The sequence below is a fragment of the Streptomyces sp. NPDC127108 genome, assembly GCF_042677545.1.
Lineage (GTDB): Bacteria > Actinomycetota > Actinomycetes > Streptomycetales > Streptomycetaceae > Streptomyces.
The window spans coordinates 114,680-167,390 of record NZ_JBHXTE010000004.1; the positions used below are offsets into that span (position 1 = coordinate 114,680).

At 71.9% G+C, this 52,711-nt stretch carries 45 protein-coding genes, 5 tRNA genes and 1 pseudogene (1 of these 51 only partly in view); 29 read left to right on the forward strand and 22 right to left on the reverse strand.

What is annotated here, in order from left to right:
* The 4 genes from ACFVHO_RS05100 to cimA form a co-directional block, all read left to right on the forward strand.
* A protein-coding gene (locus ACFVHO_RS05100; RefSeq protein ID WP_385710370.1) for a TolB family protein crosses the window boundary here: on the forward strand, positions 1-130 show its 3' end. It extends 995 nt beyond the left edge of the window; 130 of the gene's 1,125 nt are visible here — the last part of the coding sequence; its start codon lies off the left edge, out of view; the stop codon is at positions 128-130.
* A gap of 21 nt (positions 131-151) precedes the next feature.
* Complete coding sequence (locus ACFVHO_RS05105) at positions 152-1,420, forward strand: TolB family protein (RefSeq protein ID WP_385710372.1); 1,269 nt, start codon at positions 152-154, stop codon at positions 1,418-1,420.
* A 132-nt stretch (positions 1,421-1,552) separates the two neighbouring features.
* On the forward strand, positions 1,553-2,842 hold the full coding sequence (locus ACFVHO_RS05110; RefSeq protein WP_385710374.1) for a TolB family protein: 1,290 nt from the start codon (positions 1,553-1,555) through the stop codon (positions 2,840-2,842).
* A gap of 346 nt (positions 2,843-3,188) precedes the next feature.
* Positions 3,189-4,814 (forward strand): citramalate synthase, encoded by a 1,626-nt coding sequence (gene cimA / locus ACFVHO_RS05115; protein WP_385710378.1) that lies wholly within the window; start codon positions 3,189-3,191, stop codon positions 4,812-4,814.
* A gap of 60 nt (positions 4,815-4,874) precedes the next feature.
* Here cimA and ACFVHO_RS05120 read toward each other — a convergent pair.
* A pseudogene (locus ACFVHO_RS05120) lies at positions 4,875-6,341 on the reverse strand (glycoside hydrolase family 30 beta sandwich domain-containing protein); the annotation flags it as partial.
* A 191-nt stretch (positions 6,342-6,532) separates the two neighbouring features.
* Between ACFVHO_RS05120 and ACFVHO_RS05125 the strand changes: the two are divergent.
* A complete protein-coding gene (locus tag ACFVHO_RS05125; protein ID WP_385710380.1) occupies positions 6,533-7,903 on the forward strand; it encodes a hypothetical protein in 1,371 nt (456 codons plus the stop codon).
* 85 nt (positions 7,904-7,988) lie between these two features.
* On the opposite strand, the gene ACFVHO_RS05130 is transcribed toward ACFVHO_RS05125, so the two are convergent.
* Entirely contained in the window at positions 7,989-8,432 is a 444-nt protein-coding gene (locus ACFVHO_RS05130) for an ankyrin repeat domain-containing protein (RefSeq protein WP_385710382.1), read from the reverse strand.
* Between the two features lie 184 nt (positions 8,433-8,616).
* Between ACFVHO_RS05130 and ACFVHO_RS05135 the strand changes: the two genes are divergently transcribed.
* Complete coding sequence (locus tag ACFVHO_RS05135; RefSeq protein ID WP_385710384.1) at positions 8,617-9,522, forward strand: alpha/beta fold hydrolase; 906 nt, start codon at positions 8,617-8,619, stop codon at positions 9,520-9,522.
* 30 nt (positions 9,523-9,552) lie between these two features.
* Here the strand turns inward: ACFVHO_RS05135 and ACFVHO_RS05140 are convergent, their stop codons facing one another.
* The gene (locus ACFVHO_RS05140; protein WP_385710386.1) at positions 9,553-10,095 is read right to left on the reverse strand and encodes a hypothetical protein; all 543 of its coding nucleotides are present in this window, start codon (positions 10,093-10,095) and stop codon (positions 9,553-9,555) included.
* Between the two features lie 40 nt (positions 10,096-10,135).
* Positions 10,136-10,741, reverse strand: a complete 606-nt coding sequence (locus ACFVHO_RS05145; RefSeq protein WP_385710388.1) for a YceI family protein — start codon at positions 10,739-10,741, stop codon at positions 10,136-10,138.
* A 310-nt stretch (positions 10,742-11,051) separates the two neighbouring features.
* Here ACFVHO_RS05145 and ACFVHO_RS05150 point away from each other — a divergent pair, with 310 nt between their 5' ends.
* From ACFVHO_RS05150 to ACFVHO_RS05165, 4 genes are all read left to right on the forward strand, one after another.
* Positions 11,052-11,591: a toxin-antitoxin system HicB family antitoxin gene (locus ACFVHO_RS05150; protein ID WP_385710390.1), complete on the forward strand. Its 540-nt coding sequence runs from the start codon at positions 11,052-11,054 to the stop codon at positions 11,589-11,591.
* A gap of 93 nt (positions 11,592-11,684) precedes the next feature.
* The gene (locus ACFVHO_RS05155) at positions 11,685-12,524 is read left to right on the forward strand and encodes a DUF4097 domain-containing protein (protein WP_385710392.1); all 840 of its coding nucleotides are present in this window, start codon (positions 11,685-11,687) and stop codon (positions 12,522-12,524) included.
* A gap of 429 nt (positions 12,525-12,953) precedes the next feature.
* A complete protein-coding gene (locus ACFVHO_RS05160) occupies positions 12,954-14,546 on the forward strand; it encodes an acyl-CoA carboxylase subunit beta (RefSeq protein ID WP_380847211.1) in 1,593 nt (530 codons plus the stop codon).
* A gap of 55 nt (positions 14,547-14,601) precedes the next feature.
* Positions 14,602-14,796 carry an acyl-CoA carboxylase subunit epsilon gene (locus ACFVHO_RS05165; protein WP_385710395.1) on the forward strand — a complete coding sequence of 65 codons (195 nt, stop codon included), beginning with the start codon at positions 14,602-14,604 and terminating at the stop codon, positions 14,794-14,796.
* A gap of 50 nt (positions 14,797-14,846) precedes the next feature.
* On the opposite strand, the gene ACFVHO_RS05170 is transcribed toward ACFVHO_RS05165, so the two are convergent.
* The 9 genes from ACFVHO_RS05170 to ACFVHO_RS05210 form a co-directional block, all read right to left on the reverse strand.
* A complete protein-coding gene (locus tag ACFVHO_RS05170; protein WP_385710397.1) occupies positions 14,847-17,825 on the reverse strand; it encodes an NACHT domain-containing protein in 2,979 nt (992 codons plus the stop codon).
* Between the two features lie 91 nt (positions 17,826-17,916).
* Positions 17,917-18,501: an ATP/GTP-binding protein gene (locus ACFVHO_RS05175; RefSeq protein ID WP_030361923.1), complete on the reverse strand. Its 585-nt coding sequence runs from the start codon at positions 18,499-18,501 to the stop codon at positions 17,917-17,919.
* Entirely contained in the window at positions 18,482-19,105 is a 624-nt protein-coding gene (locus tag ACFVHO_RS05180) for a DUF742 domain-containing protein (RefSeq protein ID WP_385710399.1), read from the reverse strand. The genes ACFVHO_RS05175 and ACFVHO_RS05180 overlap by 20 nt, the downstream gene beginning before the upstream one ends.
* Positions 19,106-19,167: 62 nt before the next feature.
* Entirely contained in the window at positions 19,168-19,581 is a 414-nt protein-coding gene (locus tag ACFVHO_RS05185; protein WP_030361925.1) for a roadblock/LC7 domain-containing protein, read from the reverse strand.
* 10 nt (positions 19,582-19,591) lie between these two features.
* Positions 19,592-22,951, reverse strand: a complete 3,360-nt coding sequence (locus ACFVHO_RS05190) for a nitrate- and nitrite sensing domain-containing protein (RefSeq protein ID WP_385710401.1) — start codon at positions 22,949-22,951, stop codon at positions 19,592-19,594.
* Between the two features lie 341 nt (positions 22,952-23,292).
* Positions 23,293-23,895, reverse strand: a complete 603-nt coding sequence (locus ACFVHO_RS05195) for an ATP/GTP-binding protein (RefSeq protein ID WP_385710403.1) — start codon at positions 23,893-23,895, stop codon at positions 23,293-23,295.
* Positions 23,876-24,283 carry a DUF742 domain-containing protein gene (locus tag ACFVHO_RS05200; RefSeq protein WP_030361928.1) on the reverse strand — a complete coding sequence of 136 codons (408 nt, stop codon included), beginning with the start codon at positions 24,281-24,283 and terminating at the stop codon, positions 23,876-23,878. The genes ACFVHO_RS05195 and ACFVHO_RS05200 overlap by 20 nt, the downstream gene beginning before the upstream one ends.
* Positions 24,284-24,432: 149 nt before the next feature.
* Positions 24,433-24,846, reverse strand: a complete 414-nt coding sequence (locus ACFVHO_RS05205) for a roadblock/LC7 domain-containing protein (protein ID WP_030361929.1) — start codon at positions 24,844-24,846, stop codon at positions 24,433-24,435.
* A 9-nt stretch (positions 24,847-24,855) separates the two neighbouring features.
* Positions 24,856-28,923 carry a nitrate- and nitrite sensing domain-containing protein gene (locus ACFVHO_RS05210; protein WP_385710406.1) on the reverse strand — a complete coding sequence of 1,356 codons (4,068 nt, stop codon included), beginning with the start codon at positions 28,921-28,923 and terminating at the stop codon, positions 24,856-24,858.
* A gap of 589 nt (positions 28,924-29,512) precedes the next feature.
* Between ACFVHO_RS05210 and ACFVHO_RS05215 the strand changes: the two genes are divergently transcribed.
* From ACFVHO_RS05215 to gltX, 3 genes are all read left to right on the forward strand, one after another.
* The gene (locus ACFVHO_RS05215) at positions 29,513-29,671 is read left to right on the forward strand and encodes a hypothetical protein (protein WP_385710644.1); all 159 of its coding nucleotides are present in this window, start codon (positions 29,513-29,515) and stop codon (positions 29,669-29,671) included.
* Between the two features lie 109 nt (positions 29,672-29,780).
* Positions 29,781-30,578 carry a fumarylacetoacetate hydrolase family protein gene (locus ACFVHO_RS05220; RefSeq protein ID WP_385710408.1) on the forward strand — a complete coding sequence of 266 codons (798 nt, stop codon included), beginning with the start codon at positions 29,781-29,783 and terminating at the stop codon, positions 30,576-30,578.
* The gene (gltX, locus tag ACFVHO_RS05225; RefSeq protein ID WP_385710410.1) at positions 30,571-32,049 is read left to right on the forward strand and encodes a glutamate--tRNA ligase; all 1,479 of its coding nucleotides are present in this window, start codon (positions 30,571-30,573) and stop codon (positions 32,047-32,049) included. The genes ACFVHO_RS05220 and gltX overlap by 8 nt, the downstream gene beginning before the upstream one ends.
* A gap of 85 nt (positions 32,050-32,134) precedes the next feature.
* On the opposite strand, the gene ACFVHO_RS05230 is transcribed toward gltX, so the two are convergent.
* Entirely contained in the window at positions 32,135-32,410 is a 276-nt protein-coding gene (locus ACFVHO_RS05230) for a type II toxin-antitoxin system RelE/ParE family toxin (RefSeq protein ID WP_385710412.1), read from the reverse strand.
* A 135-nt stretch (positions 32,411-32,545) separates the two neighbouring features.
* Between ACFVHO_RS05230 and ACFVHO_RS05235 the strand changes: the two genes are divergently transcribed.
* From ACFVHO_RS05235 to ACFVHO_RS05260, 6 genes are all read left to right on the forward strand, one after another.
* The gene (locus ACFVHO_RS05235) at positions 32,546-33,271 is read left to right on the forward strand and encodes an HAD family hydrolase (RefSeq protein ID WP_385710414.1); all 726 of its coding nucleotides are present in this window, start codon (positions 32,546-32,548) and stop codon (positions 33,269-33,271) included.
* A gap of 87 nt (positions 33,272-33,358) precedes the next feature.
* Positions 33,359-33,430: transfer RNA gene (locus tag ACFVHO_RS05240), tRNA-Gln, on the forward strand.
* 41 nt (positions 33,431-33,471) lie between these two features.
* Positions 33,472-33,544 (forward strand) — tRNA-Glu (locus tag ACFVHO_RS05245).
* Positions 33,545-33,606: 62 nt separating this feature from the next.
* Positions 33,607-33,679, forward strand: a tRNA-Glu gene (locus ACFVHO_RS05250).
* 24 nt (positions 33,680-33,703) lie between these two features.
* Positions 33,704-33,775, forward strand: a tRNA-Gln gene (locus tag ACFVHO_RS05255).
* Positions 33,776-33,798: 23 nt separating this feature from the next.
* Positions 33,799-33,871 (forward strand) — tRNA-Glu (locus tag ACFVHO_RS05260).
* A gap of 144 nt (positions 33,872-34,015) precedes the next feature.
* Here ACFVHO_RS05260 and ndgR read toward each other — a convergent pair.
* Positions 34,016-34,732: an IclR family transcriptional regulator NdgR gene (ndgR, locus tag ACFVHO_RS05265; RefSeq protein WP_030361934.1), complete on the reverse strand. Its 717-nt coding sequence runs from the start codon at positions 34,730-34,732 to the stop codon at positions 34,016-34,018.
* Positions 34,733-34,920: 188 nt separating this feature from the next.
* Here ndgR and leuC point away from each other — a divergent pair, with 188 nt between their 5' ends.
* The 4 genes from leuC (at position 34,921) to ACFVHO_RS05285 (ending at position 38,351) form a co-directional block, all read left to right on the forward strand.
* Entirely contained in the window at positions 34,921-36,345 is a 1,425-nt protein-coding gene (gene leuC, locus ACFVHO_RS05270) for a 3-isopropylmalate dehydratase large subunit (protein ID WP_385710416.1), read from the forward strand.
* A 6-nt stretch (positions 36,346-36,351) separates the two neighbouring features.
* Positions 36,352-36,948: a 3-isopropylmalate dehydratase small subunit gene (gene leuD, locus ACFVHO_RS05275; RefSeq protein ID WP_385710418.1), complete on the forward strand. Its 597-nt coding sequence runs from the start codon at positions 36,352-36,354 to the stop codon at positions 36,946-36,948.
* Between the two features lie 283 nt (positions 36,949-37,231).
* A complete protein-coding gene (locus ACFVHO_RS05280) occupies positions 37,232-37,468 on the forward strand; it encodes a hypothetical protein (RefSeq protein WP_385710420.1) in 237 nt (78 codons plus the stop codon).
* Positions 37,469-37,658: 190 nt separating this feature from the next.
* Positions 37,659-38,351 (forward strand): HU family DNA-binding protein, encoded by a 693-nt coding sequence (locus ACFVHO_RS05285; RefSeq protein WP_385710422.1) that lies wholly within the window; start codon positions 37,659-37,661, stop codon positions 38,349-38,351.
* 123 nt (positions 38,352-38,474) lie between these two features.
* Here the strand turns inward: ACFVHO_RS05285 and ACFVHO_RS05290 are convergent, their stop codons facing one another.
* The gene (locus tag ACFVHO_RS05290) at positions 38,475-38,678 is read right to left on the reverse strand and encodes a hypothetical protein (RefSeq protein WP_385710424.1); all 204 of its coding nucleotides are present in this window, start codon (positions 38,676-38,678) and stop codon (positions 38,475-38,477) included.
* A 13-nt stretch (positions 38,679-38,691) separates the two neighbouring features.
* A complete protein-coding gene (gene cofC / locus ACFVHO_RS05295) occupies positions 38,692-39,339 on the reverse strand; it encodes a 2-phospho-L-lactate guanylyltransferase (RefSeq protein WP_385710426.1) in 648 nt (215 codons plus the stop codon).
* A 229-nt stretch (positions 39,340-39,568) separates the two neighbouring features.
* Between cofC and ACFVHO_RS05300 the strand changes: the two genes are divergently transcribed.
* The 3 genes from ACFVHO_RS05300 to ACFVHO_RS05310 are packed head-to-tail and all read left to right on the forward strand — an operon-like array spanning position 39,569 to position 42,582.
* Positions 39,569-40,369 carry a lysophospholipid acyltransferase family protein gene (locus ACFVHO_RS05300; RefSeq protein ID WP_385710428.1) on the forward strand — a complete coding sequence of 267 codons (801 nt, stop codon included), beginning with the start codon at positions 39,569-39,571 and terminating at the stop codon, positions 40,367-40,369.
* Positions 40,366-41,376, forward strand: a complete 1,011-nt coding sequence (locus tag ACFVHO_RS05305) for an NAD(P)H-dependent glycerol-3-phosphate dehydrogenase (RefSeq protein ID WP_385710430.1) — start codon at positions 40,366-40,368, stop codon at positions 41,374-41,376. Before ACFVHO_RS05300 ends, ACFVHO_RS05305 begins: the two co-directional genes overlap by 4 nt.
* Before the next feature lie 60 nt (positions 41,377-41,436).
* Entirely contained in the window at positions 41,437-42,582 is a 1,146-nt protein-coding gene (locus ACFVHO_RS05310; RefSeq protein WP_385710432.1) for a D-alanine--D-alanine ligase family protein, read from the forward strand.
* Positions 42,583-42,601: 19 nt separating this feature from the next.
* Here the strand turns inward: ACFVHO_RS05310 and ACFVHO_RS05315 are convergent, their stop codons facing one another.
* Both ACFVHO_RS05315 and ACFVHO_RS05320 read right to left on the reverse strand, forming a co-directional pair.
* Positions 42,602-43,099, reverse strand: coding sequence for a DUF3515 domain-containing protein (locus tag ACFVHO_RS05315; protein ID WP_385710434.1), 498 nt, complete (start codon positions 43,097-43,099; stop codon positions 42,602-42,604).
* Positions 43,100-43,119: 20 nt separating this feature from the next.
* Positions 43,120-43,353, reverse strand: coding sequence for an Lrp/AsnC family transcriptional regulator (locus ACFVHO_RS05320; RefSeq protein ID WP_016642988.1), 234 nt, complete (start codon positions 43,351-43,353; stop codon positions 43,120-43,122).
* 215 nt (positions 43,354-43,568) lie between these two features.
* Between ACFVHO_RS05320 and ACFVHO_RS05325 the strand changes: the two genes are divergently transcribed.
* A complete protein-coding gene (locus ACFVHO_RS05325; RefSeq protein WP_030361945.1) occupies positions 43,569-44,537 on the forward strand; it encodes a thiamine-phosphate kinase in 969 nt (322 codons plus the stop codon).
* Positions 44,534-45,424, forward strand: a complete 891-nt coding sequence (gene thiD, locus ACFVHO_RS05330; protein WP_385710436.1) for a bifunctional hydroxymethylpyrimidine kinase/phosphomethylpyrimidine kinase — start codon at positions 44,534-44,536, stop codon at positions 45,422-45,424. The genes ACFVHO_RS05325 and thiD overlap by 4 nt, the downstream gene beginning before the upstream one ends.
* Here the strand turns inward: thiD and ACFVHO_RS05335 are convergent.
* The 3 genes from ACFVHO_RS05335 to rpmB all read right to left on the reverse strand — a co-directional run bounded on the left by ACFVHO_RS05335 (position 45,349) and on the right by rpmB (position 50,211).
* Positions 45,349-46,794: an FAD-dependent monooxygenase gene (locus ACFVHO_RS05335; protein ID WP_385710438.1), complete on the reverse strand. Its 1,446-nt coding sequence runs from the start codon at positions 46,792-46,794 to the stop codon at positions 45,349-45,351. The two genes, thiD and ACFVHO_RS05335, sit on opposite strands and share 76 nt — an antisense overlap.
* 23 nt (positions 46,795-46,817) lie before the next feature.
* Positions 46,818-49,922 carry a BTAD domain-containing putative transcriptional regulator gene (locus tag ACFVHO_RS05340; protein WP_385710440.1) on the reverse strand — a complete coding sequence of 1,035 codons (3,105 nt, stop codon included), beginning with the start codon at positions 49,920-49,922 and terminating at the stop codon, positions 46,818-46,820.
* A gap of 103 nt (positions 49,923-50,025) precedes the next feature.
* Positions 50,026-50,211, reverse strand: a complete 186-nt coding sequence (gene rpmB, locus ACFVHO_RS05345; RefSeq protein ID WP_030195073.1) for a 50S ribosomal protein L28 — start codon at positions 50,209-50,211, stop codon at positions 50,026-50,028.
* Positions 50,212-50,480: 269 nt separating this feature from the next.
* On the opposite strand from rpmB, the gene ACFVHO_RS05350 reads away from it, so the two are divergent.
* Positions 50,481-52,277 (forward strand): DAK2 domain-containing protein, encoded by a 1,797-nt coding sequence (locus ACFVHO_RS05350; protein WP_385710442.1) that lies wholly within the window; start codon positions 50,481-50,483, stop codon positions 52,275-52,277.
* The last annotated feature ends 434 nt before the right edge of the window (positions 52,278-52,711 follow it).

The window sequence follows — 52,711 nt, forward strand, 5'->3', positions numbered from 1 at the left end:
CCCCGGCGCCGTCGTGCCCGGAGCCGTCACGGCCAAGGGCCGCGCGGTCGCCTTCACCTCGGCCGCCACCGACCTGGTGCCGGACGACACGAACGGCAGCACGGACATCTTCCTGCGCCACACCCGCTGAACCCACCCACGGGGGACCTTCATGAGCGAGGCGAGAACAGCAGCGAACACAGCCGCGAGATCCCTGGTCGTCCTGGCGGCCGCCCTCACCACGACGACAGCCCTCACGGCGACGGCCGTCGCACCGGCCCACGCCGACCCCGGTCCCGCCGGGCCCACGACCGTGCGGGCCAGCGTGGACAGGAACGGCGGGCAGCTCCAGGCGCCGTCGTACGGGCAGGACCTGTCCGCCGGGTTCGACGCGAGGCCCGCCTTCACCACGGCCGGGCCGGTGTGGGAGGGCGACACCAACGGCCTGACCGACGTGTACTTCGGTGACTCCGTCATCAGCTCCGGGTACCCGCGCGGCATGGGCGACGGCCCGTCGCGGGGCGGCGCGCCGTGCGTGAACGGCCGGATGACCGCGTTCGTCTCCGAGGCCACGAACATCACGTCCACCCCCGCCCCGGACGACCGTCCGACGGTCTACGTCCGCAACCGCGCCGTGGGCAAGGTCTCCCGCGCCAGCCAGTCCTTCGAGGGCACGCCCTTCGCGTGGGCGGCCCGGCCCGAGGTGAGCGACGACTGCATGTGGGTGTCGTTCACGGCGGCCCTCGAAGGCCCCGACGGCACCGCGCGACAGCCGCGCGTCTACCGCTACCGCATCTACGACGGCACGGTCCGCCTCGTCAGCGAACCGTCGGCGCGCGCCGACCACTCCTCGATCAGCCACGACGGCCGGTACGTGGCGTACGAGTCCGGCGGGAACGTGCACGTCCGCGACCTGGAGACCGGCACCCTGGAGAAGGCCTCCACGGCCCGCGACGGCGGCCCGGCCGACGGCCGCTCCTCCGGCGCCTCGCTGAGCGGCGACGGCCGCCACGTCGCCTTCGACTCGACCGCCTCCAACCTCACGGCGGGCGACCGGAACGGCGGCGTCAACGTCTTCGTGCGCGACCTGGACGCGGGCACGACCCGCCTGGTGCGCGGCGAGACACGGCGCGCGAGGACCTACGACGCGGCGCTCGCCGCGGACGGCACGCACCTCGCGTACGTCTCGGCGGCGCGGGGCAAGGGCGGGGCCGGCCGGGTGCCCGCCGTGTTCCTGCGCGAACTGGCCACCGGCGAGACGCAGTTGATCAGCGCGGACGTCGGGGGCGGGCGCAACGACCTGCCTGCCCGGCGCCCTTCGGTCAACGACGACGGCAGTGTCGTGGCCTTCGACTCCGCATCGCCCGATCTGGTGACAGGAGACACGAACAGGTTGTCGGACGTCTTCCTGCGGACAGTGAAGGACGGACAGTCCGACTAGCAACCAGAAGTGCCCGTACGGCACTCCCTACAGGCACGGGAACCCGGCAACACACCCGGGAACCCAGCAACAGGCACGGGAACCAAGCACCAAGCACGAGAACCGAGCACTCATCTCACGGGGGAACCACCCATGCGTCTCACCACCCGCGCGGCGCTCGCCGCCGCGCTCGTCACCGCTGTCACCGGCACGGTCCTGCCGGCCGTGGCGGCAGCGGACACCCGCGCCCCCGCTCCCCGCACCGAGCGGGTGAGCGTCGCGGCGAGCGGCACCCAGGCCAACGGCCCGTCCGACGCCACGGACATCAGCGCCGACGGCCGCTACGTCGTGTTCGCGTCCGAGGCCACCAACCTGGTGCGGGGCGACACCAACGACCGGAACGACATCTACCTGCGCGACCTGAGCACCAAGAAGGTCGAGCGGATCAGCCTCCGCAACTCCGGCGCGCAGTACACCTCGCACGCCGGTGACCCGTCGATCAGCGCGGACGGCCGGTACGTCACCTACTCCGCGCAGGTGGACCGGGCGGGCGCCCTCTACAGCGGTACGTTCCTGAAGGACCGCAAGACCGGCCGCACCGAGATCGTCAGCCTCTCCGACGACGACAAGCCCGTCTTCGGGGACTACGTGATCGGCGCCCGGGTCAGCGCGAACGGCCGGTACGTCGCCTTCGTGTCCGCCCTGAAGGACCACGGCGACGGCGGCGGCGACGGCATGTGGACCGGCATCTACCTCCGCGACCGCAAGGAGGGCACGACCCGCAGGGTCAGCGAGATCGTCACCGGCCAGCCCACCTGGATCATCGGCGGGATGAGCCTGAGCGCCGACGGCCGCCACGTCGGCTACACCCTGGGCCAGGTCCGTCCCGGCCTCGGCGGCAGGACGTACACGTACGACGCGAACACGGGCACGACCAAGCGCCTCGACCTGTCCGCCACGGGCGAGGACCTCAAGGTCGGGCTGCCCTCGCTGAGCAAGGACGGCCGGTACGCGGCCTTCGAGACCGCCGAGCCGATGGTGTCCGGCGACACCAACGGCAAGAGCGACGTCTACCGCCTCGACACCCGCACCGGCGCCCTCAAGAAGGTCACCCGGAAGGCGGGCGGCGGCCAGACCGACGCCGACTCCTACCAGGCCCGCATCAGCCCCGACGGCCGCCACGTCGCCTTCGTCTCGTCGGCGTCCGGCCTCACCGCGGGCGACCCGGCGAAGGGCCCGCTGTACGTACGGGACCTGAAGGACGGCGTGACCCGGCGCGTCAACGTGCCCCGGGGCGGCGGCCAGAGCGAGGACCAGGGCTGGCCGGACTACGCCCTGAGCGCCGACGCCAAGAGGTTCGTGTTCACCTCGGACGCGGCGAACATGGTCCCGGGCGACACCAACGGGGCGCGTGACGTCTTCGTACGTCGCAACGTGCGCTGAGCACGCCCTGTGAGCCGGACCGCATGGGGAGCCCATGGCCCCATGAGCCGGACCGCATAGTGAGACGGTGAGGCGGGTGCCACAGAACTTGTGGCACTCTGCCGGACATGCTCATGTTCGCCATGATTATTGGCAGCAAGCGCGCCGGTCCGCAGTGACCGCCCCGTACACATCACGTACAGAGCGGACACCGTCGTCCTCGACCCGCGCGCAGACCTCTCGCACCCGCGAGGGGTCTTTTCGTTTTCCGGCCCACCCACAGTCGGCAAACGGGGCGCGAGGGATCATGGAGGTGGTGGAGCCGGTCCTTCCGGTAGACCGACATCCGACACAGGAGCCAGACAGCATGACGGAAACCAGCAAGCCCGACGATTCCTCACCTGTGCCCGACGATTCCTTCCACGTGTTCGACACCACGCTGCGCGACGGCGCGCAGCGCGAAGGCATCAACCTGACCGTCGCGGACAAGCTGACCATCGCCCGGCATCTGGACGACTTCGGCGTGGGCTTCATCGAAGGCGGCTGGCCCGGTGCCAACCCGCGCGACACCGAGTTCTTCGCCCGCGCGCAGGCGGAGATCACGTTCAAGAACGCCCAGCTCGTCGCGTTCGGCGCCACCCGCAGGCCCGGCGCCAAGGCGGCCGACGACCCGCAGGTCAAGGCGCTGCTCGCGTCCGGCGCCCCGGTCGTGACGCTGGTCGCCAAGGCCCATGACCGGCATGTCGAGCTGGCCCTGCGCACCACGCTCGACGAGAACGTGGAGATGATCCGCGACACCGTCGCGCACCTGCGCGCCGAGGGCCGCCGCGTCTTCGTCGACTGCGAGCACTTCTTCGACGGCTACCGGGCGAACCCCGAGTACGCGAAGGCGGTCGTCCGCGCGGCGGCCGGGGCGGGCGCGGACGTCGTCGTGCTGTGCGACACCAACGGCGGCATGCTCCCCGCCCAGGTCCAGGCCGTCGTGGCCACCGTCGCCGCCGACACCGGCGCCCGGCTCGGCATCCACGCCCAGGACGACACGGGCTGCGCGGTCGCCAACACCCTCGCGGCCGTCGACGCGGGCGCCACCCATGTGCAGTGCACGGCCAACGGCTACGGCGAGCGGGTCGGCAACGCCAACCTGTTCCCGGTCGTCGCCGCCCTGGAACTGAAGTACGGCAAGCGGGTCCTGCCCGAGGGCGCGCTGCGCGAGATGACCCGGGTCTCGCACGCCGTCGCCGAGGTCGTGAACCTCACGCCGTCCACCCACCAGCCCTACGTCGGCGTCTCCGCGTTCGCCCACAAGGCGGGCCTGCACGCCTCCGCGATCAAGGTCGACCCGGACCTGTACCAGCACATCGACCCCGAACTCGTCGGCAACCGCATCCGGATGCTGGTCTCCGACATGGCCGGGCGCGCCTCCATCGAGCTCAAGGGCAAGGAGCTGGGCGTCGACCTCGGCGGCGACCGCGAGCTGATCGGCCGGGTCGTGGACCGCGTCAAGGAGCGCGAGCTCGCGGGCTACACCTACGAGGCCGCCGACGCGTCCTTCGAGCTGCTCCTTCGCGAGGAGGCCGAGGGCCGCTCCCGGCGCTACTTCCGCACGGAGTCCTGGCGCGCCATCACCGAGGACCGCCCCGACGGCTCGCACGCCAACGAGGCCACCGTGAAGGTGTGGGCCAAGGGCGAGCGGATCGTCGCCACGGCGGAGGGCAACGGCCCGGTCAACGCCCTGGACCGGGCGCTGCGCGTGGGCCTGGAGCGGATCTACCCGCAGCTGGCCAAGCTGGAGCTGGTGGACTACAAGGTCCGCATCCTGGAGGGCAAGCACGGCACGTCCTCCACGACCCGGGTGCTGATCTCCACGGCCGACGGCGACGGCGAGTGGTCCACGGTCGGCGTCGCGGACAACGTCATCGCCGCGTCGTGGCAGGCCCTGGAGGACGCGGTCACCTACGGCCTGCTGCGGGCCGGGGTCGAGCCGACCGAGTAGGCACGACCCCGGCACCTCCTTCAGGCGGCCGTCAGCTCTTCCGGATCGCCGTCAGCTCTTCCAGGTGAACGTCGCCGACGTCTTGCCCGGCAGCGAGTAAGTCGCGTGCTGACCGCCCCAGTTGACGGTGACCGTCCTCGCCGACGCGGAGTCGTTGTAGGCGATCAGGGCCTTCGTGCCGTCCGTGTTCCGCCACGCCACGTTCGGCACGTCCGAGCTGGCGGTGGAGGAGACGCGGGCGGCACCGGGCTGCACGAACTTCGTCAGGTGCCCCATCGTGTAGTACTCGACGGTGTAGTCGACCTGCCCGTGCCGTCCGTCGCCGTTGTGCACGGTGATCAGTCCGTCGCAGGTGCCGCAGCCGCCGTTGTGCGGGCCGCGGTTCTGGTCCACGGCGAGCGACCACTTCGTCACCGACTTCGCCCAGTTCCGGGTGTAGTCGATGATGTTCATCATGTCCTCGCGCTGCTGATTGCCGATCCAGGTCCCGCCCGAGTGCTCGGTCTGGAAGGCGTCCAACTGCGGGTACTTGTTGTGGATCTCGGTCTGCTTCGACACGTTGCCGCCGTACCCGTGCCAGGCGACGCCGCCGAAGTTGGGGTGCGAGCGCACCGCCGCGTCGTCGACGGTCTGGGCGGCGTACGCGTCGTAGGTGTCCCAGTTCCAGTCGTGCGCGAGGACCTTGGTGGGCAGGCCCGCGCCCGCGAGCTTGGGAAGCAGCTCGTTCTTCGTGAAGTACGCGAGCCCGTTGCCGTTCCAGCTCATCGACGGGTAGCCGTTGCAGCAGGTCGGCTCGTTCTGCGCGGTGACGTAGTCGACGGGCACGCCGTTGTCGCGCCAGGCCTGCAGGTACTTCACGAAGTACTGGGCGTACGTCCCGTAGTACTCCGCCTTCAGCCAGCCGCCGTTGAGCTGCCCGCTGTCCTTCATCCAGGCCGGGGCCGTCCACGGCGAGGCGACCGTCGTCAGCTTCGGGTTGAGCTGCTTGGCCTGTTTGGTGAGCGGGAGCACGTCCTGGAGGTCGTGCGCGATGGAGAAGCGGGCGAGGTTCGGGTCGGTCTGCCCGGCGGGCACGTCGTCGTAGGTGTAGCCGAAGCGGGCGAGGTCGGATCCGCCCATGGGGTTGCGGATGTAGGAGAGCCCGATGCCCTCGGTCGGCGAGAACAGTTTGCGCATCGTCTCGTCGCGCTTGGCCTGGGTGAGCGCCCCGCTGCCGTCCATCAGCCAGGCCGCGGTGTCGGTGAAGGAGGCGCCGCCGCCGGTGAAGGTCTGGTAGCGGGTGTTCTCGTCGACGGTGATGTTCGTGCCCCCGCCGCCGGTGCCCGGCTGGAAGGAGATCGGGGTCTGCGGCTGCAGGCCCCGGGTGACGTGGCGGCCGCCGCTGTCGTCGGTCGTGGTCAGCCAGATGGAGACCTGCTCGCCCGCCGCCTCGGCGGAGGAGACGCCGAGGCCGGTGAGTCCGGCGGTGGTGAGGAGTCCGGCGGTCAGTAACCGGGCGAGGCGCCCGGGTGTGGAGGGTCTGCGCATGGGACGTTCTCCGCCCTTCGTGGGGTCGGGCCGGAGCCATGGTGGATGTCATGGCTACGTCATGCCTTAGTTCAAGGCGTGAGTTAACTGCCGCCCCAAGGGCCCGTCAAGACTTCGGGCGCCGAACGCAGTGAGCGCTTTCCGCGCCGAACGGAGGGAACGTTCCGGCCGCGGAGGAGTTAGCGTGAAGTATGAGGCCCACCAGGCAGACGGCGTCGCGGCTGACCCTGATCCTGTCCGGACTGCTCCTGGCCCTCGGCGCCACGCTCACGGCGGCGCCCGGAGCCCAGGCCGCGACGGACGTCCAGGCGGTGGCCGACGCTCTGAAGAAGAACCCGGTGTACGTCGACGAGGCCGCCGCCTCGCAGCTCTCCGCCGCCGACGCGGACGCCCTCGCCGACAAGATCAAGAAGGCCGACAAGCCGGTGTTCGTGGCGGTGCTCCCCGCCTCGTTCCCCGGCCGCGACGACCTCTTCCGCGACCTGCGCACCGCGACCGGCGTCACCGGCGTGTACGCCGTCCGCCTCGGCGACCGCTTCGACGCGCGGGCCGACGGCTCCGTCCTCTCGAAGAACGCCGTCGGCAACCTCTCCTCCCTGGTCCAGGGCGAGGACGCGAAGTCCCAGCTCAACGACTTCGTCGACCAGGCCCTTCCGCAGGTGTCGGGCTCGGCCCCCGCGTCCTGGGGCAGCGCGTCGGGCGGCGACGACGGGGTGCCCGTCGGCGCGCTGATCGGCGTCGGCGCGGTGGTGGCCGCGGGCGGCGCGGGCGCCTACGCCATCGCCCGCCGCAAGCGCCGCGCGCGCGAGGAGGAGCAGCGCGCGGCCCTGGACAAGCTGCGCGTCGTGGTCGACGAGGACATCACCGCCTTCGGCGAGGAGCTGGACCGGCTGGACTTCCATCCAGCGGAGGCGGGCGCGGACGACGCCATGCGCGCGGACTACGAACGGTCCCTGGACGCCTATGAGAAGGCCAAGTCGTTCATGGCGTCGGCGGAGCGCCCCGAGCAGGTGCGGTCCGTCACCCAGGCCCTTGAGGACGGCCGGTTCTCGCTGGCGCTGCTCGCGGCCCGCCGGGAGGGCCGCCCGCTGCCCGAGCGCCGGGCCCCCTGCTTCTTCGACCCCCGGCACGGCCCGTCCGTGAAGGACGCCGAGTGGACGCCCGAAGGCGGCGCGACCCGCGAGGTGCCGGTGTGCGCGGCCGACGCGGTGCGCCTCGCCGACGGGGACGACCCGATGGCCCGCACCGTGACCACCGACTCCGGCGAACGACGGCCCTACTGGGAGGCCGGACCCGCCTACGGCCCCTGGGCGGGCGGCTACTTCGGCGGCGGCCTGCTGCCGGGCCTCCTCGTCGGCACGATGCTCGGCTCGATGATGGCCAGCCCCGCGTACGCGGCGAGCTACGGCGCCGGGTACGGGGACTTCGGCGGCTACGAGGGCGGTGACGTGTCCGGCGCCGACTTCTCGTCCGGGGACTTCGGAGGCGGGGACTTCGGTGGGGGCGGGGACTTCGGCGGTGGCGGCTTCGGCGGGGGAGGGGACTTCGGGGGCGGGTTCTAGGGCGGGTTCTGGGCCGGGTCGGCGACGTTCCGCCGTCCGTCCGAAGCCGACGATCGCTCCTGGGCCACGGCGGCGCCCGCCGCCACTAGGCCGTGGTCGCGCCCGCCGCCACGGAGCCCGCCGCCACGAGCAGTGCGGCCGTCTCGTGATGCGGGCCCTGGTGCGCCCATCGCAGCGGGGACGAGCCCGTGCCGTGGTCTTCACGCAGGTTCGGGTCGGCGCCGTGCGCGAGGAGCGCGCGCACGGTCTCGGTGTGCCCCCAGCAGGCGGCCGCGCACAACGGCGTGCCGTCCGCGCCGAGGCCGACCCCGAGGCTCTCGGTGTCGGGTGCGGCCCCGGCGGCCAGGAGCAGCCGGACGATCGTGGCCCGGCCGTTCACGGCTGCCTCGTACAGCGGGGTGATCCCGTCGCCGTCGCGGCGCTCCGGGTCGGCTCCGGCCCGGAGCAGTGCCCGCACGACGGTGGGGGTGTCCTGCCAAATGGCCTCGAAGAGCCGCCGGGAGAGCTTCTTCTGCTGTCGTTCTTTCATCGGCGCCGACGCTAACGCCCAGGTGCGTGGCGTAACCACTCGTTTCCTCCGGCCCGCGCGGGCGGCGCGCCCTCCCGGCTTGACGTGACACCCATTTGAACGAGACGATACGTATCGTCAAGAAGTGGTCGACGCGGCGACGCCACGCGCCCGTCCCGCACCGCCCCACGTCCGGGAGGCCCCGATGCACCACCCCGCCACCGAGCAGTACGTCGACGCGGCCCCCGGAGTGCGCCTGTGGACCGAGCGCCGCGGCTCGCCCGACGCCCCGCCCCTGCTCCTGGTCATGGGCGCCGGGGCCGCCGGCGTCGGCTGGCCGGAGGAGATGGTGGCCGCCCTGGCCGAGCGCCACCACGTCATCCGCTACGACCACCGCGACACGGGCCGCTCGACGGCGGCGTACGCCGAACAGCCCTACCGCGTCGTGGACTTGGCGCAGGACGTGATCGCCGTCCTGGACGGCCTGGAGATCCCGCGGGCGCACCTGGTCGGGCTCTCCCTCGGCGGCATGCTGGCCCAGCTGGTCCTCGCCGACCACCCCGACCGCGTCCTGAGCGCGACGCTCATGGGGACGTGCGCGCTGAGCACCCACCCGTACGTCGCCCCGGACGGCACGTCCACCCCGGCGGCCGAGCTGCCCCCGATCTTCCCCGAGGTCCTCGCGATGTGGGCGCGTCCCGTCGAGGACCAGGGCCTGGAGGCCGAGCTGGACCGTCGCGTGGCGCACTGGCGGGTGCTCGGCGGTGATCAACTCACCTTCGACGAGGGGTACTTCCGAGACCTGGAGCGGCGCGTCGTCGCGCACGCGGGCACGTACGAGGCGTCGATGGCACACGGCCTCGCGGACGACTCGGGGATGCCGCGCACGGAGCGGCTCGCGCGGAACGAGGTCCCGGTCCTGGTGACCGTGGCCCCCGCCGAGCCGGTCTTCCCGCCGCCGCACCCGCAGCACCTCGCCCAGGTCGTGCGCGGCGCCCGCCTGGTGGAGATCCCGGGCATGGGCCACGCCCTGCCACCGGCCGTGCAGGGCCCGTTGGTGACGGCGATCCTGGAGCACACGTCGGCCGCGGCGGCACGCCGGGCCGAGTGAGGGGCGGCCGAAAGGCGCGCCGCGCGCGGGTCAGACGATCGGCGACCTGAGCCCGGGCAGCTCCCAGCGGCCCGAGTGGCCGGGCGGCAGCCCCAAGTCCTCCCGCACCGCGGCGTAGTAGCCCTCGCGGGCCGTCCGCTGGCGGGCGAGGAGGGCCTGCCACGCGTCCGGGTCGTGGGCGCCCGCACGCAGGAACCGCTCCATCTCGATGACGACGACCACCCACGCCCGGGCCCGCTCCACCACCTGCGCCGAGCCCAGCAGGAGCAGCGCCTCGCCCGCCGGGTCGCGCGCGTCGGCGGCCTCGGCGAGGTGCGGCTCGGCCTCCTCGGCGGACAGGGGGTGCGGGTGCGGGTCGTTGCCCTGGTCGGCGGCGATCCGGTAGGTGAGCGTGACGGTCTGCTTCAGCACGCGCGCGTACTCGGTGTACACCGCGAGGCGCCGCTCCTCCCAGCGGGCCTCGCGCTCGCGCCGGAAGCGGACCCGCTCGCCGCGCATCACGGCGACGTACGACCCCATGGCACCGATGACCACGCCTATGAGGGCGGGAAGTTGGGACAGGAAATCGGACACCGCCGAACGGTATCGCGCCGTCCCGCCCGGCGGCCGGGCGTTACGCGGCGTTCTTGATCGCCGAGATGTCGAAGTTGAGCTTGATCTTGTCGGAGACGAGCACGCCGCCGGTCTCCAGGGCCGCGTTCCAGGTCAGGCCCCACTCCGAGCGCAGGATCTGCGCCTTGCCCTCGAAGCCGACGCGCTCGTTGCCGAACGGGTCCTTCGCGGCGCCGTTGAACTCCAGGTCGATGGTCAGCGGCTTGGTGGTGCCGAGGATGGTGAGGTCGCCGGTGATGCGGTAGTCGTCGCCGCCGAGGGCCTCCGCCTTGGTGGAGCGGAAGGTCATCTGCGGGAACTCGTCGGTCTTGAAGAAGTCCGCGCTCTTCAGGTGGCCGTCGCGGTCCGCGTTGCCGGTGTCGATGCTGTCCATCGTGACGTCGAGGGTGGCCGTCGACGCGGCCGGGTCGGCGCCGTCCAGGTGCAGCGTGCCGCTGAACTCCTTGAAGGAGCCCTTGACGTTGGTGACCATCGCGTGCCGGGCGACGAAGCCGATCGACGTGTGCGCCGGGTCGATCGTGTACTCACCCGTCAGCGCGCCCAGTTCCGGGGCGGCCTCGGCGGTCGCGGGGGTGGCGCTGTCGTCCTTGCGGCTGAAGATTCCCATGACGTGCTCCTCGGGGGACGGGCCGGGCCCCGGGCCTTCGGGGGGTGCTGAGCCACGGCCGTGAGTAGTTGAGTGTTCAACGACATTGACTGTAACGCTACTCGGTTCAATATTCAACATAAAGCGGAGTGTGTCGAGGCGATTACGCGTCGAGTGTGCGGGGTGGGGCCGGATGGCGCAGTTCTGATCGGCCGAAGGGGTGATGCGGCGCGAGTGGCGCTATGGGTGGCGCCATGGCGGGCCGGGAGGGATGGCGGTTTTCAGGCGTTAAGAACTTGCCATGGCGCCATTGTGGTGCCAGAATGGTGCCATGAATCTCACGCCGTATGTCGACCAACTCCGGCAGGAGCTCGCGGTCGCCGCAGAGGCCGGTGGTGAGGACGCTCGCGCGATTGCCGAGCGTCTGATCGCGCCGCTGGAGTCGGCCACCCGACTCACCATGCTGAACGTGCTGTCCGCGGCCATGGACGAGATTACCCGAGACCTGGCCCCGGGCTCGGTCGACGTGCGTCTGCGTGGGGGCGATCCGGACTTCGTGGTGACGCCCGCCCCGGCAGGCGAGGGCTTCGACGCGATGCCCATGGACCCGCGCCCGGCCCGGCCCGCCGCGGCCCCGGCGCCCGCCCCCGCGCCCGAGGCGGAGGAGGGCGGCACGGCCCGCATCAACCTCCGGCTGCCGATGCACCTCAAGGCCCAGGCCGAGGAGGCCGCCGCGGCCGAGAGCCTGTCGGTCAACGCCTGGCTGGTCCGCACCGTCGCCGACGCGCTCAAGCAGGGCGACCCGGCGCAGCAGCCCACGCCCCGCGGCCACCAGGGCGCGGGCAACAGCTATACGGGATGGGCGCGTTAGCGGCTCCGCCCCGCCGGCCGTCGGGCCAGGCCCGCACGACGCGTCCGGACGCAAGGCCGGACGACCCATCAGGCTCAGGATGAGGACAGCCCCATGCCAACCTTCGACACCGCCAAGCCCGTCTACGCCTCGGTGATCCTGGAGGTCGGGACGGTGCGGATCACCGCGTCGGACCGCGCCGACACCGTCGTCGACGTACGCCCGAGCACCGAGTCGCGCCCGGCCGACGTGCGCGCCGCCGAGCGCACCCGGGTCGAGTTCGCGAACGGGCGGCTCCTGGTGAAGGGCCCCAAGGAGCGCTCGCTGTTCGGCCGGGGCTCGTCGGTCGACGTGGAGATCGCGCTCCCGGAGGGCTCCCACCTGGACGTCACCACGTCCATGGCCGACTTCGGCACGACCGGGCGCGTCGGGGAGTGCGAGGTGAAGACCTCGGCCGGGGACGTCCGGGTCGAGTGGGCGGGCTCGGCGCGGCTCCACACGGGGTACGGCCAGGTCGTGGTCGACCGCGCGGAGGGCCCTGTCGATGTCACCACCGCGTCCGGCGGGGTCCGGCTCGGTGAGATCGGCGGCGCCGCCGTCATCAAGAACTCCAACGGCCCGACGGAGGTCGGCGAGGTCGTCGGCGACCTGCGCGTGAAGGCCTCCAACGGCACCATCACCGTCGGCCACGCGCTCTCCGACGTCAGCATCAGGACGGCCAACGGCGCCATCGCGGTCGGCGAGGTCGTGCGCGGCAGCGTCGTCGTGGAGACCGGCATGGGCCGCATCGACGTCGGCGTCCGCGAGGGCACCGCCGCCTGGCTCGATGTGCGCACCAAGGCCGGCACCGTGCGGCAGGCGCTCGGCTCCTCCGAGGGGCCCGGCGACTCCGGCGAGACGGTCCAGGTGCGGGGGCGCACGGGGACCGGGGACATCGTGATCCACCGGGCCTGACCGGGGTGCCGCCCCGGCGCGGCGAAGGGTGTGCGGGGCCCTCCGGCGCGCCCCGCACGGGCCGCGCCCGGCCGCCCGCCGGTTGTCGGGCCCCGCCAATTCAGCGAGCCGTCAGCCGGAGTCGGTATCCTCCGTCGGCCGCACGGGTGCCGCGCGCCCGCGCGGGCCTTCCCTCCGGCGTCCTGCGGTGACCGTCACGGGCCGTGACCCGCGACTGCGCAGCGCGTCCGGAGCGGCCCGCTCCGGCTCCTGGTGTGACCTGAGTCTCACTCCCCTCGCTTGTGGAATCCCTACAGCCGAATGGGCCTCTGAGCAGTCACTTCGGCTGCACTCCGGCACGCTTCTGTTCGGGGGTGCCAGGAAAACGGTCCGGAGACTGTGCAGAGTCGACGGTCCGTTTTCCCTCGTGTCCTTCGTAAGGTCGAGAGCATGACCGTTTTGGACGAAGCTGGATCTTCCGCGGGGGAGCCCACCGACGCGCGGGGCCGAGTGGCCGAGTTGGCCGAGATCCGTGCGCAGGCGCTGGCGGGGCCCAGTGAGAAGGCGACCGAGGCGCAGCACGCCAAGGGCAAGCTGACGGCGCGGGAGCGGATCGGTCTCCTCCTCGACGAGGGGTCGTTCCAGGAGGTCGAGCAGCTGCGGCGGCACCGGGCCCAGGGCTTCGGCCTGGAGGCCAAGAAGCCGTACACCGACGGTGTCATCACCGGCTGGGGCACGGTCGAGGGGCGCACGGTCTTCGTGTACGCCCACGACTTCCGGATCTTCGGCGGCGCCCTCGGCGAGGCGCACGCCACCAAGATCCACAAAATCATGGACATGGCCATCGCGGCCGGCGCGCCCCTCGTCTCCCTGAACGACGGCGCGGGCGCCCGCATCCAGGAGGGCGTCTCCGCCCTCGCCGGGTACGGCGGCATCTTCCAGCGCAACACCAAGGCCTCCGGCGTCATCCCGCAGATCTCGGTGATGCTCGGCCCGTGCGCGGGCGGCGCGGCCTACAGCCCCGCCCTGACCGACTTCGTGTTCATGGTCCGCGACACCTCGCAGATGTTCATCACCGGGCCGGACGTCGTCCGCGCGGTGACCGGCGAGGAGATCTCCCAGAACGGCCTGGGCGGCGCGGACGTGCACGCCGAGACGTCGGGCGTCTGCCACTTCGCGTACGACGACGAGGAGACCTGCCTCGCCGAGGTCCGCTACCTCCTCGCGATGCTCCCGCAGAACAACCGCGAGAACCCGCCGGTCGCCCCCTCCGACGACCCCGTCGAGCGCCGCAGCGACGTGCTGCTCGACCTGGTCCCCGCCGACGGCAACCGGCCGTACGACATGACGAAGGTCATCGAGGAACTCGTCGACGACGGCGACTACTTGGAGGTCCACGAGCGCTGGGCGCGCAACATCATCTGCGCCCTGGCCCGGCTCGACGGCCAGGTCGTCGGCATCGTCGCCAACCAGCCGCAGTCCCTCGCGGGCGTCCTGGACATCGAGGCCTCCGAGAAGGCGGCCCGCTTCGTCCAGATGTGCGACGCCTTCAACATCCCGATCGTCACGCTCCTCGACGTCCCCGGCTTCCTGCCCGGCGTCGACCAGGAGCACGGCGGCATCATCCGCCACGGCGCCAAGCTGCTCTACGCCTACTGCAACGCGACCGTGCCCCGGATCTCCCTGATCCTGCGCAAGGCCTACGGCGGCGCGTACATCGTCATGGACAGCCAGTCCATCGGCGCCGACCTGACGTACGCCTGGCCCACCAACGAGATCGCCGTCATGGGCGCCGAGGGCGCGGCCAACGTCATCTTCCGCCGTCAGATCGCCGCCGCCGAGGACCCCGAGGCCATGCGTGCCCGCATGGTCAAGGAGTACAAGGCCGAGCTGATGCACCCGTACTACGCCGCCGAGCGCGGACTCGTCGACGACGTGATCGACCCGGCCGAGACCCGCGCCGTGCTGATCAACTCCCTCGCGATGCTCCGCAACAAGCACGCCGACCTGCCCTCGCGCAAGCACGGCAACCCGCCGCAGTAGCGGCGCACCCCAGACCTTTTCCGTCCGCCGCAGTTCCCACAAGGAGCACACTGCAATGAGCACTCCCGACATCCGCGTCGAGAAGGGCCACGCCGAGCCCGAGGAGGTCGCGGCCCTCACCGCGATCCTGATCGCCCGCGCCGCCGCGCAGCCCGACACCGCCCCCGCCCACCGCGGCCGCGACAAGGCCGGCTGGCGCCGCCTGGAGCGCACCCCGGGCTTCCGCGCCCCGCACAGCTGGCAGGGCTGAGCAACACCGACGTACGGCGGGCCCCGTTTCTCCTTCCCGGAGGGCGGGGCTCAGCCGTTTCCGGGTACGGGGGGCAGGACGCAGTCGCGGAAGGTCGTCTCACACTGCGGGGGGATGGTTGAGTCGAGCAAGGGCGGCCACGCGGTGAGGTCGAAGCCGATGAGATTCAGCTGCTCGAGGTCCGGTGGCAGCGAGTCGAGACCGCGTGGGCGACCGCTGCCGGACAGAGTGAGCCCCGACAGGGGGAAGCCGGTCAGCGGACTCAGGTCGGCGTCGGGAGCGAGCTCACCCAGCTCCAGAATGTCCAGCTTCAGATGGGTGGGAAGCTCAGCCAACGGTGGCAGCGACGCCCAGCTGTTGAGGGCCAGGATGGTCATCTTGTCCAACCCGCCGAGTGCGTCCAGATTCCGCAGGTGGCCCGTCCCGGCCAGATACAGGATGCGCAGCTGTGTCTGGGACCGCAGCGGAGACAGGTCGACATCTCCGCGCAGCTCGTACAGCCACAGTCCCCGGGGCGCAGGCAGCTCATCAAGGCAGCCGAGGCTCCAGGGGAAGGAGTAGTGGACGGTGATCCACCGGTCGTTGCCCAGTCGGGTCGCTGCCGAGAACTGCCCGGGGTGGGTCAGGGGAAGGATGATGTTGTCCAGGGACATGCGCCGCAGTACTTCCTCGGCGAATGCGTCGGCGTCGAAGTGCCCCCAGTAGTCCACCAGGTGCCGCCGGACAGCCATCCGCGAATCCGCGGCGTACGCCGTCAGCCGTGTCAGGGCGGCCTCGCCGCCGATCCGCGCGACGGTGGTGACGGTGGCCAGGGCGGCTGTCTCGCTCAGGCTGTCCAGCGACGACGGCAGACGTGACAGGAGCGGCGCGCCCACCGCTGCCAACGACTCCGCCTCCGACTGCCGCCGCGGCGGCACCAGGCGCGCCACCGCCTCGTCGAGGCGTACCGCCAGGGCGTCCGGCACCGACGGCATCGTCTCCTGGCAGGAGGCCGCGACCAGGCGCAGCGCCCTGGAATGCCGGGGCTCGCGCCCGGCCCGCTCCAGGACGCCGCCCAGCAGCTCCTCCTGCTGGGTGCGGTTGGCGTGGCCCGCCGCCATGACGACCGTCTCGCGCCACAGGTCCAGATGCGCCCGCCCCACCAGATTCCCGATCCGGTCCTCCACGGCCGCCTCGTACGCCGCCAGATACTCCTGGAACGTCCGGTGCACGAAGTCGAGGCGACCCTCGGCGGGGGAGCGGAGCACCCCCGAGCGGTGCAGCAGATGGTCCAGGACGGCGGGCCCGTCGAGGCCGTCCAGGTGCCGCATCGCGGCGAGCTTCGCGGTGACGTGCCCCGCGGCCCGCTCCGCGGCGATCTCCGTGCGGCTGTTGTCGGACAGGCGCCAGGCCAGATCGCGCAGCAGGCACAGCTTGTCGGTCAGGGTCAGGGGCACCGGCAGTTCGCTGCGCACACCCCGGTCGTTGTCCCGCTGCTGCACCAGGACTTCGAGGGTCATGCGGTACAGCTCCATGCGGTTGCGGGGGAGCTGGCCCCGGCGCGCCAGGTGCAGCGCGCACAGCAGCGCCGCGAGCAGCGGGTTCGTCGCCAGGGACTGCAGGTGCGGGCGGTCCTGGAGGTTGGTCACCAGGGAGCGTTCGTAGCGCGGCAGGTCCTCCTCCGCGCAGGACAGGTCGGAGCCGTCCCGCACCGCCTGGTGCCACTGGCGGATGAAGGAGGTCAGGTCGGCCGGGGTCATCCGGGCCAGGTGCAGCGCGGTGAACTCCTCGGCGCGCAGCCAGTCGCTCCGTGCCGCGGCGGGACGGGACGTCACGACGACACGGGAGTCCGGATACTGGTGCAGCAGCCCGCGCAGCCACTCCCGCACCCCCCGCCGCTCACCCGCGAGCAGTTCGTCGACGCCGTCCACGAGGAGCAGCACCCGCCCGTCCGCGAACGCCCGGTGCATCCACCCGGCGGGCATCAGCCCCGTCAGCGGCCCCGCCACCCGGTCCAGCATCGCCTCCGGGGCCGGCGGCCTGCTCCCCGCGTACTGCCGCAGCTTGACCAGGACCGGGATCAGGCCGTTCCACTCGGCGAGGTCCCCGGTGAAGGCGCCGCGCGCCGCCGTCACCGCGAGCCACTGCAGGAGCGTCGTCTTGCCGGACCCCGCCTCGCCGCGCAGCAGCACCCGGGGCGCCTCCCGCAGCGCCGCCTCCACCCGCATGCTGGAGGACCGCTCGGCCTCCCGCGGCTCCCAGTCCTGGGCCGCGGACCGCGGCGCCGGACGCGGCCGGTCCCGGCGACGGGACCCGCCGTCCTCCGAAGTGCGCAGGCTGACGTACGCCACGGACAGCTTGGTGCGCGGCGCGCGGTCGGACGGGCCGAGGCCGAACAGCTCGATCTCGTCCAGGGACTTGCTCACGAGGCTCAGGTACTGGCTGCGGAACGCCTCGTCCTCGCCGGTGCCCTGCGGCGCGTACAGGGACCGGGCCGGTAGGCGCTCAAGGACCTTCTGGAGCTCGTCCGCGAGCGAGGTCGACCGGGCGAGGAGGTCGGTCACGGCGCGCTCGGTGAACACGGGCAGCCTGCGGAGGACCCGGACGTAGCAGTCGCAGCACTCGGCGAGCACGATCTCGTGGAAGCGGGTCTCCACCTCCGAGAAGCCGTCCGGCACCGGCACCGAAGCACGCACCCGCCGGGTCAGCTCGGCCGGATCCGCGTCCGACCCGAGCACGGCCTCGTCGGAGAGGTCGGCGCGGACGAAGGCGTCGGTGACCGCCGTGAGCACCGCCTGGCGGCCGTCCTCGGTGAGCCCGCGGAACTCGTGCTCGAGGAGGGGCTGCACGCGCCCGGCGACGGCGTCCGCGATCTGCTCGAACTGCCGCTCCACACCGCGCCGCGCCCGCAGGCCCGGCACCCGCACCCGGATCAGCTCGCTCATGGACGAGTGGGCCTGCTGGTCGCGCTCCTTGGGGGCGAGCCACAGTCGCACGGCCCTCGTCGCCACCGTGCTCCCCAGCCGTACCGCCGCCGCCTCCGCGCTCATGGACGCAATTGTGGGCGAACACACACACCGGCGGGGCCCGTTCCGGCGAGATCCGGCAAACGGGCCCCGCCCGGCGGGGGTTTCGGCGGCGCTACCGCAGGCGGGCCATCAGCGCGTGCTCGACCAGCGTGATCAGAGCGGACTTCGCGTCGGCGCGGTGGCGGGCGTCCGTCGTGATGATGGGGGTGTCCGGGCCGATCTGCAGGGCCTCGCGGACCTCGTCGGGGGTGTACGGCTGGTGGCCGTCGAAGCCGTTGAGGGCGATGACGAAGGGCAGCCCGGAGTTCTCGAAGTAGTCGACGGCGGGGAAGCAGTCGGCGAGCCGCCTCGTGTCGACCAGGACGACCGCGCCGATGGCGCCACGGACCAAGTCGTCCCACATGAACCAGAAGCGGTCCTGTCCCGGCGTGCCGAACAGGTACAGGATCAGGTCCTGGTCCAGGGTGATGCGACCGAAGTCCATGGCGACGGTGGTCGTCGTCTTGTCCCCGGTGTGGGTGAGGTCGTCGATGCCCGCGGACGCGGACGTCATGACGGCCTCGGTGCGCAGCGGGTTGATCTCAGAGACCGCCCCGACGAACGTGGTCTTGCCCACGCCGAAGCCGCCCGCCACCACGATTTTCGCGCTGGTGGTGGAGCGGGCTGTTGCTCCGCCGCTAGAGCTTGCGAAGTCCACTGAGCACCCTTTCGAGCAGTGTCACGTCTGGCTGGCCGCCGGCGGTCTCGTCGCCGCCGGGCTGATGGATGGCGACAAGTCCGGCCTCCGCCAGGTCGGCGACGAGGATCCGGGCAACGCCGAGGGGGATGGAGAGCAGGGCCGAGATCTCGGCCACCGATTTGATCTCGCGGCACAGGGTGCAGATGCGCTGGTGTTCCGGCAACTGGCCCTGCAGTTGATGCGGTTGTGCGGTGGTGTGCACCAGTGCCTCGATGGCGAGCTGGTACCGGGGCCTGGTGCGGCCGCCCGTCATGGCGTACGGGCGCACCAGAGGGTTGGACGCGGCCGGTGCGGGCGCCGGCTCCGGGGAGCGGCGCTGCGGCTGCACCGGCTGGATCCGGGGTGCGTACGGCTGGTCGTACTGGCTGGGACCGGGCGCCTGGGGGCCCGGCTGCCGGTACTGCGGCTGGCGGCGGTGACTGGGCGCGGAGGGGAAGTTGTACCGGTTCTGCGAACCGTCACCCTGGCCCTGGCCGTGGCCGGAAGGCCAGTTGGCCGAAGACGAACCGTCTGGGGGTGTTGCAGCCACGTACTCCTCCTCCGAAACTGTGCTCGGCACCATCACTGTGGAGCCGCGTCCCGAAACCTTACGACCCCGGGACGCGAATACGCACCGTCTGTCTGTCAGTTGAGCAGGCTCCCCTGAAGCTCCGCGCGCAGGTCCGGAGTGAGGACGGTGCCCGCGCGGTCGACGAGAAGTGCCATCTCGTACCCAATGAGACCGATGTCCGCCTCTGGGTGGGCGAGTACGGCGAGGGACGATCCGTCGGAGATGGACATGATGAAGAGAAATCCTCGCTCCATCTCCACAACGGTCTGGGTCACAGAGCCGCCCTCGAAGATCCGGGAGGCCCCGGCGGTGAGGGAGGTCAGGCCCGACGCGACGGCCGCGAGCTGATCGGCTCGGTCGCGCGGGAAACCTTCGGACATCGCCAGAAGGAGTCCGTCGGCGGAGACCACCACGGTGTGGGACACCCCGGGGGTGTTGTCCACGAAGTTGGTGATCAACCAGTTCAGGTTCTGCGCCGCCTGGCTCATCGGGCTCACACTAACGCTCCTGGTTGTAGGTGCTATCAGGGCTGAAGCCCTGGCCATTCGTGTCACTGCCCGCGCTGCGGCCCCGCTGGACGCCGCGGCGCAGGTTGCTCAGCCTGCCCCGTACTTCCTCGGGGTCGCGGGAGACCTGGGGGCCGCCCTGCGGGGTCTGCTCCGCGGTGCCCTCGACCAGGTTGGCCTTGGGCACCCGCCGCGGGAGGCCGGACGAGGTGACCCCGCCCGCCTTGGGCTCCCGCAGCTGCTCGGCGCGCTGCCAGCGGTCGTCGTTGGACGAACGCCAGCCGGAGCTCTGCTGCTCGTCCTGCTGGGCGTCGCCCCGCAGGTCACCGTCGTGGCTGTCGCCGCTCGGGCTCTCCGGGCGCTGCGCGGCGGGGGCGGCACCGTTGCCGTTCGCCGCCGCGCTGCCGCGGCGCGGAAGGCCCGCGTCGGTCAGTTCGTGGGCGGCGGACGGAGCCGGCGGCGCCGACGCGGCAGGTCCCGGACGGTCGAAGCCTACGCGCTCGCGCTCACCCTCGTCAGTCGCCGACGCGGGTTCCGCTTCGGGAGCGTACTCGTCCTGGTACCCGTCCTGGTAGCCGTCCCGCAACGGCCAGTCGTCCTGGTGGGAACGCTCGGGGTAGGTGGCGAACGGCTCCTGCGCACCGCCCGTACGAGCGTCGTGACCGGCCTGGCCGGACTCCGTATAGGCGGCGTCCTGGTAGCCGTCCTGCGTCGTGTAGTACGACTCGTCGTACGCCTGCGCGCCCTGGTCGTAGCTCTGCCGCGCGTCGTAGCCGGACTGGTCCTGGTCGTATCCGGGCATCTGCTGCCCGTCGTACGAAGCCTGCGCGGAGTCGTACGCGGAGTGCTGGTCGTCGTACGCCGGGTGCTGGACCGCCCCGTCGGCCCCGGTGGCCCCGCCCTGCTGGTCCGGATAGTCGTAGCCGGACGGCTGCCCGTACGTCTCCTGACCGCCCTGGACCTCGTCCCGGAACAGCGGGCGCTCGGCGGCGGGCTGGGCGGGCTGGCCCGTGTGGGTCTGTGCCTCGAGGGCGGCGCGGCGCTCCTCGCGCATCAACGAGCGGCCCACGGGGTCGAGTTGCCCGCCCGCGGCGCTCGCGTCGGTGCCGTCGGCGTGGTAGCGGCTGTCGTCGAAGCCCAGCTCGGCGGCCGTGCGCAGCGGCTCGACCTCGGGGACCTGCTGCTCCGGGATGATCGAGGAGACGGTGAACTCGGAGTCGTGCCCCTGCAGTTCGCCACCGCCACCGTGGGTGATGTTGTCCGGAAGCATGACGAGCGAGGTGGTGCCCGCCTGCTCGCCCGAGGGGCGCAGCTGGACCCGGATGCCGTGCCGGTCGGAGAGCCGGCCGACCACGAACAGGCCCATCCGCTGGGAGATCGCGGCGTCCACGGTCGGCGGGTTGGCGAGGCGGTGGTTGATGTCCGCGAAGTCCTCGGCGGTCAGGCCGATGCCCTTGTCGTGGATCTCGACCATCACGCGGCCGTCCGGGAGCCGGGTCGCGGTGACCTTGACCTTGGTCTGCGGCGAGGAGAACGCCGTGGCGTTCTCGAGGAGCTCGGCGAGCAGGTGCACGAGGTCGGTCACGGCCAGGCCGTGGATCTCGGCCTCCGGGACGCCCGAGAGCTCGATGCGCTCGTACTGCTCCACCTCGGAGGAGGCGGCGCGCAGCACGTCGACCAGCGGCACCGGCTGGTCCCAGCGGCGGCCGGGCTCCTCGCCGGAGAGGACCAGGAGGTTCTCGCCGTTGCGGCGCATACGGGTCGCGAGGTGGTCCAGGCGGAAGAGGGACTCCAGCTGGTCCGGGTCGGCCTCGTTGTTCTCCAGGTCGGTGATGAGGGTCAGCTGGCCCTCGATCAGGGACTGGTTGCGGCGCGAGAGGTTGGTGAAGATCGCGTTGATGTTGCCGCGAAGGAGGGCCTGCTCGGCGGCGAGCCGGACGGCCTCGCGGTGCACCTGGTCGAAGGCGCGGGCGACCTCGCCGATCTCGTCGGTGGACGTGATCGGGATGGGCTGCACCCGGGTGTCGACCCGGCCCGGGTCGGTGCGCGAGAGCTGGTCGACGAGCATCGGCAGGCGCTGCTCGGCGATGCCGAAGGCGGCGGTGCGCAGGCTGCGCATCGAGCGGCTCATCTGGCGGGCCATGAGGCCGGCCAGGATGAAGGCGGCGAGCAGCGCGACCACGACGACGGCGCCGGTGATGAAGGCGTCGGTCTTGGCATTGTCGGCGATGTCGGACGCCTCGGTCACGGCCTTGTCCGCGAGGTCCGCCTCGATGGCGCGGTAGGCGTCGAACTTCAGGCTGGTGGCGTTCCACAGGGCGGGGGCGGTGACGCCCTTGCCCGCGAGGGCGACGAGCGCGCTCGGCTGGGTGGAGGGCAGGGCAGAGATGAGGGCGACGGACTTCTCGCCGCTCGGCATCGGCACGTACTTCTTGCCCTGGGCGCGCGCCGCGGCCGCGGCCTCCTCGGACTGCTTCTCGCCCGCGGCGGTCAGCTTCTTCTTCGCGTCGTCCAGCTTGCGCACGTCCTGGGGCGTGCCGCCGCCGGTGTACTCCTGGATCGCGATGTTCTCCAGGTACACGTACGAGGAGAAGGCGATCTTCTGCCGGGACAGGTCGGACTGGGTCGGACCCGGCTTCGTGAGGATGTGGGTGCCGATGGAGCGCTGCAGCGAAAGTGCCGCCTTGGCCAGCGACACCGCGTAGACGGTGCGGCCGTAGGAGGTGATGTTTCCGGTGCCGAGGCCCAGCTCGTTGGCGAACTCCATCAGCGGGTGCTGGATGCCGACGTAGGCCTCTTCGGTCTGCACGCCGGGGAGCTTGCTGGTGTACGCGGCCTCGCGCAGGCCCTCCAGCTTCGGCTCCACCTTGCGGAAGCCGTCCAGACGGCGCTGGAGGCCCTCCTTGTCCGGCATGTCCTTCGCGGCGTCGTCGAACGCGGCCGCGGCGGCGTCGGTGGCCTTGCGGGCCTTGACGACGGCCGGGTTGTCCTTCTTGCCCTTGAGCAGCGGCGCGGCGGAGATGTCGCGCTCCTCGATGAGGCGGTTGCCGTAGTCGAGGGAGGCGCGCACCAGACGGGCGGTGGCCTCGGCGTCGCGGGCCTCGTCCCAGGTGTCGATGGCGCCCTTCACCTGGAAGCCGCCCATGACCAGGCCGACGAGCACGGGTATGAGGAGGATCGCGTTCAGGCGGGTCGGCACGCGCCAGTTCCTGGGCGACATCCGACCGCCGGAGGCGGCCTGCGGCTCACTGCCGGGCACGTCCGCGGCGGGTGCCGCGGCGCGCGGCGGCGGGGTGAAGTTGCCCCGCGTGTCCCGGTCCGGGGATGCGGGGCTCGTCTTGCTTCGCCTCACTCGACCAACAACCTCTCGGCGGCGGCTCCCGCGCTGGTGCCGCTGTCGTCTCCAAAGGCCCGTGCTACTGGGCAGTTCAGCGCATTCCAGCACGTCAGGCAGTGCTCTTCCAAACAGTAGGAAAGAACAGTTCCGAGTGGTGTAAGCCTCAGATAAATCGGTCATAAAGAGCGAGCCCCGCCAAAAGGCGGGGCTCTTGTGAGCACAGCGAGACCACCCGACCGCGAGGTGTGGCGGGGTCAGTGCAATTCTCTGTCGAAACGTTATGAACACGGCAGCCGTCCGTGTCAAAGGACACAGATCGTTCCGTGTGCTCTACGGCAACTTCCGTATGCCCTCGCCTACTTGAGACGTGCCATCAGTGCGTGCTCAACCAGTGTGATCAGGCCACTCTTTGCGTCCGCACGGTGCCGGGCGTCGGTGGTGATGATGGGCGTGCCCGGTCCGATCTGCAGTGCTTCGCGCACTTCGTCGGGAGTGTACGGCTGGTGGCCGTCGAAGCCGTTGAGGGCGATGACGAAGGGCAGACCCGAGTTCTCGAAGTAGTCCACAGCCGGGAAACAGTCGGCCAGACGCCGGGTGTCGACGAGCACGACGGCGCCGATCGCGCCGCGCACCAGGTCGTCCCACATGAACCAGAAGCGGTCCTGCCCCGGCGTGCCGAACAGGTACAGGATCAGATCCTGGTCGAGCGTGATACGGCCGAAATCCATCGCCACCGTCGTGGTGGTCTTGTCACCGGTGTGCGTGAGGTCGTCGATGCCCGCGGACGCGGACGTCATCACGGCCTCGGTGCGCAGCGGGTTGATCTCCGAGACCGCGCCCACGAACGTGGTCTTGCCCACGCCGAAGCCGCCCGCCACCACGATCTTGGCGGACGTGGTGGACCGGCCACCGGCGTCGGAGCCCGCGAAGTCGCCCCCGTTAGAGCTTGCGAAGTCCACTGAGCACCCTTTCGAGCAGTGTCACGTCGGGCTGGCCGCCGGCGTTCTCGTCGCCGCCGGGCTGGTGGATGGCGACGAGCCCGGCCTCGGCCAGGTCGGCGACGAGGATGCGGGCCACACCGAGCGGCATGGAGAGCAGCGCGGAGACCTCGGCCACCGACTTGACCTCACGGCACAGATGGCAGATCCGCTGGTGCTCGGGGAGCAGCCCCATCAGCTGGGCCGGGTCGGCCGTGGTGCTCACCAGCGCCTCTATCGCGAGCTGGTAGCGGGGCCGGGTCCGGCCGCCGGTCATCGCGTACGGACGCACCAGCGGCTGGTCGCCCTCAACTCCGTACCCGGCATGGGCTGCGCCGTACGGGTCGTGAGAGGCGGTGGGCGGGTTCATGGATCCTCCGGGCGGGACAGCAGTTGTCTGCGTTCCGTCTGACAGAGCCGGGTGGGGGCATGACTGGCCGGACGGTGAGTCGGTACGTTCGGGCGGCTCGCTCGGACGGTGGGGCGGCCGGGCGAGGGCGGGCGGGCCGTGGGGGAGGCCTAGTGGAGCAGGCTGCCCTGGAGTTCGGCGCGCAGGTCCGGGGTGAGGACGGTGCCCGCGCGGTCGACGAGGAGGGCCATCTCGTAGCCGACGAGGCCGATGTCGCACTCGGGGTGCGCGAGGACCGCGAGCGACGAACCGTCGGAGACGGACATGATGAACAGGAAGCCGCGCTCCATCTCCACCACGGTCTGCGTGACCGCGCCGCCCTCGAAGATCCGGGAGGCCCCGGCGGTGAGGGAGGTCAGGCCGGAGGCGACGGCCGCGAGCTGGTCGGCGCGGTCGCGCGGAAAGCCCTCGGACATCGCGAGAAGCAGGCCGTCGGCGGAGACCACGACCGTGTGGGACACCCCGGGGGTGTTGTCCACGAAGTTGGTGATCAACCAGTTCAGGTTCTGTGCCGCCTGGCTCATCGGACTCAACTAACGCTCCTGCTGGTGAGTGGGGAAACTGCCGGTCTGGCCGGTACCGGCCTGGCGACCCTGCTGGATGCCCCGACGGAGATTGGTCAGCCGGCCGCGCACGTCGTCGGGCGCGCGGGAGACCTGCGGGCCCGCGCTCTCCTGAGCCTGCTGTGCGGTGCCCGCCACGAGGTTCGCCCGTGGCACCCGGCGCGGCAGCCCGGAAGTGGTGACGCCGCCCGCGGAAGGCTGCCGGACGCGCTCGGCCTGGCGGCCCAGTTCGTCGTTCGGCGATGTACGCCAAGCGGTGTTGCTGGTGTTGCCGGTGGTGCTGCTCGTGTTGCCGTTGCCCGCGGTCGGAGCCGCGGCCGGTGCCGGGGAGCCGCCCGGACGCTGGGGCAGCGGAGGCGTGCCGGGACCGCCCGCGCGGCCCTGGTCGGGCGCCGGGCGCTGCGGCAGCTGCTGCTCGCGGCGCGGCAGCGGCTGCTGGGCGCCGCCCGCGTCGGGACGGCGGACCGGCTCCGGACGCCGACCGGGCTCGGAGCCGTTGCCGCGCTGCGGGGCCTGCGGCTGCTGCGGCTGCTGGGAACGGCGCGGCTGCGGACGCTGCGGCAGCCCCGGGTGGCGCTGCTCGGACTGCCGGTTCCGCTCGGCCTGCTGCTGCGCCTGGGCCTGCTGGGCCTGGGCCTGGCGCTCTTCCTGCGCCTGGCGCTCCTGCTCGGCCTGCTCCTGGGCCTGCTGGGAGAACCAGTTGGTCTCCAGCGTGTCGTACAGCGGCGTACGCCCGTCCAGCGGTCCGGACGCGGGCGGCAGGGCCTCCGGCTCGGACTGCTGCGGCGCCTGCTGCTGCGGCGCCTGCGGCGACTGCGGCAACTGGGCCTGCGGGCGCTGCGGGGCGGGCGGCTGCTGGCCCTGGGGCTGCTGCGGGGCGCCCTGGCGGTCGCCGCGCTGGCCCTCGCCCGGACCCTGGCCGCGGCGCGGGGCGGGCGGACGCGGCACGGAGAACTCGCCGGTGCCGTGCGGGGCCTGGCCGCCCTGGCCGCCCTGCGGGGCACCCTGGGCGGGGCTGCCGAAGACGTCGGAGCGCATGAACTCGCCGGTGCCCTGCCCGCCCGGGGCCTGGGCGGCGCCGTTCTGGCCGGACGTGCCCGGGGGCGGGCCGTCGAAGTCGGGGCGGTCGAACTGCGCGGTGGAGCCGGGGCCCTGGCGGTCGTCGAGGCCCGCGGGGACCGCGAACTGACCGGTGGACTCGGGCTCCTCGTGGCCGCGCGGGGCGTCGAACGGCTCCCGGGACACCTGCGGCTGGGCGTTCTCGTCGCTCCAACTGGGCGTACGGGGCTGGGGGTTGCCGCCCGGCAGCTCGGCGCGCGGGGCGTTGCCACGCTGACCGGTGCCCGGCCGCGGCGGCAACTGCGGCCGACGGCCCTGCTCGCCGCCCGCGTCGTTCGTACGCTGCTGGGGCACGGGAGGCTGCGCCGCGCCCGCACCGGGGCGGCTGCCCTGGGAGAAGCCGCTGCGGCCGCCCTGCGGGGCCTGGGGGCTCTGCGGCAGCTGCGGCGCCTGCGGACGCTGCGCGCCGGAGGGGCCGTTCGGCGCCGGGGGACCGGCGAGCCCCGCGGGACCACCCGCGCCCGCGCCCCCGCCGGGCCCGGACGCACCGGCCCCCGCGAGACCGCCCGGCGCCACCGGGGACCCGGCCGACGGGCCCTGGTTGCCGCGTGCGGGCAGTGCCGCGCGCGGTCCCGGACCGGAGGACACCTGGCCGCGCTGCGCGCTCGCGCCGGGGCCGACCTGGCCGCCACGGGCACGTGCGGCACCGCTGAGACCGGCCGCCACACCACCGCCACGCCGGGCGGCGGCGGCACCCGCGGCCGCCTGGGCCGCGGCCGGACCGCCGGTCGGGGCGGGCGCGCCCGCCTTGCTCGGGACCTTCTTGCCGCCCTGGGCGACGTCGACGGGCAGCATGACCAGCGCGGTCGTACCACCGGAGTCGGAGGGGCGCAGCTGGATGCGGATGCCGTGGCGCTGCGAGAGGCGGCCGACCACGAACAGACCCATGCGGCGGGAGACGGAGACGTCCACGGTGGGCGGCGACGCGAGCCGCTCGTTGATCGCGGCGAGGTCCTCGGGGGAGAGGCCGATGCCGGTGTCGTGGATCTCGATGAGCACGCGGCCGTCGGGCAGCGCGTGACCGGTCACCTTGACCTTGGTCTGCGGCGAGGAGAACGACGTCGCGTTCTCGAGCAGCTCGGCGAGGAGGTGCACGAGGTCGTTGACGACGCGTCCGGCGACCTCGGTCGAGGGCACGGCGGACAGCTCGATGCGCTCGTACTGCTCCACCTCGGACGCGGCGGCGCGGAGCACGTCGACGAGCGGCACGGGCCGGGTCCAGCGGCGGCCGGGCTCTTCACCGGCGAGCACGAGGAGGTTCTCGCCGTTACGGCGCATGCGGGTCGCGAGGTGGTCGAGCTTGAACAGCGAGGACAGCTGGTCCGGGTCGGCCTCGCGGGACTCCAGCTCGGAGATGAGCGAGAGCTGGCGCTGGATGAGGCCCTGGGAGCGGCGCGAGAGGTTGGTGAACATCGCGTTGACGTTGCCCCGCAGCAGGGCCTGCTCGGCGGCGAGGCGGACGGCCTCGCGGTGCACGTCGTCGAAGGCCGCGGCCACCTGGCCGATCTCGTCCCGGGAGTGCACACCGACCGACTCCACGGACGTGTCGACGTCCTGCGGGTCGGACTCGGAGAGCTGCTTGACCAGCTCGGGCAGGCGGTCCTGGGCGACCTTGGTGGCGGTGTCCTGCAGTCGCCGCAGCGAGCGGATCATGGACCGGGCCACGACGAAGGCGCCGACGAGCGAGACGCCGAGCACGAGCAGGATGAGCGCACCGTTGAGGATCGCCTGCTGCTCGGACTCGTTCCGGAGCGAACGGGCCTTCTGCTCCATCTCGTCGAGCAGCGTCAGCTCGATCTTCGACATCTCCGAGATCTTGGTGGAGTCGGAGTCCACCCAGTCCTTGTAGGAGCGCTTGCCGCGGAGCTTGATGCCGCCTTCCTGCTCCAGAACGCGCTTGGCGTAGGAGTTGGCGGCCTGGATGGAGGCGTTGCCCGAGCTGATGGGCTTCAGGAGCTTCTCGGAGTCACCGGAGTAGATCCGGTTGAACGACTGGAGCTCCGAGGCCTCCTTGTCGAGGGCGGAGAAGGCGTAGCGGCGGTCGGTCTCGGAGAGCTTGCCGAACTCGCGGTTGTTCGCGGGGAGCGCGGCCGCGATGATCGCGCGCTGCACGGACGCGTACTCCTTGGCGGAGGAGAACGCGGACAGCGCACGGGTGCGCTGGATCATGTCCGGGTTGCTGGTCGCCTGCGCCATGTCCTCGGAGAGTGCGAGGAGCTGCTCGATGAGCTGGCTGTAGGCGTCGACCGTCTGCGAGACGGACTTCTCGTCGGCGTACGCGTTGCGGCGCACGTCGTTGATCTTCTGCAGCTGCTGGGTGATCTGGATGGTGCTCTGGCGGACGCCGAGCAGACCCTTGTCGTTGTCGCTGTCGTCCAGCTGCTGGGTGCCGCGCAGGAAGTTGCGGTAGGCGCGGTCCGTCTTGACCCGGGTGCCCTTGACGACGAAGTCCGAGTCCTTCGCGCCGTGCGCGAGGGGACCGGCCGACTGGTCGCGCTCCTCCTGGAGCGCCGCGGCCAGCTCGGTGGCCTGCTTGGTCATGTCGGTGAGCAGCTTCATGTTGTCGAGCTGCTCGATCTCGTCGAGGGACGAGTTGATACGCAGCGCGCCCAGCGAGGTCGCGGCGATGACGGGGAGCGCGAGGAGCGAGACCAGACGCGTGGAGATGCGCCAGTTGCGCAGGGCTATTCGCGGGCCGGGACCCGGGGGTGTCTTGGACCCCTTCGGCAGCGCTCCGCCCGCGGCCGGGCCGGAAGGGCCCGCACCGCCGTCACCGGACTGCACCTGTCCCGGGTTCTGGGCGTGCTGGGCCGAGGAGCCGCGGTCACTTCCGCCGCGCTCCGGCTCCGCCGAAGCATCCCCTCGGCCGCGACCGGCCTGGGGAGACCCCTTGCCATCCCTCTTGAAACGTCCCTGCACTAGCGTCGCAACCTCTGGACCAGGCGTCCTGCCGCGTGGACGGCGGGACGGTGTCGGCGTCTCGGGGCGCCAGGCACCCCTTGGTGGTCGTGAGACCGGCGCTGCTCTCCCCCTTCCCGCCGCCACTCGGCGCTGCGTTGCGCCCCTGTGCGCCGGTTCGATCCCGCGGCGGTCCCGGGAATTCCAGCACAGTGCAGGATCTCCAACAAGGCCCGTGTGTCAGCCCATGAACTCCGTGACACCACGTGATTGGCGCGTTACGAGACGTAGAAAGTGAAGTCTCCCATAACGGACTTTCCCGTACGAGAGCGTCGGGCGCGGCGGGTGTCCCAGTCTTCATGATCAGGAGCGGAATGAGCGCTTCAGGCGGGCAATGTCCGTTTTCAATGGTTGGACCGCTAGCCGGAATTGACCCTTTTGCCCACTACTAAGTGAGCAAACTCACATGAAGATCATGGCCTCTTCTGGACTTTGGTCGGGAATTGCATGTTTAGCCTGACGCTTTACAGGGATGGCGAAACCGACAACCGGCGTCCATCGAGCGACGCCCCAACCGACAGGGTCGAAACGGCAGATGAAGTCCACGTTGATGTTCCGCAACATAGCCAACCCGCGCCGCACCACCCTCGCGCACCTCAAGGATGCCGACGACGTGCAGGCCGCGACGGAGCAGCCGGAACACACCACGGAACTGCCGGCCCAGACCGCCAACCCCAAGCGCACCACCCTCATGGACGTGCCGCAGTAGCCGACCACTCGGCGCCCGGGTGACGAGCGGCGCGGCGGCGACAAAGAGGACAGGGGCGAAGCCCCATAGACTCGACGCGTCACACTCCACCCAGAAGCAAGGGGCCCCGTTGCGCATCGCCAGATTCTCCATCGACGGCAATGTCGCCTTCGGCGCGGTCGAGGGCGAGGCTCCCCCCGGAAGCACCGAGGGGCTCGTCCTCGACATCATCAAGGGCATTCCGTTCGCCGACTTCGAGCTCTCCGGCACGAAGGTCCCGCTGAACAAGGTCCGCCTGCTCCCGCCGGTCCTTCCCAACAAGATCGTGGGCATCGGCCGCAACTACGCGGACCACGCCCGGGAGCTCGGCAACGAGATCCCGGACACCCCGGTCGCCTTCTTCAAGCCGTCCACCTCCGTGTGCGGCCCCGGCGACCCCGTCGAGTACCCCTCGTTCTCGCAGGAAGTGCACTACGAGGCCGAGCTGGCCGTGGTCATCGGCCGGATGTGCCGCGAGGTGCCGCGCGAGCGCGTCGCCGACGTCATCCTCGGCTACACCTGCGCCAACGACGTCACCGCGCGGGACGTGCAGAAGCGCGAGAACCAGTGGTCGCGTGCCAAGGGCTTCGACACCTCCTGCCCGCTCGGCCCCTGGGTGGAGACCGACATCGACCTGGCCCGCGCCGCCGACCTGACCGTGCAGTGCACGGTCAACGGCGAGCAGCGCCAGCTGGGTCGCACCGCGGACATGATCCGTCCCATCGAGGACCTCATCGTCCACATCACCGAGGCCATGACGCTGCTCCCCGGCGACGTGATCCTCACGGGCACCCCGGCAGGGGTCGGCCCCCTCAACGTCGGCGACGAGGTCGCCGTCACCATCGAAGGCATCGGCACTCTCACCAACAAGGTGATCAAGCGTGGCTAACGCGACCCCCGTACGCGTACGTTTCTGTCCCTCGCCGACCGGCAACCCCCACGTGGGCCTGGTCCGCACCGCCCTGTTCAACTGGGCCTACGCCCGGCACAACGAGGGCACCCTGGTCTTCCGCATCGAGGACACCGACGCGGCCCGTGACTCCGAGGAGTCCTACGAGCAGCTCCTCGACTCGATGCGCTGGCTGGGCTTCGACTGGGACGAGGGCCCCGAGGTCGGCGGCCCGCACGCGCCGTACCGGCAGTCGCAGCGCATGGACATCTACAAGGACGTCGCGACCAAGCTCCTCGACGGCGGCTACGCCTACCCCTGCTACTGCACCACCGAGGAGCTGGACGCCCGCCGCGAGGCCGCCCGCGCCGCCGGCAAGCCGTCGGGCTACGACGGCCACTGCCGCGACCTGACCGCCGAGCAGAAGCAGGCGTACGAGGCCGAGGGCCGCAGCCACATCGTGCGCTTCCGGATGCCCGACGAGGCCACCACCTTCACCGACCTGGTGCGCGGCGAGATCACCGTCCAGGCCGAGAACGTCACCGACTACGGCATCGTGCGTGCCAACGGCGCCCCGCTGTACACGCTGGTCAACCCGGTCGACGACGCCCTGATGGAGATCACCCACGTCCTGCGCGGCGAGGACCTGCTCTCCTCGACCCCGCGCCAGATCGCCCTCTACAAGGCGCTGATCGAGCTCGGCATCGCGAAGACGATCCCCGAGTTCGGCCACCTCCCGTACGTGATGGGCGAGGGCAACAAGAAGCTCTCCAAGCGCGACCCCCAGGCCTCGCTCAACCTCTACCGCGAGCGTGGCTTCCTGCCCGAGGGCCTGCTGAACTACCTGTCCCTCCTGGGCTGGTCGTTCTCCGCGGACCAGGACGTCTTCTCGATCCCCGACATGGTCGCCAAGTTCGACCTCGCGGACGTGAACGCCAACCCGGCCCGCTTCGACCTGAAGAAGGCCGAGGCGATCAACGCCGACCACGTCCGGATGCTGGACGTGAAGGCCTTCGCCGAGGCCTGCGCCCCCTGGCTCAAGGCCCCGCACGCCCCCTGGGCGCCGGACGCCTTCGACCAGGAGAAGTGGGACGCGATCGCGCCGCACGCCCAGACCCGGCTGAAGGTCCTCTCCGAGATCACCGACAACGTCGACTTCCTGTTCCTGCCGGAGCCGGTCTTCGACGAGGCGTCCTGGACGAAGGCGATGAAGGAGGGCAGCGACGCCCTGCTCCGCACGGCCCGCGAGAAGCTGGACGCGGCCGACTGGACCTCGGCGGAGTCCCTCAAGGAGGCCGTCCTGGCCGCCGGCGAGGCCCACGGCCTGAAGCTCGGCAAGGCGCAGGCCCCGGTCCGCGTCGCCGTCACCGGCCGCACGGTCGGCCTGCCGCTCTTCGAGTCCCTGGAGATCCTGGGCAAGGAGACGGCCCTGGCCCGCGTGGACGCGGCCCTGGCGAAGCTCGCCGCGTAACCGCGCAGGTACGTCACGTACGAAGGGCCCGGGAGCCGACACGGCTTCCGGGCCCTTCGCGTCGCCACTGCGCCGACTCCGACGGCTAGTCCTCGTCGACGAGATAGTGGCTCTCGTCGAAGATCTCAAGGACGACGATCACCATGATTGCGCCGGCCACCATGTACTCCAGCACGACCCCGGGAGCCACGTATGCCTTGCGCAGGTGTTCGTCAGGCCCGAGCTGGGCGGTCGCCGTCTTGTGGTACGGGTCACGGGCCAGCACGCGCAATGCCTTGTCCAACTGAGCCTGGCGCTCGTCGGGCAGGCCGTCGTACGCCGCGCGGGCCTCAACGGTGAACTGGACGCGGTACTCGCTCATGGGTGGGGCTCGATCCCTCGCTCGTCGGTCCGTCCACGCTACGGTACGGGCGGCGCGCGCAGCACCCGGTTCCTGGCAACGTCCGACGTCGCACGCTGTCGACCAAGAAGGTCCGCGCGGCCTACTGTCGGACTCATGGCGATCAAAGCGGTGGTCTGGGACATCGACGACACGATCTTCGACTACGCGCGCGCCGACACCGAGGGCATACGCGCCCACCTCGTCGCCGAGGGCCTCCTGGCCAGGTACGGCACCGCCGAGGACGCCCTCGCGCTGTGGAAGGAGACCACCGAGCGCCACTGGGGCCGCTTCGGTGCCGGCGAGGTCGACTTCGAGACGCAGCGCCGCGACCGGGTGCGTGACTTCGTGGGCGCCGCGCTCGACGACACCGAGGCCGACGCCTGGTTCGCCCGCTACCGCGTGCACTACGAAGCCGCCTGGACCCTCTTCCCGGACACCCTGCCGACCCTGGACGCCCTCTCCGGCCGCTACCGGCACGCGGTCCTCTCCAACTCCGCGCACGTCGTGCAGGACCACAAGCTCCGCACCCTCGGCGTCCGCGACCGCTTCGAGGCCCTCCTGTGCGCCGCCGACCTGGGCGTTTCCAAGCCCGCGGCGGAGGCGTTCCACGCCGTGTGCGCCGAGCTCGACCTCGCGCCCGCGGAGATCGCCTACGTCGGCGACCAGCCGGAGATCGACGCCCGCGGGGCGCGCGACGCGGGCCTGCTCGGCATCTGGCTCGACCGCAACGGCTCGGCCCAGGAAGGCCCGTCGGGCATCCACCGCATCGGCGGCCTCGCCGAGCTGCCCGCGCTGTTGCTGGCCGATACCCGTTTTGGAGCGCCGTCCACCTTCGGGTAATGTTCTTCCTGCGCCGCCCGAGAGGGCCGAAAGGTCCGGCCGGGAAGCGCAAGTCAAACAAAGCCCCCGCAGGGGGTTGCGCTTTGATGGCCTATGGTGTAATTGGCAGCACGACGGTTTCTGGTTCCGTTAGTCTAGGTTCGAGTCCTGGTAGGCCAGCTCGCAGAGCTCATCTGCAACCGCGGATCACGATCCGCAAAGCCCCCGTTGTGTAGCGGCCTAGCACGCTGCCCTCTCAAGGCAGTAGCGCCGGTTCGAATCCGGTCGGGGGTACAGATCCTTCCCGTGAGGACAGTCAGGGTCGCACCCGCTGACCTCAATGCAGGATCGCTAGGGCCCCCGTTGTGTAGCGGCCTAGCACGCCGCCCTCTCAAGGCGGTAGCGCCGGTTCGAATCCGGTCGGGGGTACTGTGGTCTGGTCTAGACCACCTATGGGCTATGGTGTAATTGGCAACACGAAGGTTTCTGGTTCCTTTGTTCTAGGTTCGAGTCCTGGTAGCCCAGCGCAGTAACAGCAACATCAGCAAGCCCCCGTTGTGTAGCGGCCTAGCACGCCGCCCTCTCAAGGCGGTAGCGCCGGTTCGAATCCGGTCGGGGGTACGCGAAGAAGAAGCCCTCCCCAGTCGGGGAGGGCTTCTTCGTGTTCGGATGCGTGACACGTGTTCGGATGTGCGACACCCCCCAACTCCCGCCCGCCGCTGCGGCGTTGGAGCCGCGGGCCGGAGATGAGGGGTGGTGGTCGTGTCAGCTGGTGCGGCGCAGCGCCTCGGAGAGGCGGCCGGCCGCGTCGATGACGGCCTGGGCGTGCATCCGGCCCGGGTGCCGCGTCAGCCGCTCGATCGGTCCGGAGACCGAGACGGCCGCCACCACCCGGTTCGACGGACCGCGCACCGGCGCCGACACCGACGCCACCCCCGGCTCCCGCTCACCGATCGACTGCGCCCAGCCCCGGCGGCGCACACCCGACAGGGCCGTCGCCGTGAACCGCGCGCCCTGCAGGCCCCGGTGCAGCCGCTCCGGCTCCTCCCAGGCCATCAGGATCTGCGCCGACGAACCCGCCTTCATCGTGAGCGTCGAACCGACCGGCACCGTGTCCCGAAGGCCCGAAAGGCGCTCCGCCGCGGCCACGCAGATCCGCATGTCGCCCTGGCGGCGATACAGCTGCGCGCTCTCGCCCGTCACGTCCCGCAGATGCGTGAGCACCGGACCGGCCGTCGCGAGCAGACGGTCCTCGCCCGCCGCCGCGGCCAGCTCGGCCAGGCGCGGGCCCAGAATGAAACGGCCCTGCATGTCTCGCGCCACCATCCGGTGGTGTTCCAGAGCCACGGCCAGGCGATGGGCCGTGGGTCGTGCGAGCCCGGTGGCCGCGACCAACCCGGCAAGGGTGGCGGGACCGGACTCCAGGGCGCTCAGGACAAGGGCTGCCTTGTCGAGAACGCCTACGCCGCTAGAGTTGTCCATGAAACGATACTCGCGTCTCACTCTGTGAAACGCAAGTTCAAAAATCCCAGGAACCCGCCACTCTGTAGGAGCGGTCCGCAGACCAACGGATTCGCGGCCGTCGTCCGGCACGCAGTCACGAGGGGTACGGCGTCGGCAAACTGATTCTCTAGTTGGGCCGGCGCACGACGCCGGTCGGAGGGAAAGCGATGGGTAGGACTCTCGCGGAGAAGGTCTGGGACGACCACGTCGTCCGGCGCGCCGAAGGCGAGCCCGACCTCCTCTTCATCGATCTGCACCTGCTGCACGAGGTGACCAGCCCGCAGGCGTTCGACGGCCTTCGGCAGGCCGGGCGCCAGGTGCGGCGCCTCGATCTCACCATCGCCACCGAGGACCACAACACCCCGACCCTCGACATCGACAAGCCCATCGCCGACCCCGTCTCCCGCGCCCAGCTGGAGACGCTGCGCAAGAACTGCGCCGAGTTCGGCGTCCGGCTGCACCCGCTGGGCGACGTCGAGCAGGGCGTCGTCCACGTGGTGGGACCGCAGCTGGGACTGACCCAGCCCGGCACCACGGTGGTCTGCGGCGACTCCCACACCTCCACGCACGGCGCCTTCGGCGCGCTGGCCTTCGGCATCGGCACCTCCCAGGTCGAGCACGTCCTCGCGACCCAGACGCTGCCGCTGGCCCGCCCCAAGACCATGGCCATCACCGTCGACGGCGAACTGCCCGACGGCGTCACCGCCAAGGACCTGATCCTCGCCATCATCGCCCGGATCGGCACCGGCGGCGGCCAGGGCTACATCCTGGAGTACCGCGGCCCGGCCATCGAGAAGCTCTCGATGGAGGCCCGCATGACCATCTGCAACATGTCCATCGAGGCCGGCGCCCGCGCGGGCATGATCGCCCCCGACGAGACGACCTTCGCGTACATCAAGGACCGCGCCCACGCCCCGCAGGGCGCCGACTGGGACGAGGCCGTCGCGTACTGGCGGACGCTGCGCACCGACGACGACGCCGTCTTCGACGCCGAGGTCTACATCGACGCCGCCGAGCTGTCGCCGTTCGTCACCTGGGGCACCAACCCCGGCCAGGGCCTGCCCCTGTCGGGACACGTCCCCGACCCGGCTTCGTACGAAGACGCTTCGGAGCGGCTCGCCGCCGAAAAGGCCCTGGAGTACATGGGGTTGAGCGCCGGACAGCGGCTGCGGGACATCAAGGTGGACACCGTCTTCGTAGGCTCCTGCACCAACGGCCGTATCGAAGACCTCCGGTCGGCCGCAGCCGTCCTCGGCGGGCGCAAAGTCGCCGACGGCGTACGGATGCTGGTGGTGCCCGGCTCGGTGCGGGTCGCCCTGCAGGCCGTCGAGGAGGGCCTGGACAAGGTGTTCACCGCGGCCGGAGCCGAATGGCGGCACGCGGGCTGCTCGATGTGCCTGGGCATGAACCCCGACCAACTCGCCCCCGGCGAGCGCTCCGCGTCCACGTCCAACCGCAACTTCGAGGGCCGCCAGGGCAAGGGCGGACGCACCCATCTGGTGTCGCCGCAGGTCGCCGCCGCCACCGCGGTCACCGGCCATCTGGCCTCGCCCGCCGACCTCGCCGACGCCCCCACGACCGCCGGAGTCTGATCAGCCATGGAAGCCTTCACCACCCACACCGGCCGGGCCGTACCGCTGCGCCGCAGCAACGTCGACACCGACCAGATCATCCCCGCCCACTGGCTGAAGAAGGTCACCAGGGACGGATTCGAGGACGGGCTCTTCGAGGCCTGGCGCAAGGACGCCGACTTCGTGCTCAACAAGCAGGAGCGACAGGGCGCCACGGTCCTGGTCGCCGGACCCGACTTCGGCACCGGCTCCTCCCGTGAGCACGCCGTCTGGGCCCTGCAGAACTACGGCTTCAAGGCCGTCATCTCGGCCCGCTTCGCCGACATCTTCCGTGGGAACTCGCTCAAGAACGGCCTGCTCACGGTGGTTCTGGAGCAGTCGACCGTGGACGAGCTGTGGGCCCTGACGGAGGCCGACCCGAACGTCGAGATCACCGTCGACCTGCGCGAACGCCAAGTCCGCGCCCCGGGCGTCACCGCCTCCTTCGAGCTGGACGAGAACGCCCGCTGGCGACTCCTGAACGGCCTGGACGACATCAGCATCACCCTCCAGAACGAGCAGGACATCGCGGTCTACGAGTCCCGGCGCCCCGCCCACAAGCCGCGCACCCTGCAGGCCGTCTGACCCGCTTCCCCCGGGCGGCCCAGCGAGCCTTCGCGAGTTGCCCCGGAGTGCTCCGGCACCCGATGTACCCCCAATCGTGGACGGTTGGGGGTACATCTGTGTCCGGCCCCCGTATGCCCCCCGATGACCTGAACGGGTGGTCTCAACTGCCTTGATCTGAGGGGCAGAAGAGGCCTGAAATCCACTTGCACCCCGAGGTTGCGGTTATCCTCAGATGGGCGCCGGAGGAGGGTAGTTACCCCCTGCGGAGGCGACAACTCGCCCCAGATGGCACAATCGGTGCATGGGACGCGACGACCAACTCGAGCTCTACGGACTCGTGGCGGACCAGTTGAAGGAAGCGCACTCCCGAGTGCGCGCACTGCAAGTCCCGGAGGGCGTACGGATGGCGCTGACCCGGAAGCTGCTGGTCATTACGGCCGCGGCCAAACACGATCTCGCCGATGCGGCAAGGCGTCTGGAGCGGTTGACGGCGTACCTCGACGACGGCGACGAGGGCCGAATCCCTGAAGACGACTGAGTGGCGGGCCCCAACGGGCCTGCTGGGTCGCGACGGGCCTCAACGGACCTTCGAGGAACTCCTCGAGAGCCCAGGTCGTTGCGGCACAAGGGTGATTAGCCCGTTTCGTGTTTGATTTGCGGTATATATCTGCCTAACGTGCGAAAAAGCCTGGCACATTCGCTCAGGCAATGTCTCCGAAGGGGAAGACGTGAACAAGGCGCAGCTCGTAGAAGCGATTGCCGACAAGGTCGGTGGCCGTCAGCAGGCCGCCGACGCCGTGGACGCGGTTCTGGACGCCATCGTCCGTGCCGTCGTCAGTGGAGACCGTGTTTCGGTCACCGGCTTCGGCTCGTTCGAGAAGGTCGACCGCCCGGCCCGGTACGCCCGCAACCCGCAGACCGGGGAGCGCGTGCGGGTCAAGAAGACCTCGGTGCCCCGCTTCCGCGCGGGCCAGGGCTTCAAGGACCTGGTGAGCGGCTCGAAGAAGCTCCCGAAGAACGACGTGGCCGTCAAGAAGGCGCCCAAGGGCAGCCTCTCGGGTGGCACTTCCTCGCGGACCACCGTCAAGAAGGCGGCCGCCAAGAAGGCCACCACCGCCAAGAAGGCCACGGCGAAGAAGACGACGGCGAAGAAGACCACCGCCGCCAAGAAGGCCACCACCGCCAAGAAGGCGGCGACGGCCAAGAAGGCCACGACCGCCAAGAAGACGGCGAAGACGGCCACGGCCAAGAAGACCACGGCCAAGAAGACGGCGAAGGCCGCCACGGCGAAGAAGACCACCGCCAAGAAGGCCGCCGCCAAGAAGGCGCCCGCCAAGAAGGCCACGGCGAAGAAGGCGCCCGCCAAGAAGTCGACGGCGCGCAAGACCACCGCCAAGAAGGCCACCGCCCGCAAGAAGTAAGGGCAGAGGGCACTCACGCGCCGGGCCGGGCTCCCCCTGGGGAGCCCGGCCCGCGGCGTGTTCGGGGACCCGGGGGACTCAGGGGGCCCGGGGGATTCAGGAGGCCCGGGGGACTCGGGGGGCTCAGAACGTCTGCAGCGTCACCAGCGTGATCCGGCGCCCCTCGCCCTCTCCGGCCACCTCGATGCGTACGCGCTGGCCGGGCCTGAGCAGCCGCAGACCGCCGGCGTCGAACGCCGGGGCGTCGAAGGGCACCGGCGTGCCGTCGTCGAGGAGCACGCTGCCGGTGCGGGTGTCGGAGTCGTACGTGTACGCGGTGGCCTGCATGGGGGAAGCGTACTCAGTCCGGGATCAGCAGCCCGGCGGCGGCCGCCGCCGTGTGCGGGCCCACGCCCAGGGCGAGCGCGGCCCGCAGGTCGTCGCCGGTGTCCACGTCCTGGCGTACGGAACCGGCGTACCCGAGGTCGTCGAGGTCGTCGAGTTCCACCGCGCCCGAGTCCCGGTGGCGGGCGCGGGACGGGCCGCCGAATTGGGGGTCCAATTCCGTGCCGGACCCCGCGGTGAGCAGCGTCGTGCCGATTCCCGCGGCGTCCGGGAGAAAAGCGCGGGGGAATGGGGCGGCGGCGTCGAGGACGCGGGCCAATTCGCGGGGGCGCAGCGCGGGCAGATCGGCGTTGAGGGCCGCCACGGGTGCCTCGGGGCGCCGGGAGCGCACCTGGAGGGCCGCGTGCGCCAGCGCGGCGTTGAGGCCGTCTCCCGGGGCGTCGGGGACGACGTGGGCGCCGAGCGCGGTCAGTTCGCGGCCCGCGCGGACGTCGTCCGTGACGACCACCACATCCCGCACCGACGGGCAGGCCACCGTCGCGGCCACCGTGTCCTGCGCGAACGCGAGGGCGAGCGCGGGCCGCAGGCCGTCCCCGGCGGCGGGCGCGAGACGGCTCTTGGCCCGCTCCAGGGGCTTGAGCGGTATCACCACGGTCCACTGCACGCCCGGCTCCGTCCTTCGCGTGAGCCCATTGTGACCTGGGCGAAGGGGGCGGACGGGAGCCGGGGTGCGGGGGTGGCCGCCGGTGCGGCGGGCCGGTGCCCGGCGCGCACGGGCCAGGCGGGGCGTGACGGGGGGAGGGCGGACGGGTGGGCGTACGGTGTTCTCGACAGGACGGCAGCCTGGGGCGACACTTGTGCGGCCGACCAGGCTCATGGAGGAAGGTGTCCGAGTGTCCCGCCGCAGAATCGGCTTCTGGTACCGCTTGGCGGCGGTCATCGCTAAACCGCCGCTGTTGGTTCTGATCAAGCGGGACTGGCGGGGAATGGAGAACATTCCGGCCGACGGCGGTTTTATCACCGCCGTGAACCACAATTCCCATCTCGACCCGTTCGCGTACGCGCACTTTCAGTACAACACCGGGCGGGTCCCGCGTTTCCTCGCCAAGCACGGGCTCTTCAAGAAGGGCTTCGTCGGGGCGTTCATGCGGGGCACCGGGCAGATCCCGGTCTACCGCGAGACCACCAACGCGCTGAGCGCCTTCCGGGCCGCCATCGAGGCCGTCGACCGCGGCGAATGCGTGGCGTTCTACCCCGAGGGCACCCTCACCCGCGACCCCGACCTGTGGCCCATGACGGCCAAGACGGGCGTCGCGCGCGTGGCCCTGCAGACCAAGTGCCCGGTCATTCCGGTGGCCCAGTGGGGCGCCAACCACGTCCTGCCGCCGTACGCGAAGAAGCCCGACGTGCTGCCCCGCAAGACGCACCACGTACTCGCCGGTGAGCCGGTGGACCTGGCGCGCTTCTACGACAAGGAGATGACCCCGGACCTCCTGAAGGAGGCCACCGAGGCCATCATGGCGGCCATCACCGAGCTCCTGGAGGAGCTGCGCGGCGAGCAGGCCCCGCAGAAGCGTTACGACCCGCGTGAGGTTCGTCTCGCGCAGCGCCGCAAGGCCAAGGAGACCTCCGCCGACGGGAACTCCGCCGCCAGCAGCCGTACAGAGCAAGGCAGTTCGGAGGAGAGCAAGTGACCCGATCCCTGAAGGCCGCCGTCTTCGGAACCGGTTCGTGGGGGACGGCCTTCGGGATGGTCCTGGCCGACGCCGGCTGCGACGTCACCCTGTGGGCCCGCCGCGCCGAACTCGCCGACGCGGTCAACTCCACCCGCACCAACCCGGACTACCTGCCGGGCGTCGAGCTGCCGCGGAACCTGACCGCGACCACCGACCCGGCCGCCGCCGCGGCCGACGCCGACTTCACCGTGCTCGCCGTGCCCTCGCAGACGCTGCGCGGCAACCTCGCCGCCTGGACCCCGCTGCTCGCCCCCGACACGGTGCTCGTCTCGCTGATGAAGGGCGTCGAGCTGGGCTCCGCCATGCGCATGAGCGAGGTCATCGAGGACGTCACCAAGGCGCCCGCCGAGCGGATCGCCGTCGTCACGGGACCCAACCTGGCCCGGGAGATCGCCGCCCGCCAGCCCGCCGCGTCCGTGGTCGCCTGCACCGACGAAACGGTCGCCCAGCGCCTCCAGGCCGCCTGCCACACGCCGTACTTCCGGCCGTACACGAACACCGACGTCGTCGGCTGCGAGCTCGGCGGCGCCGTCAAGAACGTCATCGGGCTCGCCGTCGGCATCGCGGACGGCATGGGGCTCGGCGACAACACCAAGGGCTCGCTCATCACGCGCGGGCTCGCCGAGACCACCCGGCTCGGCCTCGCCATGGGCGCCGACCCGCTGACGTTCTCGGGGCTCGCGGGCCTCGGCGACCTGGTGGCCACCTGCTCGTCGCCGCTCTCGCGCAACCACACCTTCGGCACCAACCTCGGCAAGGGCATGACCCTGCAGGAGACCATCGCGGTCACCAAGCAGACCGCGGAGGGCGTCAAGTCCTGCGAGTCCGTCCTCGATCTGGCCCGCAGGCACGGCGTCGACATGCCGATCACCGAGACGGTCGTCGGGATCGTGCACGAGGGCACGCCGCCGCTGGTCGCCCTCAAGGAGCTGATGTCGCGCAGCGCCAAGCCCGAGCGCCGCTGACCCGCTGGTCACGGGCGGCACACTGACGGAGCCTTGGCCAGCGGGTACGCTCAACGCGATATGAGCAGCGAGAACCTCCCCCAGAGCCCCCGCAAGCCGCGTGTGGCCGTCGTGTTCGGCGGCCGCAGCTCGGAGCACGGCATCTCCGTCGTCACCGCCGGTGCCGTACTGCGTGCCATCGACCGGACCAAGTACGACGTGCTGCCGATCGGCATCACGACGGACGGGCGCTGGGCGCTGACCGCGGACGACCCCGACCGGATGGCCATCGCCGACCGCAAGGTCCCCAGCGTCACCGAGCTCGCCGAGTCCGCCGACGGCGGCGTCGTCCTGCCCGTCGACCCGGGCAACCGCGAGGTCGTCTACAGCGAGCCCGGCGCGGTGCCCAAGGCGCTCGGCGAGGTCGACGTGGTCTTCCCGATGCTGCACGGCCCCTACGGCGAGGACGGCACCCTCCAGGGGCTCCTGGAACTGTCCGGCGTGCCGTACGTGGGCGCGGGCGTGCTCGCCTCGGCCGTCGGCCAGGACAAGGAGTACATGAAGCGGGTCTTCACCTCCTTCGGGCTGCCCGTCGGCCCGTACCTGGTGATCCGCCCCCGCGAGTGGCAGCGCGAGGAGAAGAAGGCCCGGCAGCGCGTCGCGGACTTCGCGGGCGAGCACGGCTGGCCGCTGTTCATCAAGCCCGCGCGCGCGGGCTCCTCGATCGGCATCACCAAGGTCGACTCCTTCGAGGGCCTCGACGAGGCCATCGCGGAGGCGCAGCGCCACGACCCGAAGATCATCGTGGAGGCGCTGCTCCGCGGCCGCGAGATCGAGTGCGGCGTCCTGGAGTTCGAGGACGGACCGCGCGCCAGCGTGCCCGCCGAGATCCCGCCGGTGCAGGCGCACGACTACTACGACTTCGAGGCGAAGTACATCGACTCGACGCCCGGCCTGGTGCCCGCCCCGCTGACGGCCGAGGAGACCGCCGAGGTGCAACGGCTCGCGGTCGAGGCCTTCGAGGCGGCGTCCTGCGAGGGCCTGGTGCGCGCGGACTTCTTCCTCACCGAGGACGGGCGGTTCGTCATCAACGAGATCAACACGATGCCGGGCTTCACGCCGATCTCCATGTACCCGCAGATGTGGGAGAAGAGCGGCGTCGGGTACGCGGAGCTGGTGGACCGCCTCATCCAGTCGGCGCTCTCCCGGTCCACCGGGCTGCGCTAGGACCTGGCCCTCCGGGGCGCTACGCCACGCCCTTGGGGATGGTCTTCTTGACGGGCGCGGCGAAGTCCGTGAGCGGGCCGAGACCGTTCTCCGTCCGCTCCTTGGGCAGCGTCACCTCTACGTAGGCGAGGCGCAGCGCGGTGGTGAAGACGTACGAGCCGTCGTCGCGCTTCTGCAGCAGCCAGGCCACGTCGTTGACCTTCACGCCGTCCGACTTGGCCACATCGGGATCGGACATCTCGGGGGGCCGTTCCACGCCGCAGCGCAGTATGATCGCCGGGTCTCCCCACCCGGCGGTCAACTCCGACTTCGGTCCGGGATCGGTGCGCTCGAGACCGTCGACCTTCTTCGGGAGCTGCGCGCGCAGATCCCGGCAGAGCCCCGCGGCCTTCGCTGCCGGGGACGGAACCACCACCGACGCTGTGTCGTCCGTTGATGAGCAGGCCGTTGACGCGAGCAGCGTTGCGCAAGCGGCCGCGCCTATGAGACTGCGGCGCCGGAGACGGGGGATGTTCACCGGGCCAGGGTAGACGGGGGCTACAAGTGCACGACCGGGCAGGTCAGGGTTCTGGTGATGCCGTCCACTTGCTGGACCTTGGCGACCACCATGCGGCCGAGTTCGTCGACCGTGTCCGCCTGCGCGCGCACGATGACGTCGTAGGGGCCGGTCACGTCCTCGGCCTGGATCACTCCCGGGATCTTGCCGATCAGCTCGGCGACGGTCGACGCCTTGCCGACCTCGGTCTGGATCAGGATGTACGCCTGTACCACGGAACCTCCAGGGCGGCCACGAGGATCATGTGGGGAGAAGGGACGCCACGGTACCGCGTCGCCGCTCGCCACGGGGAGACCCGGGGGAGCTGTGGCGCGCACATCGCGGCGGACGGACAACACAGGTTGACGGCTCCGTCGACCGTACCGACGACAGGGACGGCTCGCGACCGCAAGCGGACCGCGGCGACCGTGGCAGAAGGAGCAGCACGCGCATGAAGGGCACCGTCGGCGAGTTGGGCGAGTTCGGGCTCATCAAGGAGCTCACCTCGCGGCTCACCTCCACCCCGGCCGTACGCCTCGGCCCCGGCGACGACGCCGCCGTCGTGGCCGCCCCGGACCGCAGGGTCGTGGCCAGCACCGACATCCTCCTGGAGGGCCGGCACTTCCGCCGCGACTGGTCCACGGCCTACGACGTCGGCCGCAAGGCCGCCGCCCAGAACCTCGCCGACATCGCGGCCATGGGCGCCGTGCCCACCGCGATCCTGCTCGGCCTCGTGGTGCCCGCCGAGCTCCCCGCGAGCTGGCCCATCGAGCTCATGGACGGCCTGCGCGACGAGTGCCAGGTCGCGGGCGCGGCCGTGGTCGGAGGCGATGTCGTACGCGGTGACACGATCACCGTCTCGATCACCGCGCTCGGCGACCTGCGCAACCACGAACCCGTCACGCGCGCGGGCGCCCAGCCCGGCGACGCCGTCGCCGTCACCGGCTGGCTCGGCTGGTCCGCCGCCGGGCACGCGGTGCTCTCCCGCGGCTTCCGCTCGCCGCGCGCCTTCGTGGAGGCCCACCGCAGGCCCGAGCCGCCCTACCACGCGGGCCCCGCCGCCGCCGGGCTCGGCGCGACCGCCATGACGGACGTGAGCGACGGCCTGATCGCCGACCTCGGCCACATCGCCGAGGCCAGCAAGGTGCGCATCGACATCCGCTCCGGCGACGTGGACGTGCCCTCGCAGATGAACGACATCGGGCAGGCCGTCGGCGTCGACCCGCTGCAGTGGGTGCTCAACGGCGGCGAGGACCACGCGATCGTGGCGACGTTCCCGTCCGACGTGAAGCTGCCCGCCCGCTGGAAGGTCATCGGCGAGGTCCTCAACCCCTCCGCGCAGCCGCAGGTCACGGTCGACGGCGCGCCCTGGACCAGCAAGGGCTGGGACCACTTCGGGGAGAACGGCGGCGACGCGTGAGCGCGGCGGGCCCGGGCGGTACGCCCGCCGCGGCCCGTACCGCCCGTACGGCGCCGCCCCGGGTGCTCACCGTCGCGGGCTCCGACTCCGGGGGCGGGGCCGGGATCCAGGCCGACCTGAAGACGATGCTCGCGCTCGGCACGCACGGCATGAGCGTCGTCACGGCGGTCACGGCGCAGAACTCCCTGGGCGTGCAGGGTGCTTGGGAGCTGCCCGTGGAGGCGGTGCGGGCGCAGTACCGCAGCGTCGTCGACGACATCGGCGTGCAGGCCGTGAAGACCGGCATGCTCGCGTCCGCCGAACTCGTCGAGGCGGTCGCCGACTTGCTCGCGGCCACGGCCGCCCCCGCCGTCGTCGATCCGGTCGGCGTCTCCAAGCACGGCGACTCGCTGCTCGCGGCGTCCGCGCTCGACTCGGTGCGCACGAAGCTCCTTCCGGTCGCCACGGTCGCGACGCCCAACCTCGACGAGGTCGCCCAACTCACCGGCGTCGAGGTCGACTCGGAGGACGGTCTGCGGCGCGCGGCGGCCGCCCTCCTCGCGTACGGGCCCCGGTGGGCGCTCATCAAGGGCGGCCACCTCAGGGGCGACGCCGTGGACCTGCTCACCGACGGCTCCGAAGAGCACTGGCTGCGCGCCCCGCGCCACGACAACCGGCACACCCACGGCACGGGCTGCACCCTCGCCAGCGCCGTCGCGGCGCAGCTCGCGAAGGGGCAGACCGTGCCGCAGGCCGTGGCGGCCGCCAAGGAGTACGTCACCGGGGCGATCGCCGCCGGGTTCGCACTCGGCGGCGGGATCGGGCCCGTGGATCACGGCTGGCGGTTCGGGGACGGCTCGGAGGTCTTGGACGGCACACGCGAGACGGACGGCACGCGCGGCTCGTAGGCGGCGTCTCCGTAGACCGCGTCTCCGTAGACCGCTTCTTCGCAAACGGGGTACTCCTTGAGGTCGATTCCGTTGGCCGCTCTCTCCGTAAGACGCTTGAAGAAGCCCGCGAGGAAGCGGGAGCTCAGCATCCGGTAGGCCCGGTCGCGGCTGCGGATCTTCTTCTCCGTGGGCGGCGCCAGGAAGGGGCCCGCGTTGCCCGAGGTCTTCTGGCAGCCCTTCGCGTAGTCGCGGACCTCCGCCTCGTACGCCGCGAAGGCCGTCCTGTGGTCCCCGTGCGCGAGGGCCAGCTCACCGGCCAGGACGTACGCGCACACGAGTGCCGTGCCCGTGCCGATGCCGCCCATCGTGGCGCCGTACCCGGCGTCTCCGAGGAGTACGACGCGCCCCTGGGACAGACGGTCGACGTGGATCTGCGCGATCGCGTCGAAGTACAGGTCGTCGGTCTCCTCCAGGGCCTTCAGGACCTGCGGCGCGTGCTTCCAGCGCATGTCGGCGAACTTCTCGGCGAGGATCCGCTTCTGCGCCGCGACGTCGCGCCGGTCGTGGTCGAGCCGCTCGGACCGGAAGACGAGGCCTGCGCCCGCGCGGTGCGGGTCGCCGTCGTAGTTGCAGATGTCGATCATCCGGCCGGGGTCGCTGTGGATCCGGGCCGTGCGGTTCAGGCCCAGGTGGTTGGGCATGCCGAAGCCCGCGACGTAGTAGCCGAGGAAGCGCAGGTACTTCGACTCGTCGCCGAAGACGAGGCGGCGGGTGTGCGAGTGCAGGCCGTCCGCGCCGACGACGAGGTCGAAACGGCGGGGAGCGCCGCGCTCGAAGGTGACGTGGACGCCGCCGGTGCTCTTGGTGCTCCCGGTGCTCTCCGTGCCCTCAGCGCCCTCGGGGGTCTCGGTGAGGCTCGCCACGGAGTCCCCGAAGACGTACTCCACGTGGTCCCGGGTGCGCTCGTACATGATCTTGGAGAGCTCGCCGCGGAAGATCTCCACGTCGCCGCTCATCAGGAAGGCGGGCAGGTCCACCTGCTCCCGGTCGTCGGCGTCGACGACGATCTGGCGTCCCATGCGGGTCTGGCGGCGGTGCACCTCGTCCCAGATGCCCATGCGCTCCAGGACGGTGCGGTGCGCGTGGCCCCGGAAGTCGACCGCGAAGCCGCCCTCGCGCAGGGCGGGCGCCTTCTCCACGACGGTGACCCGGGCGCCGTACCGGGACAGCCACAGGGCGAGCGCGGGGCCGGCGACGCTGGCCCCGGAGATGAGGACGTCGAGGTGGGCGAGGGGGCGGGCGGGCCGCGCGGTGCGGGTGGTGGCCGTCGGGCGCGTGGGCGTCGGGTGCGTGGCCGTCGGGTGCGCTGGCGGCGTCGAGTTCGTCATGCCCCGAGACTCGGCGGAGGCGCTTACCGGGGGCGTACCGTCGGCTGACGGGGGCTTACCGCAGCCGCTCCTTCCCGGCGGCCCGCCAGGAAGGCCTCCTCGTACGCCGCCGGGCCCAGCCGCGCGCGAGCCGCCTCCTGGACCGGTACGACGTCCGGGTGGCCCTCGATCAACGTGCCCCGGATGCCCGCCGCGGCGCCCAGGAGCCGGGCGGCGTCCCGAGGGTGCGCCGCGGCCGCAGCCAAGGCCTCCGCCACCTCGGCCAGTTCGCCCACGCCCGGGGCGTCGACGGCCAGCACGCGGGCCTGCTCGAACCAGTCGGCGGCCTCCTCCGGGCGGGACTCGGCGAGCGCGGCGCGGCCGAGGCCGGTGAGGACGCGCGTGGTCTCCGCCACGCTGAACCAGTTGGCGGCGCACGCCTGGAGGGCGTCTTCGTAGTACGCACGCGCGCGTGCCGTGTCGCCGCGCAGCCGGGCCACGTCCCCCAGACCGCGCCGTGCCGTCGCCACCTTGTCGCGCACGCCCACGGCACGTGCCCGCTCCTCCGCCTGCCGGAAGTGGTCCGCCGCGTCCTCCAGGGCGCCGCCGTGCAGCAGGACCGTCGCGCGCTGGTGCAGCAGGTCGCCGGTCTCCTCCGGGGCGCCGAGTTCGACGACGTGGGCGAGGCCCTCGTCCAGGAGCTCCAGGGCGCGGGCCCGCTCCCCGCGCCAGTCGGCGAACATCGCGAGCGGGTCCAGGCAGTTGGCCATGCCCCAGCGGTCGCCGTTCTCCCGGAAGGCCGCGAGCGCCCGCGCGAAGGCCGCCTCGGCGTCCCGCGGCCGCCCGGCGAACAGCTCCTGGAAGCCCTGCCCGAGGTCCAGCAGGGCCCGCCCCCACAGGTGGTCGCCGACCTGCGCGCGCACCCGCTCCTCCATGGCCCGCCGCGGCCCGCCCGCCAGCGACCAGAGCACGATCAGGAACGGCAGCCGCAACGGCCCCTCCAGGGACGTCAGCAGGGCGTCGGCACGCGCGACCCGCTCCGGTTCGGCGGGGTCGTCGCCGTCGCCCGCGATCGTGTTGACCAGACACAGGACGTACTCCTCCGCGAGCCCTTCCGGAGGGTGCGGCCCGACGGCCGAGAGGAGGCCCGACGCGAGCGTGGTGCGCTCTCCGTAGTGGCCGCGCAGCCGCCAGTACCAGGACAGCGCGGCCAGCATGCGCAGGCCCTCGTGCGGTTCGGTGCGCGCCAGGTGGCGCAGGGCCGCGTCCAGGTTGCCGTGGTCGGCGGCGAGCCGGTCAAGCCAGGGGAGCTGCTCGGCGCCGTGCAGCAGCGGCGCGCCCCGCTCGGCGAGGCGCAGGAAGTGCGCGGCGTGCGCGGCGCGCAGCCTGTCCTCGATGCCCGCCTCGGCGAGCCGCGGGGCGCAGAAGGCGCGGATGGTCTCCAGCATCCGGTAGCGGCCGCCCACCACCTCGACGAACGACTTCTCCACGAGCGAGGCCAGCAGGTCCTCCGGGTGCGGGAGCCCGCAGACCGCCTCCACGGCGTCGAGCGTGGCCCCGGCGGGGAACACGGTGAGGCGCGCGGCAAGCTCCCGCTCCTCGTCGTCGAGCAGGTCCCAGCTCCACTCGACGACGGCGTGCAGGGTGCGGTGGCGCGGCGCCTTCGTGCGGTCGCCGCGCGACAGGAGCCGGAAGCGGTCGTCGAGGCGCGCGGCCAGCTCGTCGAGCGTGAGGGTGCGCAGCCGGGCGGCGGCCAGCTCGATGGCCAGCGGAAGGCCGTCGAGCGCGGCGCACAGGGAGCGCACCAGGCCGCCCTGCTCCGGTCCGCCCTCCGCACCCGCACCCGCCGTCCGGGCGGCGAAGTCCGGGCGTACGGCCGCCGCGCGCTCCAGGAAGAGTCGGTCGGCGGGCCCGGCGGGCAGCGGCGGCACCGGGCACAGCGCCTCCCCGGTGATGCCGAGCGCCTCCCGGCTGGTGGCGAGGACACGGACACCGGGGCAGGCGCCGAGCAGCAGCCCGGCGACCCGCGCCGCGTCGTCGACCAGGTGCTCGCAGTTGTCGAGGACGAGCAGCAGCTCCCGCCCCTCCAGGGCGGCGAGCAGCCGTTCGGTGGCGTCGCCCCCGCGCGCGTGGAACCCGTCGGGCACCCCCAGGGCGCCGAGGATCGCGTACGTGACCCGCTCCCCGTCGGCCAGCGGCGCCAGCTCCACGAAGCACACGCTCCCGGGCCCGCCGCCCCGTGCCCCCTCGGCCCGCCCGCTCTCGCGCTCCCGCGCGGCCTCCAGGGCGAGCCGGGTCTTGCCGGTGCCGCCCGGCCCGGTGAGCGTCACGAGGCGGGCGCCGTCGAGGAGGGCGTGGACGCGCGCCAGCTCCTCCGCGCGGCCGACGAGCGGGGTGAGCGGCGCGGGCACGGCCGGGGCACGGGTCGGCTCGGCGCCGCGCAGCAGCTCCAGGTGGAGCGCGGCGAGCTCCGCCGACGGATCGGCGCCCAGGTGCCGCGCGAGGACGCCACGCGCCTCGTCGAACACCGTGAGGGCCTCCGCGGGCCGCCCCGCGGCGTGCAGCGCCCGCATGAGCTGCCCGTACAGCCGCTCGCTCAGCGGATGGGCGGCGATCAGCTCCCGCAGTTCCGGTACGAGGCCGGGGCCGCCGCCGGTCGCCAGGCCGGCGTCCACCCGGTCCTGCACGGCGGCGAGCCGGAGCTCGTCGAGCCGGGTGCCGTGCGGGTGCGTCCCGGGCAGGTCGGCGAGCGCGGGCCCGCGCCACAGGCCGAGCGCCTCTTTGAGGAGGGCGGCGGCCCGGGGATGGTCCCCGGCGGACAGCGCTCGGCGGCCCTCGCGGGCCAGGCGTTCGAAGCGGTGGGCGTCGACGTCATCGGGGGAGACGGCCAGGCGGTAGCCCGTGGCGGTGGTCTCGATGCCGACGCCCAGGCGCTTGCGCAGCCGGGACACCTGGGACTGGAGCGCGTTCGCGGCGCCCGCGGGCGGCCGCTCCCCGTAGAGGCCGTCGGTCAGGCGCTCGGCGGAGACGCTCCGGTCGGCGTCGAGGAGGAGCAGGGTGAGCAGGGCCCGGGGGCGGGGGCCGCCGGGATCGACGGGCGAGCCGTCCGGGGTGCGGATGTCGAGGGGCCCGAGGATGCCGAAGCGCATCCGCCAGATTCTGGCAGGCGCCTGCGCGGGCATACGAAAAAGCCGGCCCTCCCGAAGGGGGACCGGCTTTTCAGCAACCGGCTAGGTGGCCGCGCAGAAAGCGTCAGCGCGAGACCTTGCCGGCCTTGATGCACGAGGTGCAGGCGTTGAGGCGCTTCGGCGTCCCGCCGACCACGGCACGCACGCGCTGGATGTTCGGGTTCCAGCGACGGGGCGTACGGCGGTGCGAGTGCGAGATGTTGTTGCCGAAGCCCGGCCCCTTGCCGCAGACGTCGCAGTTGGCAGCCACGGGTCACTCCAAAGACTTCAGATGCACTTACGGTTAAACCCGGCATGCCGGGATCAGTGCAATGATCGGAGTGGCGTTGCCAGGAGGAATGGCCCGATGCGTATCGGGCAACCGGAGCAGCATACAACGACTGCTTCGGTACAACGAAACTACCATGTCTCGCCCTCGGCCCCACCCCCCGGACCTCCTCCGGCCCAGGTCTACGCTGCGTCCCACCATCCCGTTGACGTACGACGGAGGCGTCCCGCGACGCTCCTAGGAGGCGACCGTTGCCGCAGAACCTCGACGCTGTCGCAGTCCGCGCGTGGAGCGTGCTCGCTCTGGACGCGCTGGGACAGGCCCGCGAGGAGATCGACGCGATCAACGTCTATCCGGTCGCGGACGCGGACACCGGGACCAACCTCTACTTGACGATGGAGTCGGCCTCCCAGGCCGTCGACGCGGTGTTCACGGGCCTTGAACCGGCCAGGCCGGAGCTCACCGAGGCGATCCGGGCGATGGCTCACGGGGCGCTGATCGGGGCGCGCGGCAACTCCGGGACGATCCTGGCGCAGTTGTTGCGGGGGATGGCGCAGGTGCTGTCGTCGGAGGGCGACGGTGACAGTGACGGTGGCGCGAATAGTGACGCACATCACGCTGCTGCCGATGCCGATGCCGATGCCGATGCCGATGCCGATGCCGATGCCGATGCCGATGCCGCGCGCCTCGCGCTCGCGTTGGGGCGCGCGTCCCGGTCGGCGTACCGCGCGGTGGCGCACCCCGTGGAGGGCACGGTCCTGACGGTCGCCAAGGCCGCCGCCGAAGCGGCCGACGCCGCCGCGACGGCCTCGGGGGACTGCGCCGCGGTGGCGCGGGCGGCGTACGAAGGCGCCTGCGCGGCCCTTGACGCGACTCCGGGCCAGCTCGCGGTGCTCGGGCGCGCGGGCGTGGTGGACGCGGGCGGACGGGGCCTCGTGGCGGTTCTCGGGGCGCTGGTGGGGGCGCTGTCGGGGGAGAGCGTACGGCCGCGGGCGGCGGTGGGCGGCCACGCGCGCGTGGAGGCTGCCGACCGGGCCCAGCGCGGCCCGGGCCACGCACCCGGGCCGAGCCAGGACGGGCCCGCGGAACCCGCCACGTGCGCCGACGCCGCCGCCGACGGGGCGGGCCCCGCCTTCGAGGTCATCTACCTCCTGGAAGCCGACGACGCGGCCGTCGACCGACTGCGGGCGAAGCTGGACGGGCTCGGCGACTCGCTCGTGGTCGTCGGCGGCGACGGCCTGTGGAACGTCCACGTCCATGTCGACGACGCGGGCGCGGCCGTCGAGGCGGGCGTCGAGGCGGGTCGGCCGTACCGCATCCGCATCACCCACTTCGGGCTCGGTGACGCCCACACCGTGCGCGCGCAGACGCCGCCCCAGGAGCGAGTCCAGCGCGGCATCGTCGCCGTCGTACCGGGTGACGGCCTCGCCGCCCTGTACGCCGAGGCCGGGGCGACCACGGTGCCCGCGCGCGCGGGGGAGCCGCCCGCCAGTGGTGAGCTGGTCGAGGCGATCCGGCGGGCGCACGCGCGCGAGGTGGTGCTGCTGCCCAACGACGCCGGGCTGCGCCACACCGCGGCGGCGGCCGCCGAACAGGCCCGCTCCGAAGGCGTACGGGTCGCGCTGATCCCCACCCGCTCGGCGGTCCAGGGCATCGCCGCGCTCGCCGTGCACGAGCCCGACCGCCGCTTCGACGAGGACGTCGTCGTCATGACCTCGGCCGCCGGGGCGACCCGCTACGCCGAACTGGCCGTGGCCGAGCGGCAGTCGTGGACGACGGCGGGCATCTGCCAGGCCGGGGACGTGCTCGGCCTCATCGACGGCGACGTGGCGGTCATCGGCCCGGAGGTCGGGGCCACCGCGGCGGCCGTGCTCGACCGGATGCTGGCGGCGGGTGGCGAGATGGTGACGCTGGTCCTCGGGGACGAGGTGTCCGACGCGGTCGCCGAGTCCCTGGAGAAGCACGTACGCGACGGCCACCTGGCCGTTGACACGGTGCTCTACCGGGGCGGGCCCCAGTCGGCCCTCCTCCTCATCGGCGTGGAGTGACCCCTCGGCCACCGCACCCCCGCTATCGGCGCTCCGCGCCTCGTCCTCAATCGCCGGACAGGCTCTCCCCCACCCACCCGCCCAAACTTGCACCAGCAGACCAACAGCCCGGCACCTTCTGCCCCACATCGGCGAAGTTCCCAGCCCGTGGTGGAGACCCCCTGCTCCTTAAGAGCTCGTTTGGGGGAGCCTGAGGCCGAGGTGCGAAGCACCGATCCGGCGGAGGCCCGTCCCACCCGCACGGAACCCCCACCCCCTCCCAGCCCGTCCGGCGCTTGAGGCCAAGGCGCGGAGCGCCGATACGGCGTGGGCCTGTCCCACCCACCCACGAACCCCCACCGCTCAGCCCGTCCGGTGCCTGAGGACGAAGCACGGAGCGCCGATACGGCGTGGGCCTGTCCCACCCACCCACGAACCCCCACCCTCCCAGCCCG

Bases quoted from the DNA above. Each gene is read 5' to 3' on its own strand.
- ACFVHO_RS05155 (WP_385710392.1), top strand. From the start codon at position 11,685: ATGCCAACCTTCGACACCGCCAAGCCCGTCTACGCCTCGGTGATCCTG.
- cimA (WP_385710378.1), top strand. From the start codon at position 3,189: ATGACGGAAACCAGCAAGCCCGACGATTCCTCACCTGTGCCCGACGAT.
- ACFVHO_RS05145 (WP_385710388.1), bottom strand. From the start codon at position 10,741: ATGGGAATCTTCAGCCGCAAGGACGACAGCGCCACCCCCGCGACCGCC.
- ACFVHO_RS05200 (WP_030361928.1), bottom strand. From the start codon at position 24,283: ATGAACCCGCCCACCGCCTCTCACGACCCGTACGGCGCAGCCCATGCC.
- ACFVHO_RS05170 (WP_385710397.1), bottom strand. From the start codon at position 17,825: ATGAGCGCGGAGGCGGCGGCGGTACGGCTGGGGAGCACGGTGGCGACG.
- ndgR (WP_030361934.1), bottom strand. From the start codon at position 34,732: ATGGACAACTCTAGCGGCGTAGGCGTTCTCGACAAGGCAGCCCTTGTC.
- ACFVHO_RS05235 (WP_385710414.1), top strand. From the start codon at position 32,546: ATGGCGATCAAAGCGGTGGTCTGGGACATCGACGACACGATCTTCGAC.
- ACFVHO_RS05310 (WP_385710432.1), top strand. From the start codon at position 41,437: ATGAGCAGCGAGAACCTCCCCCAGAGCCCCCGCAAGCCGCGTGTGGCC.
- ACFVHO_RS05215 (WP_385710644.1), top strand. From the start codon at position 29,513: ATGTTCCGCAACATAGCCAACCCGCGCCGCACCACCCTCGCGCACCTC.
- ACFVHO_RS05165 (WP_385710395.1), top strand. From the start codon at position 14,602: ATGAGCACTCCCGACATCCGCGTCGAGAAGGGCCACGCCGAGCCCGAG.
- ACFVHO_RS05230 (WP_385710412.1), bottom strand. From the start codon at position 32,410: ATGAGCGAGTACCGCGTCCAGTTCACCGTTGAGGCCCGCGCGGCGTAC.
- ACFVHO_RS05130 (WP_385710382.1), bottom strand. From the start codon at position 8,432: ATGAAAGAACGACAGCAGAAGAAGCTCTCCCGGCGGCTCTTCGAGGCC.
- ACFVHO_RS05160 (WP_380847211.1), top strand. From the start codon at position 12,954: ATGACCGTTTTGGACGAAGCTGGATCTTCCGCGGGGGAGCCCACCGAC.
- ACFVHO_RS05110 (WP_385710374.1), top strand. From the start codon at position 1,553: ATGCGTCTCACCACCCGCGCGGCGCTCGCCGCCGCGCTCGTCACCGCT.
- ACFVHO_RS05290 (WP_385710424.1), bottom strand. From the start codon at position 38,678: ATGCAGGCCACCGCGTACACGTACGACTCCGACACCCGCACCGGCAGC.
- ACFVHO_RS05205 (WP_030361929.1), bottom strand. From the start codon at position 24,846: ATGAGCCAGGCGGCACAGAACCTGAACTGGTTGATCACCAACTTCGTG.
- ACFVHO_RS05135 (WP_385710384.1), top strand. From the start codon at position 8,617: ATGCACCACCCCGCCACCGAGCAGTACGTCGACGCGGCCCCCGGAGTG.
- leuD (WP_385710418.1), top strand. From the start codon at position 36,352: ATGGAAGCCTTCACCACCCACACCGGCCGGGCCGTACCGCTGCGCCGC.
- ACFVHO_RS05335 (WP_385710438.1), bottom strand. From the start codon at position 46,794: ATGACGAACTCGACGCCGCCAGCGCACCCGACGGCCACGCACCCGACG.
- ACFVHO_RS05325 (WP_030361945.1), top strand. From the start codon at position 43,569: ATGAAGGGCACCGTCGGCGAGTTGGGCGAGTTCGGGCTCATCAAGGAG.
- ACFVHO_RS05280 (WP_385710420.1), top strand. From the start codon at position 37,232: ATGGGACGCGACGACCAACTCGAGCTCTACGGACTCGTGGCGGACCAG.
- ACFVHO_RS05105 (WP_385710372.1), top strand. From the start codon at position 152: ATGAGCGAGGCGAGAACAGCAGCGAACACAGCCGCGAGATCCCTGGTC.
- ACFVHO_RS05150 (WP_385710390.1), top strand. From the start codon at position 11,052: ATGAATCTCACGCCGTATGTCGACCAACTCCGGCAGGAGCTCGCGGTC.
- ACFVHO_RS05340 (WP_385710440.1), bottom strand. From the start codon at position 49,922: ATGCGCTTCGGCATCCTCGGGCCCCTCGACATCCGCACCCCGGACGGC.
- leuC (WP_385710416.1), top strand. From the start codon at position 34,921: ATGGGTAGGACTCTCGCGGAGAAGGTCTGGGACGACCACGTCGTCCGG.
- ACFVHO_RS05180 (WP_385710399.1), bottom strand. From the start codon at position 19,105: ATGGTGCCGAGCACAGTTTCGGAGGAGGAGTACGTGGCTGCAACACCC.
- ACFVHO_RS05185 (WP_030361925.1), bottom strand. From the start codon at position 19,581: ATGAGCCAGGCGGCGCAGAACCTGAACTGGTTGATCACCAACTTCGTG.
- ACFVHO_RS05125 (WP_385710380.1), top strand. From the start codon at position 6,533: ATGAGGCCCACCAGGCAGACGGCGTCGCGGCTGACCCTGATCCTGTCC.